Here is a 55,618-nt window from a genome sequence, read left to right as displayed (position 1 = left end):
GGGTAAGACGCTTCTGTTCCCCCGCCGCCTCCGCGACGGCGAACTCGTCGAACGGTTCACGGAACGTCTGCAGACCGACCACGGCGTCGGCCACGTCGACGTCGAGATAGACGCGGACGGCACCGTCACCTACCTCGCCGTCGGCCGCCGCGCCGCGGGTATCGGGCCGACGCTCGCACCGGGGACGGCGGCGGTGGCGGTTCGGGCCGACCCCGGTGCCGGTGCGAGCGCCGGCGACGCCGTCCAACTGTGGCGAACCGGACCTGACGGTGAACCCGAACGCGCGGCGACGGCGGAACTGCGCGCCACCGCGGGCGACGTGGCCACCGTCGTCTTAGACGAAAAAGAGGCCGTCCAGTTGGACCCCGCGGAGTCGTACCGCATCCTCACGCTCCCCGACGAACCCGGCGCTGAACACGAGTTCGGGTCGCTCCTCCGCGCCGCGGACGAGACGATGGAGTCCGTGACGGTGCAAGCGGGGAGCGAACTCGACGGGGAGACGCTGAGGGCAGCGGACGCCACCGTCGCCGCGGTGAAACCGTCGGACGGGGTCGTAGAGGCGATTCCGTCGCGCTCTCGGTCGCTGGGCGCGGGCGACGTGCTCTACGTCGTCGCCAGACCCGAAGCGATTCGGCGCGTCTCCGGTCGCGCCGCGGCGACGAAGGACGCTCCCGCGACGGGCGAGTGACGACTCCAGACGCCGCGCCGACGCCGGACGGTGACCGACTTCGGGCGCAACCCTCATTTTCCCGCCCCGGAGAGATACTACCATGACAACGGTGCGCTGGAAGCTGTTTGCGGACCTCGCGGAGGCGGCGGGCGACCGAACCACGGACGTTCCCGTCGCGTCGGACGCCACGGTGCGCGATGCGCTCGACGCGCTCCTGGAAGACCGGGACGCGCTCGGAGACCGCATCTTGGACGAGGACGGCGAACTCAGAGAGCACGTCAACCTCCTGCAGAACGGGAGCGCGGCGTCCCAGTCGGACGCCGTCTCGGACGGCGACGAACTGGCGCTGTTTCCGCCGGTCAGCGGCGGGTGACCGAGAGCGTCACTCCCCGCCGAACCCGCGCCGCCACGACGTCGCCCACTTGCCGAGACGGGCGTTGGCGTTCATGAGCCAGACCCAGAGACGCCTCGGCATCCCCTCGGGCCGAACGAGGGGGTGACCGCGTTGCGTCGCGACGGTCTGGCTCTCCGTGAACCGGGCCATCCCCTGTTCGCCGTGTCGGCGGCCGAGTCCCGAGTCGCCCACCCCGCCCATCGGCGCGTCGAGCGACGCCCACGTCGCCGCGTAGGCGTCGTTGATGTTCACCGACCCCGCGTCGATTCGCGCCGCGGCCTGTTCGGCGCGCGCGGTGTCCTCGGACCAGACGCTCGCGTTCAGGCCGTACGGCCCCTCGTTTGCGCGTTCGACGGCCTCGGCGATACCCGACACCCCGTAGACGGAGGCGACGGGGCCGAACGTCTCCTCGCCGTACGCCGCCATCTCCGGCGTCACGTCGGTCAGGACCGTCGGTTCGTAGAAGTACGGTCCCACGTCCGAGCGACGACGGCCGCCGGTCAGCACAGTCGCGCCCTTCTCGACTGCGTCCTCGACGTGCGACCGAACCCTTTCTAACTGGGCCTCGGAGGCGAGAGAGCCGACGTCCGCGTCGTAGTCGTAACTCGCGCCCAGCGACAACCGCCGCGTCTCGCGGACGAACGCGTCTACGAACGCCTCGCGAATCGAGTCGTCGACGTACACCCGTTCGGCTGAGACGCAAAGCTGTCCCGCGTTCGCGAAACACCCCCGGGCGGCACCGCGGGCGGCCGTCTCCACGTCGGCGTCCGCGAGGACGAGAAGCGGGTTCTTCCCGCCGAGTTCGAGCGAACAGTCCGTGAGATGCCGCCCGGCGTTCGCCGCGACGGTGCGGCCCACCTCCGTGCTCCCGGTGAAACAGACGTGGTCCGCCTCGGCGACTATCGCCTCGCCGAGGTCCGACCCGCGCCCCGTCACGACGGGGACGAGGTCAGCCGGCAGACCCGACTCGACGAGAAAATCCGCCAGTTCGAGCGCGGTGAACGGCGTCCGTTCGTCGGGTTTCAGAACCGCGGCGTTGCCGGCCAAAAGCGCGGGAATCGCGTCGGAGACGGCGAGGGTGATGGGGTAGTTCCACGGCGAAATGACCCCGGCGACGCCCACCGGGCGGCGGTGTTCGACCGCCCGCGTGAGGAGAGGGACCGCACCGCTCCGCCGCCGACTCGCGAGGTGGTCTGCGGCGTGGTTCGCGTAGTAGCGCGCAGTGGCGGCGACGTCGAGGAGTTCCTCGTGGGCGTCGAATCGCGATTTCCCCGTCTCGGCCTGCGCGAGGTCCAACACCTCAGACTGCCGGTCGAGGAGGCGGTCGTGAAACCGCTCGAACACCGCCACTCGGTCCCCGAGCGGTCGGTCGGCCCACTCGGCTTGCGCCTCGCGGGCGCGGGCGAACGCCGATTCGACGTCCTCGCCCGTGCAGGCGGGGACGGACCCGAGCGTCTGCCCGTCGTACGGAGACTCGACTGCGAGCGTCGGTCGGTCGTCGGTCGTCTCGACGGCCGACGCGAGTGCGTCGAGACGGTCGGGACGAACCGACGGCGGCGTGGAGGATTCCATAGGCCGACGTTCGTCGGCGCGTCATATAACGGACGGGGAACGAAAGCGAGAACGGAAGACGGCAGGCTCTCTCTGTCGGCGAAACCGCGCGCCGGGCCGGTCCGACTACTCCGGACGCGGGCGGGCGACGAACAGGGTTTCGACGAGGCTGAACGGGTCGTAGACGGACTGGTGACACTGGCAGTAGACGTCGTCCGCCGCGTCGAACTTGGCGGCGTCTTCGGCCTGTTTGTACCCGGGGACGCAACAGAAGTGCGTACATTTGTTCAGCCACGCGACGAACCCCTGATCGGTCGACGCTTGGAGCCACGGGTCGTCCTGCGCCATCTGCTCTATCCGCGGAGAGCGGATGACCTGAATCGGGATGGTGTCTTCTGCGTCTTCGGACCGCCACCGGCCGGTGGCGGGTTTTCCGAGGCCGGACGCACCGATGCCGTTGCCCCAACTCTGGTAGTCTTCGAACATGCTGACGTTGAGGCGGTCACCCTCCGACAGTTCCTCCGACTGCCAGTCGTAGCCGGGGTTCGAACCGGAGATAAAGTAGTTGTCGCTGTCGTAGTCCGGTTCGATGCCCGCGTAGGACTCGACGCCGCAGTACTGGAACCACTCCGAGGAGTAGGTGACGCCGCTTCCTTGGTAGTCTTCGGTCTCGGCGATCTGGATGGAGACACCGTTTTCCTCTACGGTCTTGACTTCGGGCCAGACGCCCTTGAGGTAGCCTTCCTCGTCGATTTCGATCGGTATCTGCGGCATCCCGCGCGGCGCGGGACCGGCGGTGTTCTCGATGGCGAACGCCTGCGTCGTCCCACCACCGGCACCCGTGGAGGACGTCGCGCTGTTGATACCGGCGACCCCGGTCGCCCCGACGCCCGCGAGCGTCGCCCCACCGACGACTCCCTTGACGAATCGGCGGCGGCCCGAGTCCTCGGGATACTTGTCGCTCTCGCTCATACCCGACAGTTCGTGTCGCCGGTAAAAAGGGTGACGAAACCCCCGTTCGGGCGACAGCGCCGCCGTTCGAGGCGCGAACCAGGACTGCCGGACGCCCCGTCTCGCCCGGCGGGGTCCGCATCCGGCGCGTTCGGAAACCGGAAACTGGGACACCACGGCCTGTCTTTCACGATTTTTCGAACGCTCGGGCAAATTTTCGGCCGGGTTCGGGTGCTTTTACCGTCCCGCGGGGATACTCCAAGTTATGGAACTGCATACCAGGGACGTCAGACAGGACGTCCGAGAGTTGGGTGCCCTCCTCGGGGACGTCTTGGAAGAGCAGACGTCGACGGCGTCGTTCGAGACCGTAGAGGACCTCCGCACGGCCGCCATCGACTACCGAAAGGGAGAACTCGGCTCGCGAGACTCGCTTCACCGGACGCTCGCCGCTCTCGACCCCGCCGGAGAGAGCGTCGTCGCCCGCGCGTTCACGACCTACTTCGAACTCATCAACCTCGCAGAAGAGCGAGAGCGCGTCCGCACCATCCGCGAGAGTTCACAGGAGGGGTCGCTCAACGACGGGCTTCTCGCCACCGTCGAGGCACTCGTCGAGGGGGACGCGGACGCGGATACGGTCCAGCGCGTCCTCGACGACGTCCTCATCGAACCGACGTTCACCGCCCACCCGACAGAAGCCCGCCGGAAGACCGTGAAGGCGAAACTCCGCTCTATCGCCCGTGACCTCGAAGAACTCGACGAACGCCGCCTCACGGATCAGGAACACGACCGAGAGTGGCGGCGCGTCGACGCCGAGGTGACGAGCCTCTGGCAGACGTCGCAGGTCCGCCAGCGCCGACCGGAACCGCAAGACGAGGCCCGAAACGTCCAGTGGTACTTAGAGAACATCCTCTTCGACGTCGTCGGCGAGGTGTACGCCGAGTTAGAGGACGTCCTCGCGGACGAGTACCCCGACGTAGAGGTGCCGAAACTGTTCGAGTTCCGCTCGTGGGCGGGGTCGGACCGAGACGGCAACCCGTTCGTGACGACGGACGTGACGACGGACACCTTAGAACGGCAACGCGCGGTCGTCCTCGGGAAGTACCAGGACGCGCTGAAGCGTCTCTCGGGCGTCCTCAGTCAGGACGGCGACCGAATCGACACCGGCGTCGAGTTCAAACGCTCTCTCGCGGCCGACAGAGAGCGCCTGCCCGGCGTCGCCGTCGAAACCGAAGAGCGGTACCCCGACGAACCGTACCGCCAGAAGCTGAAACTGATGCGCGAACGCCTCCGACGCATCGAGGACGTCCGCCCGAGCGGATACGCGGACCACCACGAACTCCTCGAAGATCTGGAGGTAATCGACCAGAGCCTCCGGAACAACGGTGCGGAGATAGTCGCAGACGAGTATCTCCGACCGCTCATGCGGCAGGTGGACACGTTCGGCTTCACGCTCGCGAGCCTGGACCTGCGCGACCACCGCGAGAATCACACCGAGGCGGTCCACGAAGCCCTCGCCAACGAGGGCATCGACTACCGCGGGCGAGACGAGGACGAACGCGTCGAGATACTCACCGACGCCGTTCTCCAGTCCGAGACGACGGTGAATCTGGACGACCCCGGCGACGTCTCGGACACCGCAGAGCGCGTCCTCGAGCGCTTTCAGGAACTCGGCGAGTGGCAACGGGAGTTCGGCGTCGGCGCGATAGACACCTACGCCATCTCGATGACAGAAGAGCCGAGTCACGTCCTCGAAGTGCTGTTCCTCGCGGACCAGGCGGGCGTCGTCTCCCTGCCCGACCACTGCGGACTCGACGTCGTTCCCCTGCTCGAAACCGAGTCGGCGCTGAACGGCGCGCGCCGCATCATGGGTACCCTCTACGAGAACGAGGCGTACGAGCAGGTGTTGGCCGCGCGGAACAACGTCCAAGAGATAATGCTCGGCTACTCCGACTCGAACAAGGAGAACGGCTTTCTCGCGGCCAACTGGGACCTCTACAAGAACCAACGTCGCCTCGCGGACATCTGCGACGACTTCGACGTGAAGATGCGCCTGTTCCACGGCCGCGGTGGGTCCATCTCCCGCGGCGGCGGCCCGATGAACGAGGCGATGCTCGCGCTTCCGAACGAGACGGTGACGGGTCAGATAAAGTTCACAGAACAGGGCGAGGCCATCGCCGAGAAGTACGGAAACCCCCGCATCGCGGAGCGAAACCTCGAACAGATGCTGAACGCGCAGGTTCGCTCGCGGTTCGAGTCCATCCGCGAACCCGAAGAGGACGTCCCCGACGAGTGGATGGACGCGATGGACACGATGGCCGCGGCGGCGCGAGAAGAGTACTACGACTTGCTCGAATCGGACGGCTTCGTCTCGTACTTCGAGCAGGCGACGCCCATCACGGTCATAGAGGAGTTGAACCTGGGCTCTCGCCCCGCCTCTCGCTCCGACGCCGAACGCACGGTAGAGGACCTCCGGGCCATCCCGTGGGTGTTCTCGTGGACGCAATCGCGGTGCATCCTCCCCGGATGGTACGCGCTCGGAACGGGTATCGAGGCGTATCTCGACGACGGCGGCGACGTGGAGACGCTACGCGAGATGTACGACGAGTGGCCGTTCTTCCGGACGACGCTCGACAACGCCTCTCAAGCGCTCGCGCGCACCGACTTCGACATCGCGAGCGAGTACGCGGACCTGGCGGAGCCGTCGCTCAGAGAGTCGTTCTTCCCGCGTCTCGAAGGCGAGTACAACCGTGCGCGCGACGTCGTCCGCGAAGTCAGCGGCCGCGAGTCGCTCTTGAAGCGCGACTGGTTACAGCAGAGCCTCCGTCGCCGGAACCCTTACGTCGACCCGTTGAACCTGCTCCAGACGCATCTACTGGCGCAGTCTCACAGGACCGAAATCGAGGAACAGACGCTCAGACTGACGGTCAAAGGCATCGCCGCGGGGATGAAAAACACCGGGTGAAAAAGGAGGGCTCGCCCGGATTCCGGACGGTCGGTCGGAGTCGATTCAACGCTGTCTGATGTCGTACTGGCGACCGCACTTCGGGCAGGTGTTCCGGGTGAGTCGGAACTGCGACTTCAGTCGACGGCGGACGCCTCCGACGTCGCCCTCCGGAGGGAACTCGGCGTCTATCACCTGTCCGCAGTGCGGGCACGCCACTGCCGCGACTGCCATACCAATCGTTCGAACGTGATGGATAGTATATCTTTTTAAACGCCGTCGGGAACGTCAGCCCGTCTAACCGGTATCGGAGTCGCTCGGAGAACGCGTCGTCTGACGAGAAAGCGCCGGTTCGGTGCACCGAGTTAGCCGTGGTTCCACGGGGCTTCCTCGAAGTCGACGATGCGGTGACGGTCCTCGATTCCGTCGATCGCGTCCACGTCGTCGGCGTCGAGTTCCACGTCGAGTGCGGCGTAGTTCTCCGTGATGTGGTCCGGCGAGGCGGCTTTCGGGATGGCGGTGACGTTCTCTTTCTGCATCAACCACGCGAGAGACACCTGCGCGGGCGTCGCGTCGTGTTTCTCCGCCACCTCACGAATCTCCGGCACGTCCGCCACCTGATTTCGGGCGATGGGACAGTAGGCCACCAGTCGGTGGTCGTGTTCGACGGCGAGTTCGTGAAGTTCGTCCTGCGGGAGCATCGGATGCATCTCGACTTGGTGCGCGTAGACCGGCGCGTCGAGTCGGTCGATGGCGTCTTCGAGTTGGTCCGGTCGGAAGTTGCTCAGGCCGATTCGGTCGATTACGCCCTCGTCGACGAGTTCGTCCAAGGCCGGGAGCGTCGCTTCTGGGTCGTACGTCTGTATCGGCCAGTGGACGTACATCAGGTCGATACTGTCCGCGCCGAGTTTCCGAGCGCTCTCGCGCGTCGATTCGAGGACGTCGTCGTACGCGAGCGACTCCGTGTCTATCTTCGAGGCGACGAACAGGTCCTCTCGGTCCACGTCCGCGCGCGCAATGCCGTCGCCGACGGCCGCCTCGTTCTCGTACCCCTGCGCGGTATCGATGTGGCGGTAGCCGACGTCTACTGCCGTCTCGACCGCAGTCGCGCACTCGTCGAGGTCGTCCATCTGGTACGTCCCGAGACCGAACTGCGGAATATCCATACCGCCCTCTCGGACACCAGTGGGTCAACGGCTACGGTCCCGGCAGAGTCGTCGGGTACCGCCGTCGGCCCGCCCCGCGGTCCTGTAACGGGACCGACACCACTAATCCCGTAACGGGTCAACGAGGAAGCGATGACCGACTCCGATGCGGACTCAGACGCCACCTTCCTGCTGTACGGCGCGTACGGCTACACCGGGCGACTCGTCGCCGAGGCGGCGGCCGAACGCGGTCTCGAACCGATTCTGGCCGGACGCGACTCCGAGCGGGTGTCGGCCGTCGCGTCGGACCTCGACCTCCCGAGTCGGACGTTCGACGTGCGGGAGGCCGCCGCGTTCGTCGACGACGTGGACGCCGTCCTCAACTGCGCGGGGCCGTTCGAGAAGACGGCGGACCCGATGGTCGACGCCTGCATCCGAGAGGGGACGCACTACCTCGACATCACGGGCGAACTCTCCGTCTTCGAGCGAATCAAGCGGCGGGACGCGGAGGCCGACGACGCGGGCGTGACGCTCCTCCCCGGCGTCGGGTTCGACGTGGTCCCCACGGACTGTCTCGCCGCCCACCTGAAGCGGCGACTCCCGGCGGCGACGCATCTCGCTCTCGGGTTGGACGCCGCGGGAACCATCTCGAAGGGAACGACGAAGACCGTCCTCTCGGGCATCGGCGACGGCGGCGCGGTCCGCGAGAACGGCGACCTGCGGTGGGTCCCGGTCGGCCACAAGACCCGCGCCATCGACTTCGGCGAGGGCCTGAAGCGCGCGGTCACCATCCCGTGGGGCGACGTGTCGACGGCCCACGTCACCACCGGGATTCCGAACATCGAGGTGTACGCCGCAATGCCTCCGGCGGGCCGCCGACTCCTCGGGGCCGCGAACTACCTCGGCGGCCTTCTGAGCGCCGCGCCCGTGCAAGCGGTCCTGCACCGTCTCGTGGACCGGTACGTCGAGGGACCGGACGAACGGACCCGCAGAGAGGGCTACGGCCTCGTCTGGGGGGAGGCCCGGTCGCCGGGCGGCCGCGTCGTCTCCCGCCTCAGAACGCCCGAGACGTACCGCTTGACCGTCGAAACGTCGCTTCTGTGCGTGGAGAAAACCCTCTCGGGCGACGCGCCGACGGGCTATCAGACGCCCGCCTCGGCGTTCGGCCCGGACCTGATTCTCGAAGTCCCCGGCACCGAACGCGTCGATATCGACGGCGACGAGGTGGTCGAACGGGTCAGCGGGCCCGAACTCGAAGAGACGACGGGTCGAGGCGGGGGCGATTACTGACGCGGGCTACAGGTCGAGTTCGACGGGCGAGAGGCCCGTCGAGGCGGTGAACTCTCGAATCTTCTCGGCGCGGGCGGCGATTTCGTCCGGCGCGTGAGAGTCGGTGCCGACGACGAACTCGACGCCCGCGTCCCGCAGAGCCGAAAAGAGGGCGGGCGTCGGGTGGAACTCGCCGTAGTCGTCGAGGACGCGCCCGGCGTTTATCTCGGGGACCGTCCGCGAGTCGGCGAACGCCCGCGCGACGCGGTCGTACTGGTCTTCGGTCGCGAGGCCGCGAAGCGCGGCGTTGCGTTCGACCAAGTCGACGTGGGCGGCTATCTCGAACAGTTCCGACTCCGCGAGGGCGACCACTTTCTCGAAGTATCGCTCGACGGTCGCGCGGCGTTCGGCCTCCGACATCGCGGCGAACGGTTCCTCGTAGTGGACGTTCGTCCCGTCGAGAGAGTGGACGCTCCCCACCGTGTAGTCGAACGCCGCCTCGTCGAGGAACGCTCGAATCTCCGCTTCGGCGTCCGGTTCGTAATCCATCTCGGCGGAGTCGTACACCTCGATTTCGAACCGGTCGCGTAACTCCTCTATCGCGCCTCGGCGTCGGGGGTACGTCTGGTCGAGGGCGAAGCCGTATGCGTCTCGAAAGCGCCGTATCCGCTCGTCTGGGACGACGACGCAGTGGTCTGCGATGCCGACGCCCGACAGTCCGGCCGCCTCCGCGGCCCCGAGCATCGACGGGAGGAAGTCGCCGTCGGAGTAGTTCGAGTGGACGTGGTAGTCGTACACGTTGGTCGTCGATAGGGGGCCGTCGGGATAGAACCTTGCGCCGCCGTGCGAACGTTTCCCACGACGTGTTCGATTCGAACGAACGTGCGGTTACCTGACACGGAATCGTCCGTCCGAAACGGTTTTGAGTCGCGCTGGCACACACTCGGTATGCCGAAGGAACCCGAAACCGGGTACGACCCGTCGCTGGGTCGGAAGTTCATTTTCGTAACGGGGGGCGTGATGTCCGGCCTCGGAAAGGGAATCACCGCCGCGAGTACGGGACGACTGCTCTCGAACGCCGGATTCGACGTGACGGCGGTCAAAGTCGATCCGTATCTGAACGTGGACGCGGGGACGATGAACCCCTACCAACACGGCGAGGTGTACGTGTTGAAAGACGGCGGCGAGGTGGACTTGGACCTGGGGAACTACGAACGGTTCCTCGGGACGGACATGACCTCGGACCACAACGTCACCACGGGCAAGACGTACCAACACGTCATCCAAAAGGAGCGTTCGGGCGACTACCTCGGGAAGACGGTCCAGATTATCCCCCACATAACCGACGACATAAAGCGCCGCATCCGCGAGGCGGCCGAGGGGACGGACGTCTGCATCGTCGAAGTCGGCGGCACGGTGGGTGACATAGAGGGGATGCCCTACCTCGAAGCCCTCCGTCAGTTCGCCCACGAGGAAGACGACGGCGACATCCTGTTTACGCACGTCACCCTCGTTCCGTACTCGAAGAACGGCGAGCAGAAGACGAAACCGACGCAACACTCCGTGAAGGAACTCCGAAGCACCGGCCTCCAACCCGACATCCTCGTCGGCCGGTCGTCGGACAAACTCGACTCCGAGACCAAAGAGAAGATAGCGCTCTTTTGCGACGTGCCGACGGACGCGGTGTTCTCGAACCCGGACGTAGAGGACATCTACCACGTCCCTCTGATGGTCGAAGAGGAGGGATTAGACGAGTACGTCATGGAGCGTCTGAACCTCGCGGACGAGGCCCTTCCGGCGGACGAACGCGACAACCGGTGGCGCGAACTCGTCACGCGCGACCGGACCGAGTCGGTCGATATCGCACTCGTCGGGAAGTACGACCTCGAAGACGCGTACATGTCGGTCCACGAGGCGTTGAAACACGCCGGTATCGAACGCCGGACCGACGTGAACGTGCTGTGGGTGGATTCGGACGAGATGCTCGACAAGCACGCGGACCGCCTGAAGGGGGCCGACGGCGTCGTCGTCCCCGGCGGGTTCGGCACCCGCGGCACCGCGGGGAAGATAGAGGCCATCCGCTACTGCCGCGAGAACGACGTGCCGTTCCTCGGCCTCTGTCTCGGCTTCCAGATGGCCGTCATCGAACACGCCCGTAACGTCCTCGGACTCGACGGCGCACACTCCGCCGAAATCGACTCCGACACGGACCACCCAGTCATCGACCTCCTGCCCGAACAGTACGAACTCGACGAGATGGGCGGGACGATGCGTCTCGGCGCCCACGAAACCGATATCGAACCCGGTACCTTGGCCGAACGCGTCTACGGCGACACCGTCTGCACGGAACGACACCGCCACCGCTACGAGGTCAACCCCGAGTACATCGACGAACTGGAATCCGGTGCCCTCACGTTCTCCGGGCGCGCAGCGAATCGTATGGAGATTCTCGAACGCGACGACCATCCCTACTTCCTCGGGACGCAGTTCCACCCCGAGTTTCGGTCGCGCCCCGACCGCGCCAGTCCGCCGTTCGTCGGCTTCTTAGACGCCGTCCTCGGCGAGTTAGACGCCCGCAACCGCGAGGAGGTGGAGGCCTGATGGTCGACGCGGACTCCTTTATCGACGACGCGGTCGAAGAGATTCGCGACGCCGTCGGCGACGAACACGCCATCATCGCCCTCTCGGGCGGCGTGGACTCCTCCGTCGCGGCGGCACTCGCCTACCGGGCCATCGGCGACCAACTCACCCCCGTCTACGTGGACACGGGCCTGATGCGCGAAGGCGAGACGGCGCAGATTCGCGACACCTTCAGCTACATGGATAGCCTGCAGGTCGTCGAGGGTGAGGACCGCTTCCTCGACGCACTCGCGGGCGTCACGGACCCCGAAGAGAAGCGCAAGGTCATCGGCGAACAGTTCATCCGCGAGTTCGAACGCGAGGCGAAGGCGTCCGACGCGCAGTACCTCGTGCAGGGGACCATCTACCCCGACCGAATCGAGAGCGAGGGCAACATCAAATCCCACCACAACGTCGGCGGCCTGCCCGACGTGGTGGACTTCGAGGGCATCGTCGAACCCGTCCGCGACCTGTACAAAGACGAGGTGCGGGACGTCGCCCGCGAACTCGGCCTCGAAGAGATAATCTCCGAGCGGATGCCGTTCCCCGGCCCCGGACTGGCCGTCCGCGTCATCGGCGAGGTGACGAAGGAGAAAGTCGAGGTGGCGCGCGCGTCGTGTCACGTCGTCGAAGACGAAGTCGAGAAACACGACCCCTGGCAGGCGTTCGCCGCCGTCATCGGGAAGGGAACCGGCGTGAAGGGCGACAACCGCGTCCACGGCTGGATCGTCGCCGTTCGCTCCGTCGAATCCCGCGACGGGATGACCGCGCGGGCGCAGGAACTCCCGTGGGAGACGCTCCAACGCATCCAATCGCGCATCACCGGCGAGAACGAGAACGTCGCTCGCGTCGTCTACGACGTAACGCACAAGCCTCCGGCCACCATCGAGTACGAATGACCGTGCTCATCGCAGGCGAAGACGCAGACGGACTCGGCGACGCCCTCCTCGACTACGGTGCGGACCTGACCCGCATCGAGGGGATGGCGACCCGAGAATCGCTCCTCGCGGCGGGAATCGAGACGGCGGACCTCCTCGTCCTCACGGAGATGGACGACGCCTCGGCGATTCCGGTCGCGAAAGAAGAGAACCCCGACGTGCGCGTCGTCACGTACGCCCGCGACTCCCTCCCGGAGTTCGTCCGCGGGCAGACCGACCTCGCGGTCGACCCCGACCTCCTCTCGGTCGACGTCGTCGCCGAGGAACTGGTCGGCGCGTAAGCGACCCCGGCCGCACTCGAAATTTTTCGCTCGAACCGCGACCCCTCGGTACGGACTGTTTCACCGAATAAATCCGAATTAAACCCACGTTCCGGGGTTGAAACGGCTGAAATCGAACTTACGGTCGTCACGGTTGAAGTGGGTCCCACTCGTAGCGAGAAACGCGATGAGGTGACCGATGCCCATCGCAATCGCCGTGACGTCTCCCCGTTCACCGGGGCGTCGCAGAACTCCGCGGCCGACGCGCCCGCCCCACCCACCCGCGACGGCCGCGAGACGACACGACGCACTCGCGGCGGCCGACGCCACCGCGTCTGTCGCGTGCCGGCACCGCGGTTGACCGCAACCGCGACGGCGGACCCCGTCTCACCCCACTTCGTCCCATCCCACCCGACTCCCCCCGGGGTTCGACGACGACGGGTTCGCCCTCGCCGAGTGCGAGTGCCGTTCCGCCTCGGGCGACGGTTCGTTCGGCACCCGAATCGTCGGCTTCCGTGCGGGCCGACCACCAGAGGCACCCTTCCGGAGGCCGACTCGTCTCCGGGCGAACGACCGGATACCGCGGACACCGCGTCCGCGCGTCGGGTCGAGGCAGTTCGTTAGCTCACGTTCCCGAACGGTTCACCGCGACGTGGTCTCTCGGTTCCGTTCGGTTCGACGCCTCGCTACTCCTCTTCTCTCGGTCCCCTCGTGAGAGTGGACGCGCCGAGTCGTGACTTCGCTCGGGTCCTCGTCCGCCCACGTCCGGATTTATGCCTCCGGCGGGCCTCCGTTCGCGCATGGCAGACGAGTTCGACGTCCTCGCCGCGGCCGAATCGACTCTCGACCCCGACGACTCGGAGGTCGAAACGGCGGAACTGGTCGTCTCCGACGACGTGTTGGTGAAGGCGTTCGCCCTCGGTCCGGGCGCGACGCTCTCCCCGCACGAACACGGAGAGAGCACGAACGTCTTTCACGTCCTCCGCGGGTCGGTCACCGTCGTCCGGGACGGAGAGGAGGAAGTCGTCGACGCGCCCGGCGTCGTCCGCCACGACAGAGGCGTCTCTCACGGCGCGCGAAACGAGACGGACGAGACGGTGCTTTTCACGGCGAGTCTCTGTCCCCTGCCGGAGTGACGACGCCGTACGTTCGGCCCCGAACCCGGTCCGGTCCGTCGGGGGTGGGTTGCCACCGTCGAAACCGACATACGCACCGCTGTTGAACTGCCGCCGATGAGCGACCGCGTCCGCGTCGCCGCCGGGGCCCGCATCCACTTCGGGTTCGTGAACCTGAGCCTCGCGCACGAACGCCTCTACGGAGGACTCGGCGTCGCCCTCGACGACCCGGAGACGAGGGTGGTCGCCGAACCGGCAGAGCGGGTGGTCTGTGCCGACGCGCACGCCCGCGAGTACGCCGAACGCGCGGCGAACGTTCTCGGCGTCGCGGGCGCGCGGGTCGAAGTCGAGTCCGCACTCCCGCGACACGCCGGACTCGGAAGCGGCACGCAACTGGCGCTGGCCGTCTTCGCCGCCGTCGCCCGGGCCAACGGTAGAGAGAGCGACGAACGCGCCGCCGCGCCCGAACTCGGACGCGGCGGCCGGTCCGGCGTCGGCGTCGCCGCCTTCGAAGACGGCGGGTTCCTCGCGGACGCGGGACATCCGACGGCCCGCTTTACCACCGCCCGCCCGGACGACGGCGAGTGGACGGTGCCGCCCGTCGCCGTCCGACACGACGTGCCGGCGGAGTGGCGCTTTCTCCTCGTCGAACCCGATATCGACCCCGGACGCGACGGCGACGAGGAGGACGACAGCATGCGCGCGGTGGTCGAACGCGCCGACCCCGCGGTGTCGGACCGCATCGCGGGCGTCTTGAGTCGCCGCCTCCTCCCCGCCGTCGCCGCCGGCAACGCGGAACGGTTCGGCGAAGCGGTGGAAGACATCGGCCGACTGAACGGGTCGTGGTACGCCGACGAACAGGGCGGAGTCTACCGCCCGCCCGTGGGCGAACTGGTCGCGACGCTCTCTGAGCATCCCGCGGTGTACGGCGCGGGGCAGTCGTCGTGGGGGCCGACGGTGTACGGCATCACCGACGCCGCACGCGCGTCGGAGGCGCGCGCGGCCGGGCGGGCCGCCTTAGACGCCGCGGGCGTCGACGGCGAGGTGCGAACGGTCTCCGGACGCAACGTCGGCGCGCGGGTCGAACACGGGGACGACGCGCCCCGAAACGGTTAACGGAGGGGACCGAGACGACGGAGCATGGACAGCATCCCCTTCGGGGTGTCCCGTCTCGATTCGATAATCGGCGGCGGGGCGCCGCCGGGTACGGTCGTTCTCCTCGTCGGCGAACCCGGGGCCGGTGCCCGCGAGTTCGTCTACACGAGTGCGGCGATGAACGCACTCGCGCACGCCGACGACGAACTGTTCGACCTCCACTACGGGTCGCTTCACGACGACGCGTCCGTCCCCCCGGAGATTCACTACCTCTCGTTTATCGACGACGAATCGGCGATTCGGCGGGAGATGGCGTACGTTCTCGACGAGGAGTTCCTCGACGCCGCAGTCGACCGCATCCGGTTTCACGACCTCAGCCCCGAGTACTTTCAACTCAGCCCCATCCCTCGGGAGTGGTACATGGGGGAGACGACGACGCTCCGTGACCTCGGCGAGTCGCACAACCGCGAGTCGGTGATGACCGCGCTCGGCGGACTGTTGAGCGAGAACGCGCCGAACAACCTCGTCGTCATCGACTCCATCACCGACCTCGTCGGGTCCGTCTCGGAGGAGGTCGAGTGGGAGGACATCGCGATGCTGATGCGCGGCCTCGGGAAGGTATCGCACGAGTGGGGCGGACTCGTTCTCGCTCTCGCCAGTCGCGAGACGCTCGAACGGACGGAACTCGGACATCTCGTCGACGCCGCGGACGGGACTCTCCAGTTCGAGTGGGAGACCGGCGGGTCGAAACGCGCGCGGACGCTCGTCGTCCGAGAGTTCCGCGGCGTCCTCTCGCGCCTCGAAGACGAAAACATCGTCCGCTTCGAGACGGAGATACACGAGAGCGGGTTCGACGTGACGGACGTTCGGAAGATTCGCTGACAGCTCTCCCGGAAATAGTTAAGTAAGAACAACGTAACGTTCGCACGAATGGGAGGGGAGCAGGTGGAGTCACTGTCAGACGAACTCACGCGATGGCTCGACCGGAAGGCCGAGGAACTCGGGACGAGTCGCGCGGAAGTCGTATCACGCGCAGTCACCGCGTACCGTCTCGTAGACGAGAACCACGAATCGCTGGCCGACGCGGCGGCGAGCGACGAGGACGGGTCGAGACGCGACGAACTGACGGGCCGCCTCGACGAACTGGAGGCGGAGTTCGACGAGAAACTGACAGACGTCCGAGAGAGAGTCGTCCAAGTGAAGCGCGAAGCCGACGAGAAGGCCCCCGTCGGTCACGACCACCCGGAGACGTCCGCGCGCGTCGACGAAATCGACGCGGAGTTGACGGCGTTGGACGAACGGATCGAAGCCGGGTTCGGAAACTACGAGGAGATTCTCGACTATCTGACCGAGACGACGGACGACGCCGAGGCGAAACTCGACACCCTCGCGACGGCCGTGGTGGACCTCAGACGCCGCGCCGACGAGTTAGAGCGGTCGAACGCCGAGTCCGCCGCGGCGACCGAACTCAAGCGCGAGGCGAACCGGACCGGCATCGAGAAAGCGTCCTGTGAGAACTGCGAGGCGTCCGTCTCCGTTTGCCTCCTCGACGGACCGTACTGTCCGCACTGCACGTCGACGTTCGACGGCGTGCGGCCGAAACGGGGTCTCTTCGGCACCGCGACGCTCACCGTCGGCAACCGTCCGAAACTCGAAGGACCCGACACCGAGGAGGCGCCCGAGGGCCTCTTCGAGGAGGGCGCGTAGGCGTGGGAGACGACGAGAGCGAGAGCGACCCGTTCTCCGACCTCGCACGTCGCGTCGCGACCAGACGCGGCCGCGAGTTGGAGGCGGCGGACGACGACGGCGAACTCGGAGGCGGACCGACCCCCGACGAACGGACGGGCGAGGAGACGCCCGAGGAGTCGGCTCCGTTGTCCGACCTCGCACGTCGGGTCGACGAACGCCGCGCGTCGCGTTCGACCGCGGAGAGAGACGGCCTCTTCGAGGAGATGAGCGCGGGCGACGTGGACGAAGAGACGATGTGGGCGAGTCTCACCGATGCGGAGGACGCGGACGCGAACGCGGCGGGCGTCGGAACCGGGGCGTCCGCGGCGGAGGCGGGCGACGAGGGGGCGGGACACGACGACCACGTCGTCCCGAAAGCGGAGTTCTGCGAGCAGTGTCCGTATCTCGCCGACCCGCCGGAACTCGCGTGCGACCACGGCGCGGCCGAAATCGTCGAAGTCGTGGACGCCGACAACTTCCGGGTGCGGCACTGTCCGATGGTGGACGACGCCGAGTGAACGGGTCGGCGTCCGAGACGCCTTTCAGTCCGCGGCGCGAAGACCGCTTCATGCAGTTTTGCGACGAGTGCGGTTCCATGATGGTCAACCGAGACGGCGAGATGGCCTGCACCGACGACGACTGCGGGACCACCGCCGAACAGGACCGAGAGTTGGCGGCACAGTTCGTCTCGACCGAAGAACAGAGCGGCGACGAACTCATCGAAACCGAGGAGGGCGCCGACTTCGAGGGCAAACCCACCGCCACCGACGTGACGTGCGACGACTGCGGCCACGGCGAGGCGTGGTACACCATCAAACAGACCGGCTCCGCCGACGAACCGCCGACGCGATTCTTCAAATGCAAAGAGTGCGGACGCAGGTGGCGCGGATACAACTGAGGTCAGTCGGCAGCCTCTTGTGACACCTCGTTGAACTGTCTTGTATGGCCCTCCGCGAACGCCTCCGCCCGTGGCACGGTCTGTTGGTCGCCGTCTTCCTCGTCGGCACGGCGTGGTCGCTATCGGAGACGGCGGACCCGTTCTCGCTTCCGGCGGTCGTCTTCGGCGTCTTCTACGGCCTGCTTTGGGCCGTCGGCTTCCAGTTCACCGTCGGTATCCTGTGGGCGTACGCCGTCGAGTACCACAACGCGGGCGGGAGTTGGACCGACCTGCCGTTCGTCGCCCCGTTCGCCGTCGCTCTCGTCGCCGGTGTCGCAGTCGGCGTCGCGTTCGAGGACGTCGGCGTCGGCGCGTGGGCGGCGTTCTGGACGTTCGTCGTCGCGGCGGCGGCCGTCGCCGTCGCCGTCTGGATTCGGGTCGGCTACCGCGAGTCCGCCACCTGAAGGAACGGCAGGAGGAAGTCGGCCACCCGAACCGCGACTTTCCCCGCCTGCCCGATGAAGAAGTGGTCGGCGCTGAACTCCACCACCGACTGCTGCGTCTCGCGGGCGCGTTCGACCACGGGACCCCACTCGACCGTATCGTCGCGCGTCCCGTAGAGGACCTGCACGGGCACCGGGATGTCGTCGAACGACGCGACCACGTCTAAGTCCTGCGCGAGGCGGGCCGTCGGCGCGAGTGCGGAGACGGCGGCGACGGACTGCGTCCGTCGGCATGACGAGCTTCGCTCGTCAGCGTCCGCGTCCGCGTCGGCACCCTCCGCGACGGCGAGAAGCGCCGTCGTCGCGCCGAAACTGAACCCGAACAGCCCCACGCGGTCGTATCGCTCCCGCGCCCACGCGACGGCGTTCGTCGCGTCCGCTTTCTCGCCGCGCCCCTCGTCCCACGCGCCGTAGTCGAACCGGAGACAATCGACGCCGCGGGCGGTCAGTTCGTCGCTCACGGCGACGAGTCTGTCGTCGCCGCGGTGTCCGCCGTGTTGGGGGTGCGGCGGGCAGGCGACGACGCACGCCGTCGCGTCCGTTCCGTCCGCCTCGTCGAGCGATGCCCGAACGTCGCGGCCGCCGGGGACGAGTACCGTCTCGGCCATACGACCTCTCTCTCGCGTGAGGTTTTAAGCCCGGCGTGACCAAAAAGGAGGTATGGGAATCCTCTCGCGCACGTCGTACGTCATCCGGTCGAAGATAAACGCCATCCTCAATCGGTCCGAGGACCCCGGAGAGACGTTGGACTACTCCTACGAGAAGATGCGAGACGAACTCCAGCAGGTCAAACAGGGTATCGCCGACCTGACGACCCAAAAGAAGCGACTGGAGATTCAAAAGCGCCGACTCGAAGAGAACGTCGAGAGACACAACGAACAGGCGCGCGAAGCCGTCAATCAGGACCGCGACGACCTGGCGCGGCAGGCGTTAGAGAAGAAGCAATCGAAGATGAACCAGATAGAGGACCTAGAGACCCAGATTGCGAACCTCCAAGAGACCCAAGACAGCCTCGTCGACAAGAAGAACCAACTTCAGAACCGCATCGAGGAGTTCCGCACCAAAAAGGAGACGATGAAGGCCCGGTACGACGCGGCGGAAGCCTCCACGCGCGTCTCCGAGGCGATGTCCGGCGTCGGCGACGAGATGGCCGACGTGGGCCGCGCACTCGAACGCGCGGAGGACCGCACCGACGAGATGGAGGCGCGTTCGGCGGCGATGGACGAACTCGCCGACACGGGCGCGTTCGACGACGCCCTCTCCGATAAGGACTCCATCGACCGCGAACTCGAATCCGGACGGTCCTCGCGAGAGGTCGACACCGAACTGGAGACGCTGAAAGCCGATATGGGCAAAGGCTCCCCGCCGGAGACCGAAAGCGACGACGGCGAGACGGCGGACGTAGAGTCCTCGGACGTCGACGTCGCGGACGAAGACGTCGAAGCCGAACTGGAAGAACTGCGGAACGAAGACGACGCGTAACGGCCCGAGTGGCCACGACGACTTTATCGCGCGTCGCTGAACGTCTCTCACGACAGATGGGTTTCGACGACGAGAACGACGCCGAGTCGGACGGAGGCGAACCGAGCGACACGATGCGCGAACGCGCGAGCGAACACAGAGTGAAACTGTGGCTGCTTTTGTACGCGAATCGGTGGGCCGTCGCCGCCGTCCCCCTCCTCTTCGTGTTCGGGTCGCTGGTCGTTCTCGGCGCCATCGACCCGGTACCGCTGCAGTCGGTGGTCGCGTCGTCCGACCCCATCGAGACGGTGTTTCAGGCGCTTCTGACCGCGACTATCACCGGCGTCACGCTCGTCGTCTCCATCAACTCGCTCGTTCTCTCGCAGGAACTCGGTCCGTTGGGCGACCAGAGACAGCGGATGTCCGGCGCGATGGAGTTCCGCCGCGACGTCGAGGACGACTTGAGCGTCACCGCGGCACCGCCGGAGCCCTCCGCGTTCCTCAGGGCTCTCGTCGTCGCAGTCTCGGACCGCGCGGAGGCACTCGGCGACGCAGTCTCGGCGAACGACCTCAGCGGGGAGGACGAACTCGGGCCGCGCATCGACGACTACGTCGCCGGATTGCGCGGGAACGCCTCGGAGGTGTCCGACGAACTGGAGGAGGGGCAGTTCGGGACGTTCGACGTCCTGTTCGCCGCACTCGACTTCAACTACTCGTGGAAGATATACCAGGCGCGACGTCTCAGAAACGAACACGAGGACCTCCCCGACGCCGTCTCGGAGGCGTTCGACGAACTCGTGAACGTGCTGACGTACTTCGGCCCGGCCAGAGAGCACTTCAAGACGCTGTACTTCCAGTGGGAACTCATCAACCTCTCGCGGGCGATGATGTACGCGGCGGTGCCGTCGCTCGTCGTCTCGACTGCGGCCATCCTCTACATCGACGACCCCGGAACCATCACGGGAACCGTCTTCGGCGTCGGCAACGTGGTTTGGACCGTCTCGGCGGCCGTCGCCGTCGCCGTCTTCCCCTTCACGATACTGATATCGTTCATCCTCCGCATCGCCACGGCGGCCAAGCGGACGCTCTCTATCGGACCGTTCATCCTTCGGTCGGAGAACCGAAGCGAGAACCTCGACTGAGAGGCGCCGCGCCGCAAACCTCAATTCAACGGAGTGCTGACAGTTAGGAAATGACGGACGTGACCGAGGCGGTCCGGCGCGCGCGGGACCCAGAGACCAGAGCCGAGTTCGACCGCCGCGTCGAGTCACAGGCCGCCGACGTACTCGAAGACGTCCGCTCGGGCCGACTCGACAACCGGGACTTCGCGGTGGGGCTCGAACTGGAGGCGTACGCCGTAGACGAGATGGGACGTCCCGCGGCCGTCCCGGAGGCGGCGTTCGACGCTCCGCACTGCAGTCGGGAGTTGGGCGTCCACAACCTCGAACTGCACACGCACCCGGACTCGGTGGCCGAAACCGGGTTCCGGCGGCAGGCGGCGGCCTTGGAGGCGGCGCTTTCGAGCGCTCGCGCGGTGCTCGACGAGGAGAACCGACGCGTCGTCCTCGACGGGATGTGGACGATACCGCCCGCGGAGGGCACCGAGGCGTACCTCGACGCCGGAGCGGTGACAGACGGCGTGTTTCGCGCCGAACACATGCGCCCGATTCCGCGCTACGTCGCGTTGGACGACGCGATTCGGACGCGCGCGGACGGTCGAATCTCGATGGGGCTTCCGGGACTCGACGACGCTCGCTCTATCCTCGTGGAGTCTCTGACCACGTCGATCCAACCGCATCTACAGATTCCGACGGCGACTGACCTCCCGCGGTATCTGAACGTCGCGACGCGGACGATGGGGCCGGTGCTCTCGCTTTCGGCCAACTCGCCGTTTCTCCCCGCCGACCGCTACGAGGGACTCGACGCCGAGGAGGTACTCGCGGAGACGCCCCACGAGTGTCGCGTCCCGGTCTTCGAACGCTCGGTCAACGTGGACGGGGCAGAGAAATGTCGCGTTCCCGAGGACTACGGCGACGTGGAGGACGTCGTCGAACGAATCGTCGCGGACGAGACGCTCGCGCCCGTCCTCTCGGACGCGAGCGACGACGGCGAGGACGAGGAGGCGGACGGCTCGTACGCCGCCTCTATCCCCGAGTTCGTCACGAAGCGCGGCACGTTCTGGCGGTGGGTCCGGCCGGTCTTCGGCGGCGACGTTCCCCACGACGGGGACGGACGGACGACGGGCCCCGACAACGACGACGCGTCGGTCCGAATCGAGTACCGACCGCTCCCGACGCAACCGACGGTCCGCGATACGGTCGGGATGCAGGCGCTCGTCGCCGGACTCGTCCACGGCGTCGTCGTCGCGGACCACCCCGTGGAGTCGCTCCCGTGGGCGGACGCCCGAGACTCGTTTTACGCCGCCGTCGCGGACGGCCCGGACGCCGACCTGCGGTGGGTCGGGAACCACGGCGACCGAATCGACGCGACGCCCGCCGTCCGCGACGAGGTGTTCTCGCTCGCCCGACACGGCCTGCGCGAGTTGGGCGTCTTCGACGACGCGGCGGAGTGGCTGCTCTCGCCCATCGAGGCCCGACAGAGCGCGGCGCACACGTCGCCGAGCGCGTGGAAACGCGCTCGGGTCCGCGACCGGTTAGAGGCGGGCGACGCCCTCCCCGACGCCGTCCGCGCGATGCAAAGAGAGTACGGAGAGAAGGCGGCGACCGGACGGGCGTTCGCGACGTGGGACCGAGAGTAAGGGCGAACGAGGTGCGGAGACCGAAGACGCCTCAGTCGGTCCGCCGCGCGCCGGTTCCGCTCCGGTTCAGGTCGTCGAGGAGAATCCGTCCGTCTTCGATAGGCACGCCCCCGTAGTCGTCTTCGTCGAGGAGGAGCGCACCGTCCAGGTCGGCGTAATCGAGAAGCGGCGCGAGGTGGCAGGCGGCGGCGATGGCGGCGTTCGACTCCACCATGCAACCGAGCATCACTTCCAGCCCGTGCGCGCGGGCGGCGTGGACCATCCGCTTTGCCTCCGAGAGGCCGCCGCACTTCATCAGTTTCAGGTTCACGATGTCCGTCCGGTCTGCGACGGCGGGCACGTCTTCGAGCGTCACGCAGGACTCGTCGGCCGCGATGGGGAGCGCACTCCGTTCGTAGACGAACTTCAGCCCCTCGGGGTTCTCGGCGGCGACCGGTTGCTCGACGAACTCGACGCCGTACTCCGCGAGCATCTCCGACTTCCGAACCGCCTCGCGGGGCGTCCACCCCTCGTTCGCGTCGACGCGAATCGTCGCGTCGGGTGCGCTCTCGCGGACCGCTTCGACTATCTCCTCGTCGCGGTCGGTTCCGAGCTTCACCTTCAAGACCGGATAGCCCGCGTCGACGGCCGCCGCCGTCTTCTCTCTGATTCGCTCCGTTTCGTCCAGCCCGATGGTGAAGGAGGTGGGCGGGCAGTCGTCGGCGTCTAACCCCCACTGACGGTAGAGCGGGAGGCCGAGGCGTTTCGCGGCCAAGTCGTGGAGTGCGATACTGACCGCGGCGCGGGCCGCCGGGTTGTCGTTGACCGTCTCCGCCATCCGCCGCTCGATTCGCGCTATCGCGTGGGCGTCGCCGACGGTTTCGACGTCGCGAAGCAACGCGGGGAGGACCGCTTCGACGGTGTCTGCCGTCTCGCCGTAATGCTCGGAGGGGGCCGCCGCGCCGACGCCCGTCATCCCGCCGTCGTCGGTGATTCGGACGACGACGTTCTCGGCTTCGGTCTGCGTCCCGCGGGCGATGGTGAAGTCGTCCGCGAGCGGAAACGACGCCCGTTCGAACTCCGTCGTCAGCGCCATCAGTTCTCCTCCACCACGGCGTCGAGGATCTCGTCGGCGTCGAAGCGAACCACGTCGGTTGCGGGCGCGCCGAGCGAACTCGCGTACGACTCGACGGCGTCGCGCGCCGCGCCGTCGTCCTCGACGCCGGAGGTGTTCAGCGCACCCGCGACGACGGACCCCTCGTGGACGGGCGCGGCGAGGTTCTCGTAGAGGCCGACGTACTCCGAGACGGGCGGTATCTCGAACTCCTCGTAGCCGTGGATGGCGTCGCGCCCCTCGGCGTGACACAGGACCATCGCATCGGGCATCGCGCCGTGGAGGATACCGCAGGTGACGGCGGAGTAGGCGGGGTGGGTGATGCTTCCCTGTCCCTCCACGAACAGCACGTCGTAGTCGTCGCCGACTTCCAGAATCATCTCCTCTACCGCGCCGGCGGTGAAGTCGCTGACCACCCGGTCGACGGGGTTCCCCCACCCCGCTATCATGATGCCCGTCTGCCCCGTCGGGATGAACCCGGCGTCGATGCCGCGTTCGCGCGCCGCCGCGACCAGTTCCAGGGAGACGGTCATCTTGCCGACCGAACAGTCGGTGCCGACGGTGAGAACCACGTCGGCGTCCACGTCGGCGGACCGGCCCTGCGCGACGGTCAGGTCGTCGTGAGGCTTTCGCACGTCGTTCAGTTCGACGCCGTACTCGTCCGCGAGTTCGACGAACTCCTCGTCCTCGGAGAGGAAGTAGTGCAGACCGGCGATGACGTCACAGCCGCGTTCCATGGCGGTTCGGACGTCGTCGCGCCACGTCTCGTCGAACTCGCCGCCGATGGGCGAGATGCCGACGAGCAAGGCGTCGGCGTCGGGCGCGTCGTCCATCGATGCGACGACGGGGACGTCCGGCAGGTCGCGTCTGTGGTCCGACGCGGAGGTACCGGGGTTGTCCCGGTCGAGCACCGCGACCACGTCGTAGTCGGCGTATTTGAGGACGCCGGTGGCCGTCTTCGCGCGTTCGGGGAACTTCTCGTGTGCGAGCACGACGACCCGTTCCGGGCTGCCGCCGTCGGTCCGTGTGGTAGTCATCGTGCCTCAGACGACGGCGACCGGGGGCTTAATTTCGGGTGTTTCGACCCCGCAGACCCACCGTCTCCGCTGGGAAGTCGCCGTTCACGCGAAAACTTCCCCGGAGAACGCGGGGTCGTCGCCCGCGGGAAGCGGAACTAGTAGCTCCATCTCCTTCGAGTAACTGTACACGATGGTACATCCGTCTCCCGACGCCTCGTCCTCGACGCGTTCGCTGAAGTATCCGCTGTAGCCTCTGTGGTCCAGTCCGACGTAGAGATATATCCGCACCAGATCGTCCCACAACGGGTCTCTCTCGGTGAATTCGAAGCTCACGGCTTCGACGCCGCCGCCCTCCGACAGCGGCGGGCGTTCGAACTCTCGCGTCACGCCGCTTCCGTCCAACCGGAAGCTCTGTGACGTGCCGAAGAAGTTGTTCGACGGATACCACTCCCACTGGTTCACGACGTCTCCGCCGACGGTTTGGCGGATGTCGAACTCGCTCCCCGGTTCGAGGGACGAATCGCACCCGTGCTTGAGTCGGACCGTCATGGGGTAATGCGTCACTTTGTACCGCGGCGTCAGAGTGATTCTGTGAACGTCGAAATCGACGCCGCCGTCCGCGTCGTCGACCCGCAACAGCACGGAGTGGTCGAAGGGCCTCCCGTCATCGGACACCGCGTACGCGTGCGTCAGCTGATACGTCCCGTCCGGCAACGGGTCACCGCCGTGCGCCGGTCGGTCTCTCGTCAACAGTCCCGGACGACGGGTGACGACGTCCGTCTCCCCGTCTCCCCAGTCGACCTCCACGCGCCGCACCGGGTCGTCCGTCACTATCGTCGCCGTGGCGACGACGCTGTCTGTGGCGACGGAGGAATCGACTATCCTCGCGACCGCGTCCGTCGTCCCAGTGGGTTCGAGCGGAATCGACAGCCGTCGCTCTTCCCCGGATTCGACGCCCGCTACTTTTGACATTATTATTCATTATACATTGGTTCCCGGCGGGGATAACCGTGCAGTGAGCCGTGCTATCACGGAACTACTGGTTCGATGGCGGCGAGAGACGACCGATGCGACTCGGAGAACGACGACGGTTCAGAGGCGGTACAGCCGGGTCGTCCAGAACTCTCGAACCGCCTCTCGGAGTGCCTCCTCGGGTTCTCCGGAGGCGTCCACCGTCGAGCGGTGGTCCGCCAACTCCTCGAACTCGCCGAGGACGGTTCGCTCGCCGAGGACGACGAGCGTGTCGCTTCCGTCGTCGTCGTCGCCCGCGTGCGCCCTGATGACCTCTTTCGAGCGGTCGAGGTGGTTCGACACCTGTTCGTCGCGCCGGCGTTCGAATCGCGCCTGCGAGAACCCGCCTTTCGAGTGGGCGTTCATCACGTCTGACTCCACGTCGTCGACGAGGGTGACCTCCTCGCCGTCGAAGCGACCGAGTGCGAACAGGTCCGAGCGAACGAGAGCCACCCGGACCGAGTCTTCGGGGCGGAACCACGACCGGTCGATTCGGAACGACGACCCCCACCGGTCGAACTCGGCGGGCGGCGTCGGCGGTTCGAGGACGGCGGAGACGACTCCGGCGTCGTCGGTGTAGACGAGACACGGCGCGGCGCGGCGGACGAGAGTCGCCCGTTCGCCGAGTGCGTCTTCCACCGACTCCGGGGGGTGTTTCTCCACCATCGCCGAGAGCGCACCCTCGGGACCGGTGCCGAGAGAGTCGAGACGGGAGAGAACCTCCTCTAACCGGTCGCCGCGGAGTGCCTCGGTGCCGCGAAACTCGATTTCGGCCTCGCCGTCCGCGGAGAGTCGCTCGACTCTGTCTTCGAGTTCCTCGACGCGGGTTTCGAGCCGGTTTATCTCGGTCTCCGCCTCCTGTCGTTCGCGGGCGGCCTCGCTCCGCCGTTCCTCCTCGGCCTCGGCGCGGCGTTCGAGGTGTCTCTTCTCCTCCTGTAACTCCTCGATTCGTTCTTTCAGTTCGGCGCGCCCCAGCAACTCGTCCAGCATGGTTCGACGCGCGGACCGGGGGTACTTCAGAGTTGCTCAGACTCGCCGCGTTCCGCGAACGGCGGAGAGACGCACGAACGCCGCCGAGCGCGACGGTTCGAGAACCGACCGACTCGCGTTCGCGAGGGCGGAGTCGGCGCGCGACGCTATCTCAGTCCGCCGGATTCAACGTCTCGCAGGATGAACCCGCTTCGCGTGACTGCACTCGTTCAGTTCGCCGGGGTTGGGTTCGCGGTTCTCGGTGTCGCGTACGTCGCCCTGCCGAGACGGGTCCACCGCTTCGGATTCGACTTCTTACGCGGCTCTCGCTCGGAGGGGTCCGAACCCTCCCGGGCCGTCGTCTGGGCGTATCGGTTTATCGGCGTCTGCCTCGTCGCCCTCGGTCTCTCCTATCTCTTCTGAACGATGGCTGGATTCTCACCTCGCGTGGGACGCGGTTCGGACCGTGCGGCCGACGCGCACGCTCTCGCGTCTCGTCTTCGACCCCGCGAGACGTAGCGACCATGCGCGCTACGTCACGGCGGCGTCGTCACCGAACTTGTAGCCCGAGTACCGGAGGAGTTCAGCCGCGCGCTCACGTTTCGCGAGGAGGACGTCCCGGTCGTCCGGCAGGCTCTCGTCGGCGAACGAACTCGGCACCGCGAGCGTTCCGGAGGGTACCGCCTCGTCACCGAGGACGGGGATGTGTGCCTGCTCTAGCTTCATGACGAGGGGCGCGTCGAGTCGTGTTACGCCCTCGTCGGCGTAGAGTTCCTCGTTGACCCGTTCGTGGTCCGTTCGGTGGATGGCGGGGACCTCGCCGTCGTACGGTTCGACGTACAACCGGCCGAGGTAGTACCCGCTTGAGAACTGCTCGAACATCTGTGCGTGATGTTCTCACACATGGACGGGTATAAGCGTTGCCGAAAACGCTTATGTCGGACCGCAAAACGAGGAGACGAGAGTCAGTCGTCGTCGACGCGTCCGCCGTTCGTCGCGCCGGTCATGGACCAGACGGCCGTCAGACCGAGGACGACCGCCGGAAGCAACGGGAGGATGAGCAACGCCACGATGTACGGGACGCCGAACGACCCGAGGAACGTCGGCCGCAGGTAGATGATGCCGGGGATGACGAGGGTACAGACCACTAGCACGCCCACGAGTCCCCACCCGGTTCGGCCGAATCCGGTCGGTTCGGGTTCGTCTGTTCCGGGCGTCCCGTCCGGGCGGTGGACGTAGCCGCCGTCGTCGCCATCGGACTGCGTCCGGTTGGCCGACGAACTTCGTTCGTCGTGGCCCTCAGAGTTCACTGTCGGGGATTACGACCACCTTACCAAAGCCCTCACGGTTCTCTATCATCTCGTGTGCGCGGGCCGTCTCGCTCATCGGGAGCACTTCGCGGACGCGCGGTTCGAAGGTGCCGTCCCAGACCAGTTCGAGGGCGTCGTCGGCCTGTCCGGGCGTCGCCATCGTCGAACCGATTATCTGCAGTTGGTTCCAGAAGATGCGGTTCAGACCCGCGCCGGGGTTCCCGCCCGTCGTCGCGCCGCAGGTGACGAGGCGGCCGCCCTTCCGCAGACTCTTCAGGGAGTCCTCGTACGTCGCCTCGCCGATGTGGTCCACGACGACGTCGACGCCGCGCTTTCCGGTCAGTTCGTAGACGCGACTCGAAAAGTCCTCGTCCTCGTAGTTTATCAGGTGTTCCGCGCCGCAGTCCGCCGCGTACTCCAGTTTCTCGTCTGTGGACGCCGTAGCGAACACCTCCGCGCCCGCGTAGTCGGCGATTTGGACCGCCGCGTGGCCGACACCGCCGGACGCGCCGTGGACGAGAACCTTCTCGCCCGGTTCGACGTCGGCGCGGTCCACGAGCATCCGCCACGCCGTCTGGAAGACCAGCGACGCGGACCCGGCGGTTTCCCACCTGACGCCGTCGGGGACGGGAACGAGGTTTTCGGCGGGGACGGCGGCGTATTCCGAATGCACGCCGCGGACGTGTTCGCCGATGATGTGAAAGTCCGGCGCCAACGTCGGGTCGCCGTGCCGGGAGAACTCGTCGCCGCCACCCGCGACGCCCGCGATGAGAGCGACGCGGTCGCCCTCCTCGAAACGCGTCACGCCCTCGCCGAGTTCGGAGACGACGCCCGCCATGTCGCTTCCGGGGACGTGCGGCATCTCCAAGTCGAGTCCGGGCAGTCCGCGCCGCGTCCAGATGTCGAGGTGGTTCAGAGCGGCCGCCTTCACGTCTACGACCACTTCCCCGCGCCCCGGTTCCGGGTCCGGGAACTCGCCGTACTCGATGACGTCTCGGTCGCCGTGTTCCGCGAATTGGACTGCCTTCATACCCGTCTCCTCGCGCGGGCATCACTAAATATCACGTATTACTCGGTCGCATTTCCTCTACTTCGCCGCCGACTGTCGTCCGCACGACTTTCCCCCTGCCGGTCGAACGTGGTCGTATGACGGACGACCGGCCCCTCTCCGGACGGGACGAACACGAGATGGAAGGCGACCACGACCACGACGAACATCACCACGGCGGCGACGGACACCACGACCGAGACCACCACGAACACGACGTAGAGACCGTCGGCGTCGCAGTCGTCACCGTCTCTTCGACGCGTTCGCTCGAAGACGACCCGGCGGGCGACGCCATCGTCGACGCGTTGGACGAGGCGGGTCACGACGTGGTCACGCGTCAACTCGTCGACGACGACTTCGACAGCGTCCAATCCGCCGTCGACAACCTCGTCGACCGCGACGACGTCGGCGCAGTCGTCACCACCGGTGGCACGGGCGTCACGCCCGACGACGTGACCGTCGAAGCGGTAGACGACATCCTCAGAAAGCGACTGCCGGGGTTCGGCGAACTGTTCCGCCGACTGTCGTACGACGAGATAGGGACGCGCGTCGTCGGGACGTGCGCCACCGCGGGCGTCTCCCGCGGCGTCGTCATCTTCTGTCTGCCCGGAAGCGAGAACGCCGCGCGCCTCGGAACCGAGGAGATAATCGTCCACGAGGTACCGCACCTCGCCGGACTGGCGACGCGAAACGGGGAGTGACTCCGACGGGGCCGTCCCCCGCGCGGTCGGCCTCTCGCACCCCGCATTCGAGACGCGGTCCAAGCAACATCTGTCCGGTGGCAGCGTTTTAAGGCCCCGCACGGTAAGAGTCGATTATGAGCAAACAGGCACCGCCCGAAGACGCCGAGGAAGACGAGGCGTTTTCGAGCGGAAAGGACCCCGACCTTCGGAGTTCGGAGGTCACGGAAGGTGCAGAGCGCGCCCCCCACCGCGCGATGTTTCGCGCGATGGGATTCGACGACGAGGACCTCGGGTCGCCGATGGTCGGCATCGCCAACCCCGCCGCCGATATCACCCCGTGTAACGTTCACCTAGACGACGTGGCCGACGCCGCGATAGAAGGCGTCGAGGACGCGGGCGGTATGCCCATCGAGTTCGGAACCATCACCATCTCCGACGCCATCTCGATGGGGACCGAGGGGATGAAAGCCTCTCTCATCTCTCGGGAGGTCATCGCCGACTCCGTCGAACTCGTCGCGTTCGGCGAACGGATGGACGCTCTCGTCACCGTCGCCGGATGCGACAAGAACCTCCCCGGCATGCTGATGGCGTCCATCCGGACGGACCTGCCCTCGGTGTTCCTCTACGGGGGGTCCATCATGCCCGGCGAACACGAGGGTCGCGAGGTGACCGTCCAGAACGTCTTCGAGGGCGTCGGGACGTACGCCGAAGGCGAGATGAGCGCCGACGAACTCGACGAGTTGGAGCGTCACGCCTGCCCCGGCGCGGGTTCGTGCGGCGGGATGTTCACCGCAAACACCATGGCCTCGATAAGCGAGGCACTCGGGATGGCCCCCCTCGGAAGCGCGGGCGCGCCCGCCGAATCCGAGGCGCGGTACGACGTCGCCCGCCGCGCCGGGGAGGCGGTTCTCGAAGCCGTCGAGAACGACCTCCGTCCCTCGGAACTGCTGACGAAGAAGTCCTTCGAGAACGCCATCGCCCTCCAGGTGGCCATCGGCGGGTCCACGAACGCCGTCTTGCATCTGCTCGCACTCGCCGCCGAGGCGGGCATCGACCTCGACATCGACGAGTTCGACGAGATTTCCCGGCGCACGCCGAAGATAGCGAACCTGCAACCGGGCGGGTCGAAGGTGATGAACGACCTCTACGAGGAGGGCGGCGTTCCCGTCGTCGTCCGCCGTCTCGTCGACGCCGGTCTGTTCCACGGCGACCAGATGACAGTCACCGGACGCACCATCGAAGAGGAACTCGAACGCCTCGACTTGCCGGACGACGACGACGTCGACGGCGAGTTCATCTACACCGTCGACGACCCCTACCAAGACGAGGGCGCGATAAAGATTCTGAAGGGGAACCTCGCGCCGGACGGCGCGGTGCTGAAAGTGACCGGCGAGGACACCTTCCACCACACCGGTCCGGTCCGCGTCTTCGAGGGCGAGGAGGACGCGATGAAGTACGTCCAAGAGGGACACATCGAGTCGGGCGACGTCATCGCCATCCGCAACGAGGGTCCGCAGGGCGGCCCCGGCATGCGCGAGATGCTCGGCGTCACCGCCGCCGTCGTCGGACAGGGCCACGAAGACGACGTGGCACTCCTCACCGACGGTCGGTTCTCCGGGGCGACTCGCGGTCCGATGGTCGGCCACGTCGCGCCCGAGGCGTCCGCGGGCGGCCCGATCGCCTTACTGGAGGACGGCGACGAGGTGACAGTCGACATCCGGAACCGCGAACTCTCGGTTGACCTCACGGACGAGGAACTCGACGAACGACGCGAAGAGTGGGAACCGCACCCGCCGAACTACACCTCGGGCGTCCTCGCGAAGTACGGCGCCGACTTCGGGTCGGCGGCCAACGGCGCGGTGACGAACCCCGGCGCGAAACGGCAGGACTGAACGGCCCCGTTCGACTCGATTTTTCGCGGAGGCGTTCCGTGCGGCGTGAGACCGCAGAACACGACTGCGACCTCGGAGCGACCGGTTTCGTCTCTCCCGATGAGCGTTCGTCCACCTTACACTCGCAAGGTCAGATTGCGCCGACGGTAGTCGCGCGCGAGAGTACTCGACTGTCGAAACGAGGGGACGGTTCGACGGAGGCCGACGACAGTCGCGTCCCGGCTAACCCGGCATTGGCAGGCACAACTGGTTGATGAACACGGCCTGAACGTTCGGTGGAATGAGCAACGAAGACGCCGAGAGTCACGAGGACGCCCAGAGACAAGAGATGGGCGTCGAGTTCGGATCGCTCGCGGACGAACTCGACGAAGAGGAGTACCCGATGTCGAAAGACGAGGTTGTAGAGACGTACGGCGACCGCGAACTCGACATCGCGAACGGAACGAAGACGGTAGAGGAGGTTCTCGCGGGGAGAGGCGACGAGGAGTTCCAATCGGCCAACGACGTCCAACAGAGCATCCTCAACATGGTCGGCAGCGAGGCGGTCGGACGACAGGAGTACAGCGACCGCGGCGTAGAGAGTGACTCCGAAGGGGACTCCGACCAGTCGTTCTGACCGGGATTCGATCGCGCCTCGTTCGTTCTTCGAAGACGTTCTCCTCTAAATCCGTAAACACACGCGAGAGAGTCTGAGGGTGGCACATACCCCGGCAACTGCAGGCCGAACGGTTAGACGAAAAGATACACATTGTATTCGTGAATGAACGTCTCAGACGTGCCGTCCTCGCTGTCCGACCGGCGAGCGTCGGCCTCCGAGAGAGGCGGACGGAGTCGACAGGCTACGGACGACGTAGTTGTCGTCTCCAACCGGCAGCCGTACCGGCACGAATACGACGACGACGGAGCGATAGACGTCAGTCGGCCGACAGGCGGGCTGACGTCGGCGTTGGACGCGGCGATGCGCGAGCGAAACGGGACGTGGATAGCGTGGGGCGACGGAAGCGCAGACAGAGAGGTCGTCGACGACGACGGCCACGTCACCGTCCCGCCCGACGAAGAGGAGGGGACGTACACGCTCAACCGGGTGTGGCTCTCCGAGGAGCAGGTCGAAAACTACTACCTCGGGTTCAGCAACCGAGTGCTGTGGCCGATCTGCCACTCGATGCTGACGAACGTCCACTCGGAGGCGGCGTACTGGGAGGAGTACGAGACGGTCAACGAGCAGTTCGTCGACAACATCGCGAGACACGTCGGCGAGTCCACCATCGTCTGGTTCCAAGACTACCACCTGAGTCTCGCGCCGCGGATGCTCGAATCCCGGGTGCCTGACGGGGCGTTCCTCGCGCACTTTTGGCACATCCCGTGGCCCTCGTGGGACATGTTCCGGGCGTGCCCGCACGGCGAGGAGATTCTCTCCGGACTCCTCGGGAACGACCTGTTGGGGTTCCACGTCCCCCGGTACGGAGAGAGCTTCATGAACTGCGTAGAGGAGGCGTTCCCCGACGCCGACGTCGACAGAGACGCCGCGGAGGTCACCTATCGCGGACAGACGACGACCATCGAGGCGTTCCCCCTCGGCGTCTCGGTGGACGCTATTCGACGGGGCGCAAAAGAAGAGGACGCAGAGTCGTTCTGGGCGGAGTTCGCGGACGAACACCACCTCGACGGAAAGCGGGTCAGCGTGGGCGTCGACCGATTGGACTACACCAAGGGCATCCCGGAGCGATTCGAGGCGCTCGAACGACTCTGGGAGGACTACCCCGAGTGGCGCGAATCGCTCACTCACGTCCAAGTCGGGTCGAAGAGTCGGTCGGAGATTGAAGCCTACATGGACATCCAGACGGAGGTCGAAGAGGAGGCGGCCCGGATAAACGAGCGGTTCGGAACCGACGACTGGGAGCCGATAGTGTACACGACGGCGCACCTCTCCGACGAGGCGCTGTACGGGACGTACAAACACGGCGACATCGCCCTCATCAGCCCTCTCCGAGACGGGATGAATCTGGTCGCACAAGAGTACATCGCGGCGCAGGGAGACGACGACGACGCCGTACTCCTTCTCAGCGACCAGACCGGCGCGCACGACTACCTCGGCGAGTGGACGGTCACCGTCCGCCCGCAGAACACAGACGAGTTCGCGTCCGCCATCGACAGCGCGTTGACCATGCCCGCGGGCGAACGCCGCGAGCGAATGCGCGAACTCCGGAACCGCGTCGAAGACGCCGACGTGTCGCGGTGGATGAAATCGGTCTTCGAGACGATAGCGGCGATGCGAAACGGCCGGTCGGAGGCGGTGACCGATGAGTGAGGACGGAGAGATACCGCGGACCGAGAGCGCGGAGACGCCCCTGTTTCAGTCCCGGACGACGGAAATCGGCGAGTGGCTGGACGCCGCCGAGGGTCTGACGCTCGGACTCGACTTCGACGGAACGCTCGCGGCCATCGGCGCGGACCCCGAGGAGACGGAGATACATCCCGACTCCCGGACGGCCGTCGAACAACTCGTGGACCACCCGAACGTCTCGGTGACGGTGATAAGCGGGCGGGAGTTGTCCGACGTGGTCGAACGAGTCGGCATCGACGGCATCGACTACGCCGGAAACCACGGACTGGAGATGCGCATCGACGGCGAGATGGAGGTCCACCCCGACGCGGTGGCCGCGCGGTCGGCCATCGAGAAACTCTGTGCGGACATCCGCACGGAGTTGGACCACGTTCCGGGCTGTTTCGTAGAGGAGAAAGGCGTCACCGCGAGCGTCCACTTCCGGCAGACGCCGGAGGAACACGTCGAAGAGGTAATCGCCACCGTGGAGGCGTTGTCCGAGGCGGCCGACGAGGAGATTCACGTCGTCTCCGGCAAGCAGATTCGGGAGATTCGCCCCGACGTCGACTGGGACAAAGGGCGCGTGGTGTCCCGACTCGACGAACGCGCCCCAGAGGGATGGCGGACGATGTACGTCGGCGACGATACCACGGACGAAGACGCCTTCAGAGCGGTTCAACCGTCGGGTCTCGGTATCCTCGTCGGCGACAGGGAGACCGACGCCGACTACCGCGTCGAGGGCCACGAGCAGGTTCCGTCGCTTCTGGAGTGGTTGGCGGCCCGAGCGACGACCTCAGAGCGGTAGTCGAGGGCGGCGACGCCTCTTTTCGGCTCGAATCGACAGAAAAATACCCGCGCCGACGCGTTCGACGGCACGTTCCGACTTACAGGGACCGCAGTCGAATCTCGTCGCCGGTCACTTCTTCGATGCGGGCTTCCTGAAGCGGGTAGTCGTCGTCGTCGACGTCTCCCCACCCGAGTTTCGACTTTATCTCGTCGGTGAGACCCGGGTCGGGGTCGACGTACGCCGTTCCGTGGCGAACGTCCGAGACGATGCCGATTTTTTCTCCGCGTTCGTTCACTACGTCTTTACCTTCGTCGTCGTCTGTCACGTCTATCTGCATGCACGATGCAAGTATCCCGGCCGACCATTGATACGTCTGCCTGCAAATGCCGGGGCAGTTCGGACGCGCTGGCGGTCGCTCTCTGGGACGCCGTTTCGGCCAATGGGCCGAAATCGAAGGGTAGAGCGGCCAATACGCTGGTTCAGCCCGAACCGCACGAGAGAAAAACAGCCACAACTGATTTACAGTCAAAGCGGAGTTAGCAGAGTGTGTCCACGAGCACGATAGCCGTCGTGCGTATCCCCTCCTCGGAGTTCGCCCTCAGCGATACGTTCGAGCAGTGCCCCGAAATCGAGTGCGACATCGAACGACTCGTCGCGCAGGACTCCGACTCTGCGATGCCGTTCATGTGGGTGCGAGGACCGGACCTCGACGCCGTCGAAGACGCCTTGCGCGAAGATTCGAGCGTCTCGGAGTTGGAAGTGCTCTCTGACCTCTCCGACGAACGCCTCTACCGGATGTCGTGGGTCGCTCACATCCGCCTCGTCATCCACATCCTCCTCGAAGAGGAAGGGACCATCCTCGACGCGTACGGGCGAGACGGAAACTGGCGACTGCGAATCATGTTCCCCGAACGGGAGTCTCTCTCCGCGACGTACGATTTCTGCCGCGAACAGGGTCTCTCGTTCGGAGTGGAGAAGATATACGACATGAACGACAGCGCTCGGGCGGGTCGATACGGCCTCTCGGAGGAACAGTTCGACGCGTTGACGACCGCCGCAGAACAGGGCTACTTCGAGGTTCCGCGCGGTACCTCCGCGACGGAACTCGGCGAGATGCTCGGCATCACGCACCAGTCTCTCTCGGAACGACTCCGCCGCGGGCAGGAGAATCTGATTCGCTCGACGCTTCTCATCGACGACCCGGACGTGGACTGACCCCGCACCGTCCGCCGATGCCAATTTTCGCGGCTTCTGCGCTTCTCGCAGCCGTTCCGTACAGGGATTAATAACGGCTTCGGTACGGGTTATTATGCCACGTTGTGAATAATTATTATAGTTAGGCGGCTGTTCTCCCGAACCGTGTCCGACCGAGAACGTCGGCGGGTGTACCCGGACGGCGTCTCCGGGCGGTCTCGGTTCGAGCCTCCGGTACCCCGAAATCGAGCCGTGAGTGTCGTCCGCCGTCGGCCAGTACTCCTCGCGAACGGCGAACGCGCGGGCGGCACCGCCGTACTGCGGTCTCTCGACGTCACCCACTGACGGAGGGGCCGCTTTTCGGCGGCGAAGCTCCGGACACGACCATTTCACAGATACACCATGTCAGACGACAACTCACACGGGCCGGTCGACGAATCGAACGCCAAGACGGACGGTGGAGTGGCCGCACAGACGGGCCGCGACCACCGCGATATCGACTATCTAAATCGGGAGGTGAACCTCCTCCGCCCGAGCACCCCGTTCATGCGCGACCACTTACAGATCATCTGGACCGGGTTCGCCGCGTGGGCCGTCGTCGTCTTCGGGCCGGTGACGCTGACCGCCATCGCGCCGGGTCCGATGACGACGACGCTACCGCTCGTCGGTTTTCCGTTACACTACTTCCTCGTCGCCATCGGCGCGCCGGTCGGAGCGCTCTCTCTCGCGTTTTGGTACGCTCGCAAGCGGGACGCCTTAGACGAGAAGTACGGTATCTCCCACGGGACGGCCGCCGGAGAACGCGGCGGCGGCGGCACGGAAAGCGCGGCGACTGACGGGGGGACGACCGAATGATGGACGTTCTCCTCCAGAGCGGACTCCTCCCCGAGGGTCTCAACGTCTCGTTCAAACTGGTCCCGGCCATCATGGTCACGGGGATGTTGCTGCTGTTTCTCGTCATCGGCTTCGTGTTCAAAGTCGCGGACACCGAAGGCATGTGGGTCGCCGGGCGGTCCATCGGCAACGTCGAAAACGGCATGGCCATCGGAGCCAACTGGATGTCGGCGGCGTCCTACCTCGGGATGGCGGCGCTCATCGCCCTCTCCGGATTCTACGGACTGGCGTTCATCGTCGGCTGGTCTGCGGGATACTTCATCCTGCTCATCTTCATGGCCGCGCAGATGCGCCGGTTCGGAAAGTACACCGCGCCCGACTTCGTCGGCGACCGCTTTAACTCCGATAGCGCGCGCGCCATCGCCGCGGTGACGACGTTCCTCATCGGCTTCGTCTACGCCATCGGACAGGCCCGCGGGATGGGACTCGTCGGTCTGTACATCTTCGGCGACATCGGCATCCCGGGTCTCAGCGGCTACCAGTCGATGGTCGTCGCCATGATGGCCATCACCGTCGGCTATCTGACGCTGTCGGGCATGTTGGGCGCGACGAAGAACATGGCCGTCCAGTACGTCATCCTCATCATCGCGTTCCTCGTCGGCCTGTACGTCGTCGGCTTCACGCAGGGCTACTCGACCGTGCTGCCGCAGATCGAGTACGGCGCGCTGTTCAGCGAACTCGGCCGCGAGTTCAGCGAACCGTTCGTCAACGAGAGCTACTATCTGTGGATCGCGACCGCGTTCTCTCTCATCGTCGGAACGTGCGGTCTCCCGCACGTCTTGGTTCGGTTCTACACCGTCGAGAGCGAGCGAACCGCACGCTGGTCCACCGTGTGGGGACTCGGATTCATCCTGCTTCTCTACCTGAGCGCGCCCGCCTTCGCCGCGTTCGGGACCGACCTCTACGCGAAGAACATCGGCGCGGTGTACGGCGACCCCGGCATGACGAGCGCCGCGGGTGACGTCATCGTCGTGTTGGCCGCGCAACTCGCGCAACTGCCGACGTGGTTCGTCGGACTCGTCGCCGCGGGCGGCATCGCCGCCGCCATCGCGACGACCGCAGGCCTGTTCATCGCGGGCTCTTCGGCCATCGCACACGACATCTACGTGAACATCGTAAACGAGGACGCGACCCAGCGCCAGCAGATTCTCGTCGGTCGCCTGAGCATCGTCGCTCTCGGCGTGTTCACGACGCTCGCGGCTCTCGACCCCGCGGCACCCATCGCCGCGCTCGTCTCGTACGCGTTCTCGCTCGCGGGCGCGGTGTTGTTCCCGATGTTCTTCCTCGGTCTCTGGTGGGAGAACACGAACCGACAGGGCGCTCTCGCCGGGATGACGACGGGACTTCTCATCTGGTTCATCCCGATGGTCAACGAGGTGCTGCCGAGTTACGGCCTGTTCGCCGGCGCGGCGAACGCCGACGGCGTCATCTCGCCGACGCTCGCACAGTGGCTGCCTGCCATCGGGTCGGCGCTCGTGGCCGTTCCCCTGGTGTTCGCGGTCACCATCGCCGTCTCCCTGTTCACGACCGAACCGCCGATGGAGACGAAACGGATGGTCCGCCAGTGTCACAGTCCCGAACCGATGGGCCAACAACAGACCGCAGAGGACGTCGTCGGTGCCGACGGCGGCGAAACCCCCGCAGACGACTGACCATGTACGAACACATCCTCGTTCCGACGGACGGTAGCGAGACGGCCCAACAGGCCGTCGAACAAGCAGTAGACATCGCATCCAAATACGACGCGACGGTGCACGCGCTCTACGTCATCGACGTGGACGCGACGAGTTACTCGCTCGGCACGGAGCAAGTCGATCGAATACGACAGGGGCACTTAGACGAGATGCCCGAGGTACGGGCGTCGGCCGACAAAGCGACGGGCTACGTCGCGGGTATCGCCGCCGAACGCGGCGTCCCCGCCGAAGAACACGTCACCGCCGGTGAACCCGCCCGCGCCATCCGAAAGTTCATCGAAGAAAACGACATCGACCTCGTCGTGATGGGTTCGCACGGCCGGTCCGGACTCTCCCGCGTCATCCTCGGGAGCGTCGCCGAGAAAGTCCTCCGCCGGACTCGACTGCCGGTTCTCGTCGTCGACGGCGACGACCCGACGACGGAACCGTAAGGCCGTTCGACCCTCGCGGCTATCTCGACACACGATGACCTACGACTCACTCTCGAATCTCGGTGACCGCCGATGAGCCTCGTCGATACCCTGCGCGAACACGGGTCGGGGATGCTGGCGGACTTGACGTTCGCCATCGTCTGGGTGACCGGCGTCTCCCTCTTTTTCGAGTTCGTCGATGGACCGCAGTGGGCGTACTACATGTTCATGCTCGCGGGCGTCGTCGCCTACTTCGGCTTCTTTTGGTCCCTGGATATGGCGCGAGAGCAACGGTAGGCCGACGCCGCGCGATGGCCGACTACCGCCCGCGTGCGGTGGTCGAACTCGACTCGTCCGACTCTCACCGGCGTACATCCGATACTGCGGCGTAGTGACTCGCTGTTCGCTCGTCGAGTGGCAGTGTTGTCGTACCGCGAGACTCGCTTCGCTCGCCTCGCGGCCTTTTTCGGTCCAGCTTTTTGCGAGGAGCGGTTCGCTCGAAGAGCGAACCCGACGCAGTAAAAAGGTGGTATGGGACCGCTGAGAGTCGAACTCGATTCGTCCGACTCTCACCGCTGTACATCCGATACCGCTGCGTAGTGACTCGCTAATCGCTCGTCACGTAGCGCCGCGAAAAAGTATGGGACCGCTGAGAGTCGAACTCAGGTCCTACCGACCCCATCGGCAGAGGATACCACTACCCCACGGTCCCAGGGTGCATTCTGAGGAATGCGGTTCGAACCGTTAAGTGCTTCGTTTCGAGTTCGGAGGGTCACCGGGTACCACGCCCGAGGGGGCGTTACTCGCCGTTCGACTCCTCCGGGACGACTAACTCGCCGTGGTCCCGGACGGCCATGCTCAACACCGGGTCGCCCTCGTAGACGGCCAGTCCCTCTTTGCGGGCGACGACGTACCCGTCGTGGTCGGCGGTCACGGTGTCGAGAACCTCGCCTTGCGGCGTCGTCACCGTCGCTACCACGTCGCCGGATTCGACCGCGTCGCCCGGCGAGACGCGGTGACGGACGAGTCCCGCCGTCTCGGTGCGCGGGTGAACGGCCCGACGAACCGGGTAGTCCACGGGTGCGTCGGGACTCTCGGACCCCGGTTCGCCCACGCCCGCGGGGAGGTCCTCCGTCATCCCGAGTTCGGACATTACGGCGAATATGCCCGCGACGCCCGCGCGGCAGGCGTCGTCGTCCACGACGCTGTGTCCGCCGAGTTCGACCGTGAACGCGGGGATACCGGCGGCGTTCAGGGCCGCCCCCGCCAGAGAGCGCTGGAGGCTCTGTTCGACGTACTCCGCGGCCGGATACTCCGTGAGGACCGGAAGGCCGAACGCGTCCACGAGTCGCGAGAGGTCCTCGGCCAACGCTTCCGCCTCGGACTCGTCGCGGCGCGCGCCGTACAGCACCCGGTCGCGGATGACGAACGGCATCGACCCGACTTCGGCGGTGTGCAGGTCGAGTAACGCGTCCGCGGACTCCTCGAACGCCTCGTACAGTCGCCGGTCGATGCGTTCTTGGACCTCCGGCGGGCGCGTCGAGGCGGACTCTGGGTCCGGAAAGCCGCGGTTCGGGTCGTCGTCGCCGTAGTACGACCGCCTCCGATTCCGTCTGAGTCCCGCGGGGTTCACCGCGGGAACCGCGACGACGGTACCGGCCAGTCGGGCGGGCGAGACTGCCCGCACCGCGTCTTGGACCGCCGCGACGCCCGTCGCCTCGTCGCCGTGGACGCCGCCGGTGAGCCAAATCGTCGGTCCGTCGTCTGTCCCCTCGGCGATGACGAGAGGGAGTCGCTCCGTGCCGCCGGTCGGCAGGTCCGTCGCCTCGAACCATCCCGAGGCGACCGCGCCGGGTTCGGACGTCACCGTTCCGAGTTGCATATCTCCGCATCTCGGCGGACAGAGAAAAGCGGGGAGGATTCGCGCTCAGACGAGGACGCGTTCCAGGGAGACGACTTCGCCGGAGTCGGCGTCTGGGTCACCGACGAGGCGGCCGAGGCAGACGACGGCGTCGTTCGGCGTGTAGCACGCGAGCAAGTCGCCGCGGTGCGCGTCGTCGGCGGAGATGACGCCCGGCGCGTAGACCGGCGCGCCCTCGGCGACTTGTTCGGCCGCGGAGGGGGCGATGGTGACGCGCGGGAGGTGAGTCAGAGCGCGTTCGGCGGGCGCGACGGCGTCTCTGAAGAACGACTCGTCGCCCGCTTCGACGAACGCGAGTGCGTCAGAGAGGTCGTGCATCGTGACGAGGTCGGTGTCGTCGAACGGGTCGGTGGCGGTGCGCCGGAGATGACCCATATGCGCGCCCGTCCCCGCGGCGAGTCCGATGTCGTGACAGAGCTTTCGGATGTAGGTCCCGCTCTCGCACTCGATGCGGAGAAGCGCCTGTCGGTCTCTCACTTCGAGCACGTCCAGGGCGTGAATATCGCGGGTGCGGAGGCGTCGCGTGACGGCGCTTTTCCGCGGCGGTTTCTGGTATATTTCGCCTTCGAACTCGGCGACGACGGCCTCTATATCCGAGGGCGCGGGGCCGTGGAGTTCGAGGACGGCGACGTACTCTTTTCGGCCCTCCAAGAACACCTGCGCCATCCGCGTCGCGTCGCCGAGGAGGGTCGGAAGACAGCCCGTCACCTTCGGGTCGAGCGTTCCGGCGTGGGCCGCCCGGTCGGTCGCGACGAGGTCTCTCACCCACCCGGCGACTTGGTGTGCGGAGGGGCCGGGCGGTTTGTCGAGGTTGACGACGCCGAACGAGCGGAGTTCGTCGACGCTTCGGTCGGATGGGGGGCCGCGCAGGTCGGACATACTGTTAGAAGTCGTACGAGACGCCGTCGACGGAGTATTTGCCTTCGTCGGACTCGTCGCGGTACGACGTGACCGCGTTCGTGAGGATGTCGAGAACCTCGTCGGGGCCCCACCGGGCGGTGTTCAGCGCCACGTCGTAGATAGAAAGATCACGGATGGGGATGTTGTAGTAGTCCTCGTACCGCAGGGCTTCGCTCCGTTCGCGCGCTTCCGTCTCCTCGCGGGCGAGTTCGACGCTCTTGTCCTCGCGGTCTGCGATTCGCGCGGCGCGGACGTCTATCGGCGCGTCGAGCCAGATTCGCAGCGTCGCGTGGTCGCCGGCCAACCACCCGGCGAGACGGGATTCGAGCACCACGTCGTCTCGCTCCGTCGCGATAGCGTAGAGGCGGCGGTCGAGGTCGCGGTCTATCTGGTCGTCTTTTTCGGCGAGTCTGTTGAACTCGACGGCGCTCATCCCGCGTTCGGCGGCGAGTTCGCGGAAGATGTCGCCGCCGCTTATGTGTTCGAGATCCAACGCCTCGGCCAGTCCCTCCGCGGTCGTACTCTTCCCGCTCCCTGCGGGCCCGGAGACGGTCAGTAACATACTCGTGTTCTGTGGGACGTTCTAAAAGAGGTTGTCTTTGCGCGCGGGAGTGAGAGGGTGTACCGCGGCTCCGCGCGCCGTCGAACGCTCAGGCCGCCGAGGGAGACATGTCGATGTTGAGGCTCTTGCGGATGACCTGGGTAAAGCCCATAGAGCAGAGGAAGTACCAGACAATCCACGCCTGAATCGGTCCGAGGATGGACTCCGTCCACGCGACTTCGCCCGCAAGCGGGAGGACGAGATTCTGGAGCGTGACGTGCGCCTCCGACCCGCCGCCGACGCCGATGGCCCAGTACATCCAGAGGAACACCGGGATGGTGAGGAACATGATCCAGACCATGGGGCGGAACTGCTCTTTGAACATCCCCAACTGGTCGCCCATCGCCTCCATCTGTTCTTGTTGGATGCGTTCGAGTTCCTCGTCGTTGCCGTTCTCTTTGGCCTGTTTTTGGCGCTCTTGGATGTCCTTCATCCGCTGTTGGTACGCCCCCATCTTGTCCATGTCCATGAGGTTCGCCTGCAACAGCGTCGAGTAGAGACCGGTCGCGAGAGCGAGCACCATCACGACGGCGTAGAACGGAAGGATGTCGTGAAGCGGTCCGAGTGCGACGTCCATCGTCGAGCCGATGACGTCGCGGAGCGGTTTCCACGAGTAGCCGAGGAACAGACCGACGGTTACCACGCCGGCCATCTTGTCGTACGTGGACCACGAGGAGTCGCCGGTCTCGATGTCGTCGGCCGAGGACGACGACGCCGTAGACGCCGTCGCGTCCTCGGTTTCCTCTTCGAGACCCGCCCGGGTCGCCTCGGCGTCGGCGAGTCGGAACCCCTCGTCACCGTCGACGAGGACTCCCTTCTCGATGAGGCGGCCCCACTGACCGCTCGTGAGGTCGCCCTTCACGTCGACCCACTTGACCTCTCCCGCCTCGGACCGTTCGAGAACGGTCCGGACGGCCGTGCGCATCTCCGGGTCGGCGGAGACGAGACTGCGCACCTTCGATTCGATTCGTGCCATTGAGGACGAATTAGTCGTCACCGGTTATGAACCTTTTACTCTCGGTCCGCGCAAGTTCCGGAGTGTGACCGCCCGAAAACGGGAGGGGAGAACGGAGGCCGACGCTAGGGCCAGACGCCCCGAGCGTCGTGCGCGGCGGCGACGCGCCGGAGTGCGACGGCGTACGCGGCCTCGCGCCACGTCGCCGCGCCGTCTTCGAAGTCGCTGCGGACCGCGTCCCACGCGGCGGTCATGTCGCTTTCGAGTTCCTCGTGGACGCGTTCGAGCGACCACGCGCGCCGGTTTATGTCCTGTAACCACTCGAAGTACGAGACGGTGACGCCGCCCGCGTTCGCGAGGATGTCCGGAACGACCGGAATCCCGCGCTCTTCGAGTATCGCGTCTGCGGCGAACGTCGTCGGGCCGTTGGCCCCCTCGACGACGATTCCGGCGTCGACTCGTTCGGCGTTGTCGGCCGTGAGGACGTTGCCGACGGCGGCCGGAATCAACACGTCTACGTCGAGTTCGAGGACGGCGTCGTTCGAGAGTTTCTCCGGCGCGTCGTACGTCATCACGGCTTCGGGTCGCTCCTCGTGGGTGGGCACGTCGCCGACGTCGAGTCCGTCGGGGTCGTAGATGGCTCCGTTGACGTCCGAGACGGAGACGACGTCCGCGCCCCACTCGTCCAACAGGCGCGCGGCGTTCGCGCCGACGCTCCCGAACCCCTGTACGGCGACGGTGACGTCCGAGAGGTCCCGGTCGTAGTAGTCGACGGCTTCGCGGGTGACGATGGCGACGCTTCGCCCAGGCGCGCCGTCTCGCCCCTCGCTGCCGCCGATGACCGGCGGTTTGCCCGTCACGACGCCCGGAACCGTCTCGCGCTCTTGCATCGAGTAGGCGTCCATGAACCACGACATCGTCTGGGCGTCCGTTCCCATGTCCGGTGCGGGGATGTCGGTGTGCGGCCCGACCACGTCGCGGAGTTCCTGCGCGAACCGCCGCGTGAGTCGCTCCGTCTCCTCGTCCGAGAGCGACTTCGGGTCGACGACGACGCCGCCTTTCGCGCCGCCGAACGGGAGGTCCATCACGGCGCATTTCCACGTCATCCACATCGAGAGGCCGACGCACTCGTCGCGCGTCACCGCCGGATGATAGCGGAGTCCGCCCTTGTACGGGCCGCGGACGCTGTCGTGTTGGGCCCGGTAGCCGGTGAACACCTCCAGCGTCCCGTCGTCGCGTTCGACGGGGAGTGTCACCTCGTGGACCGCCCGAGGGTGACGGAGGCGTTCGACGACGTTCCGGTCGATGTCGAGACGCGCCACCGCCACGTCGAGTTGCTTTCGCGCCGTCTCGACGGCGGACTCCTCGCTCGGGTCCTCCTCCGTCTCCGCCGCGGTGGGTTCGGTAGTCGTCCCCATCTCACTCGACCGGCATGCTGCGATTTCGTAACTCGCCTCCGCAGTCGGGACACGTCGCCGGGTTCGACTCTGCTTCGACGACCGTCCCACAGTCGAAACACTCGTACGTGGACAGTGCTGTCGCGTCCGCGGGGCCGTCTTTCCAAGATGTCATAGGTTGCTCGGGCGACCGCCGCCCGTATAGTGAGTAATAGGAATATTAGGATGAACGTGTCCGTTATACTGTGACCCACCTCGACGCATCGGGGTTCAAAGTTCAACCGCGTCGTGCCACTCTCCCCGAGTGTCCGGCGTCTCCGAAGATGACGGCGAACAGTTCACGTTGGACGGTCCGGACGTGTCGGTAGAACGCCGCGGGCGAGATGTCGAGCGTTTCGGCGACGTCCGTCCCCGAGTGTTCTCTCGGGTCCTCGAAGTAGCCGGCGTGGTACGCCGTCTGGACCACTTCGAGTTGTCGTTCCGTCACTCGGTCTAAGACGGCCGCGGTGAACTCGCCGCCGGCCGGTTGCTCTCGGTGGCGCTTCGAACGGAGCGACACGGAGTCGAACGTCCCGGAGAGCAGTTGCGTGACGCTCCGAATCTCGACGCCGTCGGGGACGTCGATGCGGAGGGTGGTCCCCTCGGGCGTCGCTTCCGCGCGGTGCAGGACGACGCCGTGGTTCGCCAGTCGAGACGCGATGAACGGTCGGACGAAACGGAACCAGACGGTTCCGGAGGACCCGTCGCTGGCGACGACGCGGTAGTCGGCTATCCCGGGCGCGTTCGCCGCGGCGGCCTCGACGTCGTCCATCGACGCGCCCTCGACGGTCGCAAAGAGCGAATCGTCGTCGTCGGTCCGCCGCACCCCCGAGACGACGGACAGCGAGCATCCGGCGCGTTCGGCCACCTGCGAGAGGGGAAAGCCGTCGCCGGAGACGGCGTACTCGGCGCGGGTGACGGCCGTGGTCAAGAGCGCCGCCTTCCGTTCGACGGCGCTTATCGCCGAGGCCACCGTCTCTCCGAGTTCGCTCATCACCGTTTGGACCATCCCGTCGAACGCGGCGGGACGGTCGGCGTACACCGCCAGAACCCCGTACGAGACGCCGTCGTACGACAGGGGGACGGCGAGGACGGACTGGAAGTCGCGTTCGAGTGCGGCGCGCCGCCACGGGGTCTCTCGGAGGTCCGTCGCGACGTTCGAAACCGACGTCTCCTCGCCCGTCGCGGCGGTCGAACACGCCGGTTCTCCGTCGGCATCGACCGCGAGAGAGACGTCTTCGAGGTAGCCGCGTCCGTCCCCGCGTTCGACCCGCGAGACGAGACGCTGCGACCCGGGGCCGACGGACCCGACCCACGCGAACTGGTACCGTTCGTCCGCGGTCAGTCGCTCACAGACCGCGCGTTCGACCTCCTCGCGCGTCTCGGCGCGGATGACCGACTGATCGACTTCGCGGATTATCTCGTTGACCCGGTTCAGCGAGACGAGACGCTCGTTTCGCCGTTTCAGTTCGCGGTCCTGTTTCCTGAGTTGCGACTGGCGGTTCACCCGGTCCAGCGCCGCCTCAGCGGTGGTCGCCAGGAGGTCGGCAATCTCGCGGTGGACGTCGTCGAACGCGCCGACGGTATCGACGCCGGCGACGAACACGCCGTGGTCGCCCAAAGAGAGCACGACGACGCTCCGGAGGTCGGTCGCCGGGTTCGAGAGGAGCGGAGAGTCGTGCACGTCGTCGAAAAACAGCGGTTCTCCGGTGACGAACGCCCGGCCGACGAGTCTCGACTCGGTCGGGCGAAACGACGGTAACGGTCCGTACAGGCGGTCCATCGCCGCGGTGTGGGCGACGGGTTCGAGGCGGTTCTTCTCGGCGTCGAACAGGAAGACGGCGCTGGCGGCACAGCCGAGTATCTCCGCCGCGTCGTCGACGACGTGGTGGGCGATTTCGCGCGCCGTCTCGGCGTACTGGAGTTCGCCGGTCGTCCGGTGAAGCCCCGTGAGGGCCTCCTCTCTCTGTTTTCTCGTCGTCACGTCGCGGCAACTGTAGAGCGTCGTCCCGCCCTGAATCGACACCTCGCGGACGTTGACCAAGAGCGTGTGTTCCTCGCCCGCTTTGTCCGTCGCCGTGCACTCGACGTTCGTCAGGACGCCCGACTCGGCGAGTTCGGCCTCCTCGAACAGGTCTTCGCCCAAAAGCTCGTCGATGGTCCCGAGTTCGCGTATCTCCGCGTCCGTGTATCCGAAGATGAAGTGAACGTTCGGACAGACGTAGGTGAACTCGCCCTCGTCGTCGGTGATGAGGACGGTGTCGGTCATGTTGTTGAGCGTGACGCGGTGCAGTTCCTCGGAGGCGCGGAGTTCGCGCGCCAGTTCGACTCGCTCGGCCACGTCGGCGGCGGCGGCCACCGTCCGGTCGCGGACGTACGCCCCGAACGCGGGCGTGTCGGCCGGGACGTACTCCGTCGCCCCCGCGGCGGTGGCGTCGCGGGCGAGCGATTCGCTCCCGGAGTCGGTACAGAAGACGATGGGGAGGTCGGAGGCCGCCGCGCGGAGGTCCGAGACGGCGTCGACGCTCGGTTCGGACCTCGCCACGACGACCGCGTCTGTCCGCCCGGCGGAGAGTCGTTCGCGCGCGTCCGCGACGTTCTCGACCCGGCGGACCGACGCGGCCGACTCCAACTCCGCTGCCGCCGGTTCGGCCCAGTCGGGGCCGCCGACGAAGACCACCCGCGGGAGAGATTCGGCGTCCGGTGTCGCATCCATATCCCCCGCGTTCGGCGGCGCGCCTCAAAACTCCGCCGTCACGGCCGTCGCGGGACGAACTCGACGCCTCGCGGAGAAAAACGGGTCGCGGTGCGTCGTCGTTACGCCGAGTCGACGGTGTCTGCCACGTCTTCGAAGACGTCGTCGGGGCTCTGTTCGCCGTCGATTTCGACGAGGACGCCCTCGTCGCGGTAGTGTTCGACGACGGGTTCGGTGTTCTCCTCGTAGACGCGGAGGCGTTCGCGGACCGTCTCCTCGGTGTCGTCGTCCCGTTGGACGAGGCGTTCGCGGACCTCCTCGTCGTCGGGCATATCGAACTCGGTGTGGTAGATTTCGTCGGTCTCGGGGTCGAGGCGGCGGCCGGTGAGTCGCCGGACGAGTTCCTCCTCGCTCACGTCGAGGTAGAGAACCGCGTCGAGGTCCGTGATCGACGTGAGGTACTCCGCTTGGTCGATGTTCCGCGGATAGCCGTCGAGGACGTAGCCGTCGGCGTTCGAGAGCGCTTCCTTCACGATTTCGTTGACGACTTCGTCGGGGACGAGTTCGCCCGCGTCCATGTACGCCCGCGGCGTGTCGAACTCGGTGTCCATGTGACCGATGTCCATGTCCTTGTTCGCGCGCAGGGCGTCGCCCGTCGTCACGTGTTCGAGGTCGAACTCCTCGGCGAGTCGCTTGCTCTGTGTCCCTTTTCCGGCACCGGGGGCACCCAGTAGGAGAATGTGCTTGCCCATACGAACCCCATCCGACCCCGTCCGTATAACGTTGAAGAAAGCGTCCGTCCTTTCGGGACCGGCCGAGACGGAGTCGCGAATCAATACATTGAGTGTCCCGCGCGCGGACCGAACCGACAGATGTCGGACGCGACGCCTTCGAACGCCTCCCGTGTCGCCGCGCGGCCCAGTCGCGCGCGGCCGCCCCGCCACCCGTGAGTCGGAGTCTGCGGGTCGGTCGGCGTGCGAAAGCCGCCGCCCCGGGACTCGTCGTCCTCGCGGCACTGGCCGGACTCGCCCGCCTCGTCGCCGACGCGGTGCCCGGCCTGAACGCGCTTCTCCTCGCGGTCGGGTTCGGTGCCGTCGTCGCAAACACCGTCGGCGTCCCCGCGTGGGCCGACGCGGGCGTCCGGTTCCGCGGCCCCCTCCTCGAAGCCGGAATCGTCCTTCTCGGCGCGCGCATCGCCTTCGGCGACCTGGTCGCCACCGGCCCCGTCGTCCTCGGACTCGCCGTCGCCGCCGTCGTCGTCGGGATGGCTCTCGTCGAACTTCTCGCTCGGCGAGTGTTCGACCTCAAGCGCAAGACCGCGTCGCTTCTCGCGGCCGGTGCGAGCGTCTGCGGCGTCTCCGCCGCGACGGCCATCGCGGGCACCATAGACGCCGACGGCGAATCGCTGGCGCACGTCGTCGCCGCCATCCTCCTTTTCGACGCGGTGACCCTCCTCGCGTTCCCCGTCGCGGGCGACCTGTTGTCGCTTTCGCCGCGGCAGTTCGGCGTCTGGGCCGGACTCAGCATGTACAGCACCGGTCCGGTCACCGCCGCGGGGTTCGCACACTCGCCGGCGGCCGGGCAGTGGGCGACGGTGACGAAACTCGCTCGGAACGCGCTCTTGGGCGTCGTCGCTCTCTGGTACGCGTTCCGCTACGCCGACCGAACCGCCGAGTCCGGCGCGGCGTCGCTTCTGGACGGCGTCCCCAACTTCCTCGCGGGGTTCGCGTTCGTCGCTCTCGCCGCGAACGCGGGCCTTCTGTCGGCGGCGACGCTGAACGCGATAGAGGTGACGAGCGACGCCCTCTTCGCTCTCGCGTTCGCGGGACTGGGTCTGGACGTGCGACTCGAAGCGATGCGGGAGGCGGGGTTGGCTCCCGTCGCCGTCCTCGCCGTCTCCCTCGTCGTCGTCTCCGCCGCCGCGCTACTCGCGGTGACGACGCTGCTTTGACCGACGGCGGCGTTTCCCCCCGTTTTTCCACGGTCGGCGACGAAACGGACGATATGACGCGATTCGACGCCGCCGACCCGAGAGAGCGACAGAAACTGTTCGCGGACGCCTTTACCGCCCACCGCGAACGCGCCAGCGCGTTCGTGACCTTCGAAGTCGAACACGAGGGAGCCATCGACGGGGAAGACGAGTCCGCGCCGTGGGTGCAGTTCGCCGACCAGACGTTCAACGTGGACGTGACCGACGAGGAACTCGACCGCCTGAAGTCGATGCTCGACGAGTTCCCCGAGTTCCGCATCGACCAGATGGAGTCGCCCGAGTCGGCGGAGGGCACGAACGTCCGCATCACCGCACGCTCGGACGCGAACCGCCTCGCGGCGTTCGTCGACCGGACGTTTCGGGCGGTGTACGGGCGCGGCGAGGACTACCGCGCGTGGGTCGCGGCCGTCTGAGTTCCCTCCGATACTCCCGTCCGGCCTCCGGTCGAACCGCCGACAGGATATTTGTCGGCCGCCGCCGTACCGACGGTATGTCACCGACAGGCGTTCCCGCAGACGGCGTCACCCCCGAGAAAGTCGGCGTCGACGCGGAGTCGCGGATGCTGGACGCGGGCGACGTGACTCTCCACGCCGTCGTCGCCGGACCTGACGACGGCGCGCCCGTCGTCCTCATGCACGGTTTCCCCGAGTTCTGGTACGGATGGAAAGAGCAGATAGAACCGCTCGCAAACGAGGGCTACCGCGTCGTGGTCCCCGACTTACGGGGGTATCACCTCAGCGACAAACCCGACCAGGTATCGGCGTACGCGCCCGACGAACTCGCGGGCGACGTTCTCGGACTGCTCGACGCACTCGAACTCGAAGACGCACACGTCGTCGGCCACGACTGGGGGGGCTTTCTCGCGTGGTGGGTCGGACTCCACCACCCAGAACGCGTCCGGACGCTCTCGGTTTTGAACATCCCGCATCCGACCGCCTTCCGCCAGGCCATCTACCACGACTGGGAGCAACGACTCAAGAGTTGGTACGTCCTCTTCTTTCAACTCCCGCGAGTGCCGGAGGCCGTCGCCTCGGCGACGAACTACCGACTGCTCACCCAGATGATGCGGCGGTCCAGCAACCCGGGGACGTTCAACGTGGCAGACTTCGACTGTTACCGCGCCGCGTGGCGGCGGCCCGGCGCGTACCGCGCGATGCTGAACTGGTACCGCGCCATCGCCCGGGCGAACCCCCGTCCGCGGACCGAACGGTGCGAACGCCCGACGCTCGTTCTCTGGGGCGCACAGGACGACTATCTCTCTCGGTCGCTGGCGTTAGAGAGCGTCCAGTACTGCGATACCGAACACCTCGTCGTCCTCGACGACGCGACGCACTGGGTCCACCACGAAGAACCCGTCCGCGTTCGCAGCCAACTGACGAAGCACTTCGAGATGGAGCGGTTCTGAGCGGTCCGCGGAGGCGTCGAACCGCCATCTGTAACCACCCAGTCAACTTAGCGACTTTCTTAACCCTCCGCGAGAGACGTGTAACCGACGCGGGGCATGACCCTGTACGAACCCGGGACTGGATGACCCCGATTCTGCTCTCGTCCCCGCGTCCTTCATGAGTCGGTCGGGTCCCGCCACCGCGGGCCCGACTGTTTTCTCTCCGCCGAGCGACCGTTCGAACCGGCCGGCTCTCTTCGAACCTTCGACAACGGCACGTTGAAACCGGTGGCCGACGACCCACTCGCATGACCGACTTCGGAAAGGTGGACCGCGCGTTCTTCGACGAGTACATCTACCCGAACCTCGGCGCTGACCGCGACGACGTGGCTCTCGGGCCGACGCACGGCGTCGATTTCGGACTGCTCGAACTCGGCGGGCGCGCAGTCTCCATCGCGACGGACCCCGTCTCTCTCCTCCCGGGTCTCGGGTTCTGTCGCGCCGGACGCTTCGCGCTCGACTTCGTCCTCGCGGACGTGGCCGTCTCCGGCCTCGCGCCCTCGCACCTGGCTATCTCCTTTACGCTCCCGCCCGAGATGACAGACGAGGAGTTCGCCGCCGTCTGGGGGTCGATACACGAGGAGGCAGAAGACCTCGGCGTCAGCGTCGTCACGGGCCACACCGCGCGCTACGCGGGATGCGAGTTCCCGTGGGTCGGCGGCGCGACGGCACTCGGCGTCGGTGACCCCGCGGACGTGGTCCGACCGGACGGCGCGCGCGTCGGCGACGATATCCTCGTCACCAAAGGCCCCGCGGTGGAGGCGACGGGACTTCTCACGACCCTCTTTCCCGACCAGTTCGACCTGCCGAGAGAGACGCTCGACGCCGCGCGGGCCCGCCTCGACGAGGTCAGTTGCGTCCGCGACGCGATGACGGCCGCCGCGGCGGGCGACGTCCACGCGATGCACGACGCGACCGAGTGCGGCGTCTTCGGCGCGTTGAACGAAGTCGCGGCGGGCGCCGGCGTCCGATTCGACCTCTCTCTCGACGAGATTCCGGTGCGTCCGGGCGTCCGAGAGACGTGCGACCACCTCGGTATCGACCCGTGGGCCGCGACGACGGGCGGAACGCTCGTCCTCGCCGTCCCGCCCGCGGAGACGGACGCCGTCGTCTCGGCGCTCGAATCCGAGGGGACGCCCGTCGGCGTCGCCGGGCGCGCCGCGGAGGGGTCCGGCGTCTACGCGGACGGCGAACGGGTCGAACACCCCGACGTGGACCCCTCGTGGGCCGCCTACGACGACCTATCGCGGAGGGCGGGAGAGTCGTGACCCGATTCGAGGTCGGAGACGGCCCGCAGACGCTCTCTGCGGCCCGCGAACTCGACGCGGCCGACCCCCTCTCGGGGCTGAGAGACCGATTCGCGGTCGACGAGGACGAACTGTACGTCGACGGCAACTCGCTGGGTCTCCTCTCGACGGACGCCGAAGACGCCTTAGACCGGGTCGTAGCGGAGTGGAAGCGACTCGGTGTCCGCGGGTGGACCGAGGCCACTCCGCCGTGGTTCACCTACGGCGAACGACTCGGAGACCGACTCGCGCCTCTCGTGGGGGCGGCCCCCGAGGAAGTGGTTGTCGCGAACTCCACGACGGTGAACATCCACACTCTCGTCGGGACGTTCTACGACCCAGAACGCGGCGAGGAGATTCTCGTCGACGAGTTGGACTTCCCGACGGACCACTACGCCGTCCGCGCGCAACTCCGCGCCCGCGGCATCGACCCCGACGACGCCCTCCGCGTCGTGGAGAGTCGAGACGGCCGCACCATCGAGGAGGACGACGTGATAGCGGCCATCGACGACGACGTGGGGATGGTGTTTCTCCCGTCGGTCCTCTACCGGAGCGGCCAACTCCTCGATATCGAGCGAATCGCGGAGGCCGCACGCCGGGCGGGTGCGACGGTCGGATTCGACCTCGCGCACTCCGTCGGCGTCGTCCCGCACGAACTCTCGGAGGCGGGCGTCGACTTCGCCGTCTGGTGTCACTACAAATATCTCAACGCCGGACCGGGTGCGGTCGCCGGACTGTACGTGAACGACCGCCACTTCGGGGAGACACCGGCGCTGGCGGGATGGTGGGGTCACGACAAGGAGACGCAGTTCGAGATGCGGCGGACGTACACGCCCGCCCGGTCGGCGGGCGCGTGGCAGATAGGGACGCCCCCCATCCTCTCTGCGGCGCCTCTCGACGGCGCACTCGACGTGACGGAGGCCGCCGGTATCGAGACGCTCAGATCGAAGTCCGTCGCGCTCACCGACTTCCTCGTCGGTCTGGTGGACGACCGACTGCCGGAGTGCACCGTCGGGACGCCGCGGGAGGCGGAGAGACGCGGGGGCCACGTCGCAATCGAACATCCCGAGGGCTACCGCGTGACCGAGGCGTTGAAAGACCGGGGAGTCGTCGCGGACTTCCGACCGCCGAACGTCGTTCGCGTCTGCCCGTCGCCGTACTACGTCGGGTTCGAGGACGTGTTCCGCGTCGTCGAACGGTTCGAGGAGGTTCTGGAGACGGAGGCGTACGAGCGGTACGACCCCAGAGACGGCGGCGTGACGTAGTTCGGCGGGCGGGTGCGGTCGGCCAGGGCGTTCCTCACCAGTCGACGACCTGCTTGTCGCGCCAGAACTTCCCTGCGGGACTGCCCGGTTCGAATCGAGAGAGCCAGACGGGCGTCTCTGCGCCCTTCGTCACCGACCGGTCGGCGTCCTCGCCGCCCATCTCGGTGCGGACGTAGCCGGGACACGCCGAGTTCGCGACGAGTCCGTCTTCGGCGTACTCGCCGTGGAGGTACGCCGTGAGACCGTTCAGTCCGGTCTTCGAGACGCGGTAGGCGGGCGACCCGCCGGACTGGGGTTCGTTCAGCGCGCCCATGTTCGAAGAGACGTTGACGACGCGGCCGCCGTCGGTCTGGAGGAGGAGCGGAACGGTGTGCTTGCAGACGAGCATCGGCCCGCGGAGGTTCGTAGAGAGCGTTCGGTCGATGTCGGAGACGGACTCCGAGACGATGTCGTTGTCGAACTCGCCGACGCCGGCGTTGTTGACGACGATGTCGAGACGACCCGCCGCGGAGAAGATGTCGTCCGCGGCGTCGGATATCTCGCCTTCTTGGGTCACGTCCACGAGGAGATGCTCCCACTCGTCGGGCACGTCGTGCGTGATGCTGCGCGTCGCCGCGAACACCGTCGCGCCGAGGTCGTACAGTTGCTCGGCTATCTCGCGGCCGAGGTCGCGGTTCGCGCCCGTCACGAGGGCGACCTGTCCGTCCAACGAGTCGTATAACTCGGGTCCGTCGTCGCTCATCGCCCGAGTCGAAGTGGCGATAGCGGAAGGGGGTTGCGCTCTCGGGCGACCGGCGGTCACTCGACGACGACGCGCAGGGGGTCGAACGCCGACCCGGTCCACCGGTAGGCGTTCAGGCGCCCGTCCGGAGAACAGACGAGGTAGACGTACCCGCTCCACGTCGCCCGTTCCCTGTCTGCGTCGCTCGGAACCGGTTCGGACTCGGGGTGACTGTGGTAGAAGCCGACCACGTCGCGTCCCTCAGCGTCTATCGATTCGAGGGTTCGGAGCGTCTCTTCCGGGTCGAGTTCGTAGGCGACGCGGCGGTTCTCCGCGACGTTCCGCACGCGCCGGACGGACCGAACACGGTCCGGGCTTGCCCCCGGTTCGTTCGCGCGCGTCCCCGCGAGGACGCCGCACACCTCTCTCGGCGGGCCGTCGTTCGCGCCCTCGCGGGCGTGCGAGAGAACCGCGTCCCGTGCGTCCGAGTCGAAGACGAGTTTAGCTTTCGTCGAAGTCACGGCGCATCGCGATTTCGAACCACGGACAGAGGCGAAGTTGTCGGTACCACTCGGGGTGGTCGTGGAGGTGGTCGTAGTCCACCCAGAGCATCCCGGCGATTTCGTCTTCGTCGGGGTCCAGAGAGGTGTCTTCGAGCGTCACCTTCAGCACGGCGCACACCTCCCACTCCAGTCCCGCGTTCTCGTAGTAGCGTTTGTACTCGAAGCGGTCGGTCACGCGCAGGTCGTCGTACTGGTCGGGCGTGATGCCGAGTTCCTCTTCGAGACGCTGTTCGGTCGCTTCCTCTTGGGTCTGGCCCTGCACGGGGTGAGAGGCGACGGTGCCGTCCCAACTGGTGTCCCACAGGCGCTTGCCGGGCGCGCGTTGGGCGAGGAGGAGTCGCCCCTCGCCGTCGAAGACGAGACAGGTGAACGCGCGGTGGCGAATCCCCTCGCCGGTGTGCGCCTCCAGTCTGTTCACCAAGTCGAGTTCGTTGTCGTCTTCGTCGACGGCGATGACGTCCTGATTCGCGTTCGCGTGAGGTTCCTCCGAGGAGTCAAAGTCGGAGTCGGCGGCGTTCCCGCCCTCGTCTGCGCTCATACTCCGTCAATCGGTAAGGTGGGTCAAGGACTCTTCGATGCGCGTTCGCGCTCTCACCTCGCGACGGGCGCTGTTTCGAACGTCGTAATCGCGGCTCTCGGCCGTTCCGTGCCCGTCGGCCGTCGTCGCTCTCTCGGGTCCGGCCGAGCGGGCGCCTTCTGATTCCTCTTGTGGCAGAAGAACAAAGCGTCGGCGCCTCGACTCACGAGACGTGCTGGCCGTTGATCTTCACTCGCACACGCGCTTTTACCACGCCCATCCGGGGCGTCCGACGTGGTACGACGCTCTCGGATTAGACCTGTTGACCGGGGCCGCGAAACGGCGCGGACTCGACGCCGTCGCGGTGACGAACCACGACTACGCGTACTCGGCGGACCGTTCGTTTCCGACGGTTCCGGGCGTCGAGATATCGACGACGCTCGGTCACCTCGTCGTCGTCGGTCCGAACCCGCCGAGTCGGACGACTCCCGGCGAACTCGAACCGAACGAGGCGGTCGAACTGGCCCACGACAGAGGCTGTGCGGCCATCTTGGCGCATCCGTACCGAAACGGGACGCTTCTGGACTCCGACGCCGAGTTCGACGCGATCGAACTGAACGGGAAGAACCCAGAACACGTCGTACAGACGCGAGAACTCGCGGAGCGACTCGAACTACCTCTCGTCGGCGGGAGCGACGCCCACTTCCCGTTCGAGGTGGGCC

General features: G+C 66.6%; 59 protein-coding genes and 1 tRNA gene (2 of these 60 running past the window's edge). 34 read left to right on the top strand and 26 right to left on the bottom strand.

The window, feature by feature from the left end; translation table 11 throughout:
• Positions 1–688: the 3' portion of a DUF8167 domain-containing protein gene (locus BM167_RS18485; protein ID WP_092892031.1), read on the top strand. 518 nt of this gene lie to the left of the window's left edge; 688 of the gene's 1,206 nt are visible here — the last part of the coding sequence; the start codon falls outside the window, past its left edge; the stop codon is at positions 686–688.
• A gap of 91 nt (positions 689–779) precedes the next feature.
• Positions 780–1,043, top strand: a complete 264-nt coding sequence (locus BM167_RS09985; protein WP_177213364.1) for a ubiquitin-like small modifier protein 1 — start codon at positions 780–782, stop codon at positions 1,041–1,043.
• A 9-nt stretch (positions 1,044–1,052) separates the two neighbouring features.
• Here the strand turns inward: BM167_RS09985 and BM167_RS09980 are convergent, their stop codons facing one another.
• Both BM167_RS09980 and BM167_RS09975 read right to left on the bottom strand, forming a co-directional pair.
• Positions 1,053–2,636 carry a succinic semialdehyde dehydrogenase gene (locus tag BM167_RS09980; RefSeq protein ID WP_092892027.1) on the bottom strand — a complete coding sequence of 528 codons (1,584 nt, stop codon included), beginning with the start codon at positions 2,634–2,636 and terminating at the stop codon, positions 1,053–1,055.
• A gap of 105 nt (positions 2,637–2,741) precedes the next feature.
• Positions 2,742–3,587 (bottom strand): cytochrome B, encoded by an 846-nt coding sequence (locus BM167_RS09975; RefSeq protein ID WP_092892025.1) that lies wholly within the window; start codon positions 3,585–3,587, stop codon positions 2,742–2,744.
• 244 nt (positions 3,588–3,831) lie between these two features.
• Between BM167_RS09975 and ppc the strand changes: the two genes are divergently transcribed.
• Positions 3,832–6,528 (top strand): phosphoenolpyruvate carboxylase, encoded by a 2,697-nt coding sequence (ppc, locus tag BM167_RS09970; protein ID WP_092892023.1) that lies wholly within the window; start codon positions 3,832–3,834, stop codon positions 6,526–6,528.
• 45 nt (positions 6,529–6,573) lie between these two features.
• Here ppc and BM167_RS18480 read toward each other — a convergent pair whose 3' ends face one another.
• Both BM167_RS18480 and BM167_RS09965 read right to left on the bottom strand, forming a co-directional pair.
• Positions 6,574–6,741, bottom strand: a complete 168-nt coding sequence (locus BM167_RS18480) for a CpXC domain-containing protein (protein ID WP_177213330.1) — start codon at positions 6,739–6,741, stop codon at positions 6,574–6,576.
• A 131-nt stretch (positions 6,742–6,872) separates the two neighbouring features.
• A complete protein-coding gene (locus BM167_RS09965; protein WP_092892021.1) occupies positions 6,873–7,673 on the bottom strand; it encodes an aldo/keto reductase in 801 nt (266 codons plus the stop codon).
• A gap of 132 nt (positions 7,674–7,805) precedes the next feature.
• Here BM167_RS09965 and BM167_RS09960 point away from each other — a divergent pair, with 132 nt between their 5' ends.
• On the top strand, positions 7,806–8,942 hold the full coding sequence (locus BM167_RS09960) for a saccharopine dehydrogenase family protein (protein WP_092892019.1): 1,137 nt from the start codon (positions 7,806–7,808) through the stop codon (positions 8,940–8,942).
• A gap of 6 nt (positions 8,943–8,948) precedes the next feature.
• Here the strand turns inward: BM167_RS09960 and BM167_RS09955 are convergent, their stop codons facing one another.
• A complete protein-coding gene (locus BM167_RS09955; RefSeq protein ID WP_092892017.1) occupies positions 8,949–9,719 on the bottom strand; it encodes a PHP domain-containing protein in 771 nt (256 codons plus the stop codon).
• 150 nt (positions 9,720–9,869) lie between these two features.
• Between BM167_RS09955 and pyrG the strand changes: the two genes are divergently transcribed.
• The 10 genes from pyrG to BM167_RS09895 all read left to right on the top strand — a co-directional run bounded on the left by pyrG (position 9,870) and on the right by BM167_RS09895 (position 18,017).
• Positions 9,870–11,522, top strand: a complete 1,653-nt coding sequence (gene pyrG / locus BM167_RS09950) for a glutamine hydrolyzing CTP synthase (RefSeq protein ID WP_092892015.1) — start codon at positions 9,870–9,872, stop codon at positions 11,520–11,522.
• On the top strand, positions 11,522–12,439 hold the full coding sequence (guaA, locus tag BM167_RS09945) for a glutamine-hydrolyzing GMP synthase (RefSeq protein ID WP_092892013.1): 918 nt from the start codon (positions 11,522–11,524) through the stop codon (positions 12,437–12,439). The genes pyrG and guaA overlap by 1 nt, the downstream gene beginning before the upstream one ends.
• Positions 12,436–12,759 carry a DUF7126 family protein gene (locus BM167_RS09940; RefSeq protein WP_092892011.1) on the top strand — a complete coding sequence of 108 codons (324 nt, stop codon included), beginning with the start codon at positions 12,436–12,438 and terminating at the stop codon, positions 12,757–12,759. Before guaA ends, BM167_RS09940 begins: the two co-directional genes overlap by 4 nt.
• 779 nt (positions 12,760–13,538) lie before the next feature.
• Entirely contained in the window at positions 13,539–13,874 is a 336-nt protein-coding gene (locus BM167_RS09925) for a cupin domain-containing protein (RefSeq protein ID WP_092892005.1), read from the top strand.
• Positions 13,875–13,970: 96 nt separating this feature from the next.
• The gene (locus BM167_RS09920; RefSeq protein ID WP_092892003.1) at positions 13,971–14,969 is read left to right on the top strand and encodes a beta-ribofuranosylaminobenzene 5'-phosphate synthase family protein; all 999 of its coding nucleotides are present in this window, start codon (positions 13,971–13,973) and stop codon (positions 14,967–14,969) included.
• Between the two features lie 24 nt (positions 14,970–14,993).
• A complete protein-coding gene (locus BM167_RS09915; RefSeq protein ID WP_092892001.1) occupies positions 14,994–15,830 on the top strand; it encodes an RAD55 family ATPase in 837 nt (278 codons plus the stop codon).
• A gap of 63 nt (positions 15,831–15,893) precedes the next feature.
• Complete coding sequence (locus tag BM167_RS09910; protein WP_143095492.1) at positions 15,894–16,655, top strand: coiled-coil domain-containing protein; 762 nt, start codon at positions 15,894–15,896, stop codon at positions 16,653–16,655.
• A gap of 2 nt (positions 16,656–16,657) precedes the next feature.
• Positions 16,658–17,194, top strand: coding sequence for a DUF8135 domain-containing protein (locus BM167_RS09905; protein WP_092891997.1), 537 nt, complete (start codon positions 16,658–16,660; stop codon positions 17,192–17,194).
• Between the two features lie 50 nt (positions 17,195–17,244).
• The gene (locus tag BM167_RS09900; protein ID WP_092891995.1) at positions 17,245–17,574 is read left to right on the top strand and encodes a transcription factor S; all 330 of its coding nucleotides are present in this window, start codon (positions 17,245–17,247) and stop codon (positions 17,572–17,574) included.
• 44 nt (positions 17,575–17,618) lie between these two features.
• Positions 17,619–18,017 carry a hypothetical protein gene (locus BM167_RS09895; RefSeq protein WP_092891993.1) on the top strand — a complete coding sequence of 133 codons (399 nt, stop codon included), beginning with the start codon at positions 17,619–17,621 and terminating at the stop codon, positions 18,015–18,017.
• On the opposite strand, the gene BM167_RS09890 is transcribed toward BM167_RS09895, so the two are convergent.
• The gene (locus BM167_RS09890; RefSeq protein WP_092891991.1) at positions 17,996–18,664 is read right to left on the bottom strand and encodes an alpha/beta hydrolase; all 669 of its coding nucleotides are present in this window, start codon (positions 18,662–18,664) and stop codon (positions 17,996–17,998) included. The genes BM167_RS09895 and BM167_RS09890 overlap by 22 nt on opposite strands.
• 52 nt (positions 18,665–18,716) lie before the next feature.
• Between BM167_RS09890 and BM167_RS09885 the strand changes: the two genes are divergently transcribed.
• The 3 genes from BM167_RS09885 to BM167_RS09875 are packed head-to-tail and all read left to right on the top strand — an operon-like array spanning position 18,717 to position 22,275.
• Positions 18,717–19,538 carry a PspA/IM30 family protein gene (locus BM167_RS09885; protein ID WP_092891989.1) on the top strand — a complete coding sequence of 274 codons (822 nt, stop codon included), beginning with the start codon at positions 18,717–18,719 and terminating at the stop codon, positions 19,536–19,538.
• A gap of 56 nt (positions 19,539–19,594) precedes the next feature.
• Entirely contained in the window at positions 19,595–20,659 is a 1,065-nt protein-coding gene (locus BM167_RS09880; protein WP_092891987.1) for a DUF7972 family membrane protein, read from the top strand.
• 50 nt (positions 20,660–20,709) lie between these two features.
• Positions 20,710–22,275, top strand: a complete 1,566-nt coding sequence (locus BM167_RS09875; RefSeq protein ID WP_092891985.1) for a glutamate-cysteine ligase family protein — start codon at positions 20,710–20,712, stop codon at positions 22,273–22,275.
• A 31-nt stretch (positions 22,276–22,306) separates the two neighbouring features.
• On the opposite strand, the gene BM167_RS09870 is transcribed toward BM167_RS09875, so the two are convergent.
• From BM167_RS09870 to BM167_RS09855, 4 genes are all read right to left on the bottom strand, one after another.
• A complete protein-coding gene (locus BM167_RS09870) occupies positions 22,307–23,350 on the bottom strand; it encodes a dipeptide epimerase (RefSeq protein WP_092891983.1) in 1,044 nt (347 codons plus the stop codon).
• Positions 23,350–24,405: an N-acetyltransferase DgcN family protein gene (locus BM167_RS09865; protein WP_092891981.1), complete on the bottom strand. Its 1,056-nt coding sequence runs from the start codon at positions 24,403–24,405 to the stop codon at positions 23,350–23,352. Before BM167_RS09865 ends, BM167_RS09870 begins: the two co-directional genes overlap by 1 nt.
• An 84-nt stretch (positions 24,406–24,489) precedes the next feature.
• Positions 24,490–25,359: a hypothetical protein gene (locus BM167_RS09860; RefSeq protein WP_092891979.1), complete on the bottom strand. Its 870-nt coding sequence runs from the start codon at positions 25,357–25,359 to the stop codon at positions 24,490–24,492.
• A gap of 120 nt (positions 25,360–25,479) precedes the next feature.
• Positions 25,480–26,388, bottom strand: a complete 909-nt coding sequence (locus BM167_RS09855; protein WP_092891977.1) for a Vms1/Ankzf1 family peptidyl-tRNA hydrolase — start codon at positions 26,386–26,388, stop codon at positions 25,480–25,482.
• A 195-nt stretch (positions 26,389–26,583) separates the two neighbouring features.
• Between BM167_RS09855 and BM167_RS09845 the strand changes: the two genes are divergently transcribed.
• Positions 26,584–26,790, top strand: a complete 207-nt coding sequence (locus tag BM167_RS09845) for a DUF6199 family natural product biosynthesis protein (protein ID WP_245781339.1) — start codon at positions 26,584–26,586, stop codon at positions 26,788–26,790.
• Between the two features lie 108 nt (positions 26,791–26,898).
• On the opposite strand, the gene BM167_RS09840 is transcribed toward BM167_RS09845, so the two are convergent.
• The 3 genes from BM167_RS09840 to BM167_RS09830 all read right to left on the bottom strand — a co-directional run bounded on the left by BM167_RS09840 (position 26,899) and on the right by BM167_RS09830 (position 28,707).
• Positions 26,899–27,249: a DUF5802 family protein gene (locus tag BM167_RS09840; protein WP_092891972.1), complete on the bottom strand. Its 351-nt coding sequence runs from the start codon at positions 27,247–27,249 to the stop codon at positions 26,899–26,901.
• Positions 27,250–27,332: 83 nt separating this feature from the next.
• Positions 27,333–27,677 carry a DUF7977 family protein gene (locus BM167_RS09835; RefSeq protein WP_092891970.1) on the bottom strand — a complete coding sequence of 115 codons (345 nt, stop codon included), beginning with the start codon at positions 27,675–27,677 and terminating at the stop codon, positions 27,333–27,335.
• On the bottom strand, positions 27,667–28,707 hold the full coding sequence (locus tag BM167_RS09830) for a zinc-binding dehydrogenase (RefSeq protein WP_092891968.1): 1,041 nt from the start codon (positions 28,705–28,707) through the stop codon (positions 27,667–27,669). Before BM167_RS09830 ends, BM167_RS09835 begins: the two co-directional genes overlap by 11 nt.
• Positions 28,708–28,823: 116 nt before the next feature.
• Between BM167_RS09830 and BM167_RS09825 the strand changes: the two genes are divergently transcribed.
• The 5 genes from BM167_RS09825 to otsB all read left to right on the top strand — a co-directional run bounded on the left by BM167_RS09825 (position 28,824) and on the right by otsB (position 34,428).
• Entirely contained in the window at positions 28,824–29,426 is a 603-nt protein-coding gene (locus tag BM167_RS09825; protein WP_092891966.1) for a MogA/MoaB family molybdenum cofactor biosynthesis protein, read from the top strand.
• A 116-nt stretch (positions 29,427–29,542) separates the two neighbouring features.
• Positions 29,543–31,300, top strand: a complete 1,758-nt coding sequence (gene ilvD / locus BM167_RS09820; RefSeq protein ID WP_092891964.1) for a dihydroxy-acid dehydratase — start codon at positions 29,543–29,545, stop codon at positions 31,298–31,300.
• 280 nt (positions 31,301–31,580) lie between these two features.
• Complete coding sequence (locus BM167_RS09815) at positions 31,581–31,916, top strand: DUF5789 family protein (RefSeq protein ID WP_092891962.1); 336 nt, start codon at positions 31,581–31,583, stop codon at positions 31,914–31,916.
• Between the two features lie 144 nt (positions 31,917–32,060).
• Positions 32,061–33,608, top strand: coding sequence for an alpha,alpha-trehalose-phosphate synthase (UDP-forming) (locus tag BM167_RS09810; RefSeq protein WP_092891960.1), 1,548 nt, complete (start codon positions 32,061–32,063; stop codon positions 33,606–33,608).
• Positions 33,601–34,428, top strand: coding sequence for a trehalose-phosphatase (otsB, locus tag BM167_RS09805; protein ID WP_092891958.1), 828 nt, complete (start codon positions 33,601–33,603; stop codon positions 34,426–34,428). Before BM167_RS09810 ends, otsB begins: the two co-directional genes overlap by 8 nt.
• A gap of 79 nt (positions 34,429–34,507) precedes the next feature.
• On the opposite strand, the gene BM167_RS09800 is transcribed toward otsB, so the two are convergent.
• The gene (locus tag BM167_RS09800; protein ID WP_092891956.1) at positions 34,508–34,747 is read right to left on the bottom strand and encodes a hypothetical protein; all 240 of its coding nucleotides are present in this window, start codon (positions 34,745–34,747) and stop codon (positions 34,508–34,510) included.
• A gap of 209 nt (positions 34,748–34,956) precedes the next feature.
• Between BM167_RS09800 and BM167_RS09795 the strand changes: the two genes are divergently transcribed.
• The 5 genes from BM167_RS09795 to BM167_RS09770 all read left to right on the top strand — a co-directional run bounded on the left by BM167_RS09795 (position 34,957) and on the right by BM167_RS09770 (position 38,899).
• On the top strand, positions 34,957–35,625 hold the full coding sequence (locus BM167_RS09795) for a helix-turn-helix domain-containing protein (RefSeq protein ID WP_092891954.1): 669 nt from the start codon (positions 34,957–34,959) through the stop codon (positions 35,623–35,625).
• Positions 35,626–36,006: 381 nt separating this feature from the next.
• On the top strand, positions 36,007–36,459 hold the full coding sequence (locus tag BM167_RS09785) for a DUF4212 domain-containing protein (RefSeq protein WP_092891950.1): 453 nt from the start codon (positions 36,007–36,009) through the stop codon (positions 36,457–36,459).
• Positions 36,456–38,150: a sodium:solute symporter family transporter gene (locus tag BM167_RS09780; RefSeq protein ID WP_092891948.1), complete on the top strand. Its 1,695-nt coding sequence runs from the start codon at positions 36,456–36,458 to the stop codon at positions 38,148–38,150. Before BM167_RS09785 ends, BM167_RS09780 begins: the two co-directional genes overlap by 4 nt.
• Positions 38,151–38,152: 2 nt before the next feature.
• Complete coding sequence (locus BM167_RS09775) at positions 38,153–38,623, top strand: universal stress protein (protein ID WP_092891946.1); 471 nt, start codon at positions 38,153–38,155, stop codon at positions 38,621–38,623.
• A gap of 72 nt (positions 38,624–38,695) precedes the next feature.
• Positions 38,696–38,899 (top strand): DUF8119 family protein, encoded by a 204-nt coding sequence (locus BM167_RS09770; protein ID WP_092891943.1) that lies wholly within the window; start codon positions 38,696–38,698, stop codon positions 38,897–38,899.
• A gap of 344 nt (positions 38,900–39,243) precedes the next feature.
• Here BM167_RS09770 and BM167_RS09765 read toward each other — a convergent pair.
• The 9 genes from BM167_RS09765 to BM167_RS09730 all read right to left on the bottom strand — a co-directional run bounded on the left by BM167_RS09765 (position 39,244) and on the right by BM167_RS09730 (position 47,862).
• Positions 39,244–39,314, bottom strand: a tRNA-Pro gene (locus BM167_RS09765).
• An 87-nt stretch (positions 39,315–39,401) separates the two neighbouring features.
• On the bottom strand, positions 39,402–40,484 hold the full coding sequence (locus tag BM167_RS09760) for a succinylglutamate desuccinylase/aspartoacylase family protein (protein ID WP_092891941.1): 1,083 nt from the start codon (positions 40,482–40,484) through the stop codon (positions 39,402–39,404).
• A 45-nt stretch (positions 40,485–40,529) separates the two neighbouring features.
• Entirely contained in the window at positions 40,530–41,402 is an 873-nt protein-coding gene (locus BM167_RS09755) for an RNA-guided pseudouridylation complex pseudouridine synthase subunit Cbf5 (RefSeq protein ID WP_092891939.1), read from the bottom strand.
• A 4-nt stretch (positions 41,403–41,406) separates the two neighbouring features.
• On the bottom strand, positions 41,407–41,985 hold the full coding sequence (cmk, locus tag BM167_RS09750; protein ID WP_092891937.1) for a (d)CMP kinase: 579 nt from the start codon (positions 41,983–41,985) through the stop codon (positions 41,407–41,409).
• A gap of 88 nt (positions 41,986–42,073) precedes the next feature.
• Positions 42,074–43,000, bottom strand: coding sequence for a DUF106 domain-containing protein (locus BM167_RS09745; protein WP_092891935.1), 927 nt, complete (start codon positions 42,998–43,000; stop codon positions 42,074–42,076).
• A 104-nt stretch (positions 43,001–43,104) separates the two neighbouring features.
• Positions 43,105–44,397, bottom strand: coding sequence for a glutamate dehydrogenase GdhB (gene gdhB / locus BM167_RS09740; RefSeq protein ID WP_092891933.1), 1,293 nt, complete (start codon positions 44,395–44,397; stop codon positions 43,105–43,107).
• Position 44,398: 1 nt separating this feature from the next.
• Complete coding sequence (locus BM167_RS18125) at positions 44,399–44,551, bottom strand: rubrerythrin-like domain-containing protein (protein WP_143095491.1); 153 nt, start codon at positions 44,549–44,551, stop codon at positions 44,399–44,401.
• Between the two features lie 102 nt (positions 44,552–44,653).
• Entirely contained in the window at positions 44,654–47,131 is a 2,478-nt protein-coding gene (locus BM167_RS09735; RefSeq protein WP_092891931.1) for a bacterio-opsin activator domain-containing protein, read from the bottom strand.
• Positions 47,132–47,232: 101 nt separating this feature from the next.
• Positions 47,233–47,862, bottom strand: coding sequence for an adenylate kinase (locus BM167_RS09730; protein ID WP_092891929.1), 630 nt, complete (start codon positions 47,860–47,862; stop codon positions 47,233–47,235).
• A 206-nt stretch (positions 47,863–48,068) separates the two neighbouring features.
• Here BM167_RS09730 and BM167_RS09725 point away from each other — a divergent pair, with 206 nt between their 5' ends.
• From BM167_RS09725 to kynU, 5 genes are all read left to right on the top strand, one after another.
• Positions 48,069–49,061: a YeiH family protein gene (locus BM167_RS09725; RefSeq protein WP_092893064.1), complete on the top strand. Its 993-nt coding sequence runs from the start codon at positions 48,069–48,071 to the stop codon at positions 49,059–49,061.
• A gap of 53 nt (positions 49,062–49,114) precedes the next feature.
• A complete protein-coding gene (locus tag BM167_RS09720) occupies positions 49,115–49,513 on the top strand; it encodes a DUF7975 family protein (RefSeq protein WP_092891927.1) in 399 nt (132 codons plus the stop codon).
• 77 nt (positions 49,514–49,590) lie between these two features.
• Complete coding sequence (locus BM167_RS09715; RefSeq protein ID WP_092891925.1) at positions 49,591–50,505, top strand: alpha/beta fold hydrolase; 915 nt, start codon at positions 49,591–49,593, stop codon at positions 50,503–50,505.
• 287 nt (positions 50,506–50,792) lie between these two features.
• Positions 50,793–51,812, top strand: a complete 1,020-nt coding sequence (locus BM167_RS09710; RefSeq protein WP_092891923.1) for an AIR synthase family protein — start codon at positions 50,793–50,795, stop codon at positions 51,810–51,812.
• Entirely contained in the window at positions 51,809–53,095 is a 1,287-nt protein-coding gene (gene kynU, locus BM167_RS09705) for a kynureninase (RefSeq protein ID WP_245781338.1), read from the top strand. The genes BM167_RS09710 and kynU overlap by 4 nt, the downstream gene beginning before the upstream one ends.
• A gap of 34 nt (positions 53,096–53,129) precedes the next feature.
• Here kynU and BM167_RS09700 read toward each other — a convergent pair whose 3' ends face one another.
• Genes BM167_RS09700 through BM167_RS09690 form a run of 3 tightly spaced genes read right to left on the bottom strand, consistent with a single transcriptional unit; the run spans position 53,130 to position 54,917 of the window.
• Positions 53,130–53,837, bottom strand: coding sequence for an SDR family NAD(P)-dependent oxidoreductase (locus BM167_RS09700; protein WP_092891921.1), 708 nt, complete (start codon positions 53,835–53,837; stop codon positions 53,130–53,132).
• A 56-nt stretch (positions 53,838–53,893) separates the two neighbouring features.
• Positions 53,894–54,337, bottom strand: a complete 444-nt coding sequence (locus BM167_RS09695) for a desampylase (protein ID WP_092891919.1) — start codon at positions 54,335–54,337, stop codon at positions 53,894–53,896.
• Positions 54,318–54,917: an NUDIX hydrolase gene (locus BM167_RS09690; protein ID WP_092891917.1), complete on the bottom strand. Its 600-nt coding sequence runs from the start codon at positions 54,915–54,917 to the stop codon at positions 54,318–54,320. The genes BM167_RS09695 and BM167_RS09690 overlap by 20 nt, the downstream gene beginning before the upstream one ends.
• A 211-nt stretch (positions 54,918–55,128) precedes the next feature.
• Between BM167_RS09690 and BM167_RS09685 the strand changes: the two genes are divergently transcribed.
• On the top strand, positions 55,129–55,618 hold the 5' portion of the coding sequence (locus BM167_RS09685) for a PHP-associated domain-containing protein (protein ID WP_092891915.1). It continues 176 nt past the right edge of the window; 490 of the gene's 666 nt are visible here — the first part of the coding sequence; the start codon lies at positions 55,129–55,131; its stop codon lies beyond the right edge, outside the window.

The sequence above is a fragment of the Halopelagius inordinatus genome (assembly GCF_900113245.1).
Lineage (GTDB): Archaea > Halobacteriota > Halobacteria > Halobacteriales > Haloferacaceae > Halopelagius > Halopelagius inordinatus.
The sequence above is the reverse complement of the archived record's forward strand: the minus strand, read 5'-3'. Positions and strand labels throughout refer to the sequence as shown.

What these genes read in the sequence shown, in the direction of transcription:
- BM167_RS09980 (WP_092892027.1), bottom strand. Translation starts at nt 2,636, where the DNA reads ATGGAATCCTCCACGCCGCCGTCGGTTCGTCCCGACCGTCTCGACGCA.
- BM167_RS09975 (WP_092892025.1), bottom strand. Translation starts at nt 3,587, where the DNA reads ATGAGCGAGAGCGACAAGTATCCCGAGGACTCGGGCCGCCGCCGATTC.
- ppc (WP_092892023.1), top strand. Translation starts at nt 3,832, where the DNA reads ATGGAACTGCATACCAGGGACGTCAGACAGGACGTCCGAGAGTTGGGT.
- BM167_RS18480 (WP_177213330.1), bottom strand. Translation starts at nt 6,741, where the DNA reads ATGGCAGTCGCGGCAGTGGCGTGCCCGCACTGCGGACAGGTGATAGAC.
- BM167_RS09965 (WP_092892021.1), bottom strand. Translation starts at nt 7,673, where the DNA reads ATGGATATTCCGCAGTTCGGTCTCGGGACGTACCAGATGGACGACCTC.
- BM167_RS09960 (WP_092892019.1), top strand. Translation starts at nt 7,806, where the DNA reads ATGACCGACTCCGATGCGGACTCAGACGCCACCTTCCTGCTGTACGGC.
- pyrG (WP_092892015.1), top strand. Translation starts at nt 9,870, where the DNA reads ATGCCGAAGGAACCCGAAACCGGGTACGACCCGTCGCTGGGTCGGAAG.
- guaA (WP_092892013.1), top strand. Translation starts at nt 11,522, where the DNA reads ATGGTCGACGCGGACTCCTTTATCGACGACGCGGTCGAAGAGATTCGC.
- BM167_RS09940 (WP_092892011.1), top strand. Translation starts at nt 12,436, where the DNA reads ATGACCGTGCTCATCGCAGGCGAAGACGCAGACGGACTCGGCGACGCC.
- BM167_RS09925 (WP_092892005.1), top strand. Translation starts at nt 13,539, where the DNA reads ATGGCAGACGAGTTCGACGTCCTCGCCGCGGCCGAATCGACTCTCGAC.
- BM167_RS09920 (WP_092892003.1), top strand. Translation starts at nt 13,971, where the DNA reads ATGAGCGACCGCGTCCGCGTCGCCGCCGGGGCCCGCATCCACTTCGGG.
- BM167_RS09915 (WP_092892001.1), top strand. Translation starts at nt 14,994, where the DNA reads ATGGACAGCATCCCCTTCGGGGTGTCCCGTCTCGATTCGATAATCGGC.
- BM167_RS09900 (WP_092891995.1), top strand. Translation starts at nt 17,245, where the DNA reads ATGCAGTTTTGCGACGAGTGCGGTTCCATGATGGTCAACCGAGACGGC.
- BM167_RS09895 (WP_092891993.1), top strand. Translation starts at nt 17,619, where the DNA reads ATGGCCCTCCGCGAACGCCTCCGCCCGTGGCACGGTCTGTTGGTCGCC.
- BM167_RS09890 (WP_092891991.1), bottom strand. Translation starts at nt 18,664, where the DNA reads ATGGCCGAGACGGTACTCGTCCCCGGCGGCCGCGACGTTCGGGCATCG.
- BM167_RS09885 (WP_092891989.1), top strand. Translation starts at nt 18,717, where the DNA reads ATGGGAATCCTCTCGCGCACGTCGTACGTCATCCGGTCGAAGATAAAC.
- BM167_RS09880 (WP_092891987.1), top strand. Translation starts at nt 19,595, where the DNA reads ATGGGTTTCGACGACGAGAACGACGCCGAGTCGGACGGAGGCGAACCG.
- BM167_RS09875 (WP_092891985.1), top strand. Translation starts at nt 20,710, where the DNA reads ATGACGGACGTGACCGAGGCGGTCCGGCGCGCGCGGGACCCAGAGACC.
- BM167_RS09870 (WP_092891983.1), bottom strand. Translation starts at nt 23,350, where the DNA reads ATGGCGCTGACGACGGAGTTCGAACGGGCGTCGTTTCCGCTCGCGGAC.
- BM167_RS09865 (WP_092891981.1), bottom strand. Translation starts at nt 24,405, where the DNA reads ATGACTACCACACGGACCGACGGCGGCAGCCCGGAACGGGTCGTCGTG.
- BM167_RS09860 (WP_092891979.1), bottom strand. Translation starts at nt 25,359, where the DNA reads ATGTCAAAAGTAGCGGGCGTCGAATCCGGGGAAGAGCGACGGCTGTCG.
- BM167_RS09855 (WP_092891977.1), bottom strand. Translation starts at nt 26,388, where the DNA reads ATGCTGGACGAGTTGCTGGGGCGCGCCGAACTGAAAGAACGAATCGAG.
- BM167_RS09840 (WP_092891972.1), bottom strand. Translation starts at nt 27,249, where the DNA reads ATGTTCGAGCAGTTCTCAAGCGGGTACTACCTCGGCCGGTTGTACGTC.
- BM167_RS09830 (WP_092891968.1), bottom strand. Translation starts at nt 28,707, where the DNA reads ATGAAGGCAGTCCAATTCGCGGAACACGGCGACCGAGACGTCATCGAG.
- BM167_RS09825 (WP_092891966.1), top strand. Translation starts at nt 28,824, where the DNA reads ATGACGGACGACCGGCCCCTCTCCGGACGGGACGAACACGAGATGGAA.
- ilvD (WP_092891964.1), top strand. Translation starts at nt 29,543, where the DNA reads ATGAGCAAACAGGCACCGCCCGAAGACGCCGAGGAAGACGAGGCGTTT.
- BM167_RS09815 (WP_092891962.1), top strand. Translation starts at nt 31,581, where the DNA reads ATGAGCAACGAAGACGCCGAGAGTCACGAGGACGCCCAGAGACAAGAG.
- BM167_RS09810 (WP_092891960.1), top strand. Translation starts at nt 32,061, where the DNA reads ATGAACGTCTCAGACGTGCCGTCCTCGCTGTCCGACCGGCGAGCGTCG.
- otsB (WP_092891958.1), top strand. Translation starts at nt 33,601, where the DNA reads ATGAGTGAGGACGGAGAGATACCGCGGACCGAGAGCGCGGAGACGCCC.
- BM167_RS09800 (WP_092891956.1), bottom strand. Translation starts at nt 34,747, where the DNA reads ATGCAGATAGACGTGACAGACGACGACGAAGGTAAAGACGTAGTGAAC.
- BM167_RS09785 (WP_092891950.1), top strand. Translation starts at nt 36,007, where the DNA reads ATGTCAGACGACAACTCACACGGGCCGGTCGACGAATCGAACGCCAAG.
- BM167_RS09780 (WP_092891948.1), top strand. Translation starts at nt 36,456, where the DNA reads ATGATGGACGTTCTCCTCCAGAGCGGACTCCTCCCCGAGGGTCTCAAC.
- BM167_RS09775 (WP_092891946.1), top strand. Translation starts at nt 38,153, where the DNA reads ATGTACGAACACATCCTCGTTCCGACGGACGGTAGCGAGACGGCCCAA.
- BM167_RS09770 (WP_092891943.1), top strand. Translation starts at nt 38,696, where the DNA reads ATGAGCCTCGTCGATACCCTGCGCGAACACGGGTCGGGGATGCTGGCG.
- BM167_RS09760 (WP_092891941.1), bottom strand. Translation starts at nt 40,484, where the DNA reads ATGCAACTCGGAACGGTGACGTCCGAACCCGGCGCGGTCGCCTCGGGA.
- BM167_RS09755 (WP_092891939.1), bottom strand. Translation starts at nt 41,402, where the DNA reads ATGTCCGACCTGCGCGGCCCCCCATCCGACCGAAGCGTCGACGAACTC.
- cmk (WP_092891937.1), bottom strand. Translation starts at nt 41,985, where the DNA reads ATGTTACTGACCGTCTCCGGGCCCGCAGGGAGCGGGAAGAGTACGACC.
- BM167_RS09745 (WP_092891935.1), bottom strand. Translation starts at nt 43,000, where the DNA reads ATGGCACGAATCGAATCGAAGGTGCGCAGTCTCGTCTCCGCCGACCCG.
- gdhB (WP_092891933.1), bottom strand. Translation starts at nt 44,397, where the DNA reads ATGGGGACGACTACCGAACCCACCGCGGCGGAGACGGAGGAGGACCCG.
- BM167_RS18125 (WP_143095491.1), bottom strand. Translation starts at nt 44,551, where the DNA reads ATGACATCTTGGAAAGACGGCCCCGCGGACGCGACAGCACTGTCCACG.
- BM167_RS09735 (WP_092891931.1), bottom strand. Translation starts at nt 47,131, where the DNA reads ATGGATGCGACACCGGACGCCGAATCTCTCCCGCGGGTGGTCTTCGTC.
- BM167_RS09730 (WP_092891929.1), bottom strand. Translation starts at nt 47,862, where the DNA reads ATGGGCAAGCACATTCTCCTACTGGGTGCCCCCGGTGCCGGAAAAGGG.
- BM167_RS09720 (WP_092891927.1), top strand. Translation starts at nt 49,115, where the DNA reads ATGACGCGATTCGACGCCGCCGACCCGAGAGAGCGACAGAAACTGTTC.
- BM167_RS09715 (WP_092891925.1), top strand. Translation starts at nt 49,591, where the DNA reads ATGTCACCGACAGGCGTTCCCGCAGACGGCGTCACCCCCGAGAAAGTC.
- BM167_RS09710 (WP_092891923.1), top strand. Translation starts at nt 50,793, where the DNA reads ATGACCGACTTCGGAAAGGTGGACCGCGCGTTCTTCGACGAGTACATC.
- BM167_RS09700 (WP_092891921.1), bottom strand. Translation starts at nt 53,837, where the DNA reads ATGAGCGACGACGGACCCGAGTTATACGACTCGTTGGACGGACAGGTC.
- BM167_RS09690 (WP_092891917.1), bottom strand. Translation starts at nt 54,917, where the DNA reads ATGAGCGCAGACGAGGGCGGGAACGCCGCCGACTCCGACTTTGACTCC.